Here is a 55255-nt window from a genome sequence, read left to right on the forward strand (position 1 = left end):
CGATCGTTGCGATCCTGGTCGACGTCACGGCATTCGGCCATCGCCTGCATCTCAGCCAGCTCGTCGGCGCCGCCGCCATCCTGATCGCGGCCGCCGGCATGAATCTCGGCTGGACATTGTGGAAGCCGAGGCCTGCCGCGGCAGGTCCGCAACCGATCGAGTAACGCCAATCGCCGGCGCTTCGGCGGTCAAAAATAGCGATCCCGCCTGCCCGCCTGTTCAAAGCGGGCACTTTGCTCTATGCCGCAATCCAACCATCTTCGCCCGGCATAGGCGAAATCCGGGATCGAAGACCATGAACGACGCAACGCCCCACAATCGCTGCCGCATCGTGCTGATCGCGCCATCTGGCGTGCCGGCCGCCCGTATCGTCTCGGCCTTCGAGGGCGGCGACGTCGCCTCGCTGATCCTGCCGCAGAACGACATGGACGAAGCCTCCTTCCAGGCCTTCGCCGCCGAAATCGTGCCGGCGGCACAGGCGGCCGGCATCGCGGTCGTCATTGCCGGCGATACGCGCATTGCCGGGCGTGTCCAGGCCGACGGCATTCATGTCGAGGTCTCCAAGGCCGAGCTCGCCGAGACGGTCGAGCATTTCCAGGCAAAAATGATGGTCGGCGCCGGCGGCGCCAAGACGCGTGATGACGCGCTCGAACTCGGCGAAGTCAGGCCCGACTATATTTTCTTCGGCCGCTTCGGCTACGACAACAAGCCCGATCCGCATCCGCGCAACCTGGCGCTGGGACAATGGTGGGCGCAGATGATTCAGATCCCCTGCATTGTCATGGCCGGATCGGAGCTCGCTTCGATCGAAACCGTCGCAGATACGGGCGCCGAGTTCGTCGCCTTGTCGAGTGCGGTGTTCGCCGACGGCGTCGATTCCAAGGCGGCGATCGCGCGGGCCAATGCGCTGCTCGACGAAACCGCACCGCGTTTCGAGGACTGACGTGTCTTCGGCAAGGCTTCCCCTTCAGGCCCTGCTTGCTGCGGTCATGATCCAGGCCGCTGCCGCCGAAACGATTCCTTCGCCGCACCCTAAGCCGGATGCCGGCGTGCATACCGACAAGCCGATCGAAAAGCAGTTGCCGCAGCCCGCCACCACCGCCGAGCCAGCGCCATTGCCTTCGGCCGACGCGATCAATCCCGACCGCTTCGGCGCCAAGCCGGCGGATGCGGCCTACGGGGCTTTCCAGCGCGGACTCTACAAGACCGCCTACAACCTCGCGCTGGTGCGGGCGCAAAACGGCGACCCGGCGGCGCAGACGCTGGTGGCCGAGATCCTGTCGCGCGGACTGGGCGTGCCCCTCAATGCGGCCGAAGCGGCGAAATGGTACGCAGCCGCCGCCGAGCAAGGGGTGCCGGAATCGCAGTTCCAATATGCGCTGATGCTGCTCGACGGCCGCTACGTCAAAAAGGACGAAAAGGAAGCCTATGCGCTGATGCAGGCCGCCGCCGAAGCGGGCAACCGGCTGGCACAATTCAATTTCGCGCAGATGCTGGTCCAGCAGGACCCCGGCGACGCCGGCATCGCCAAGGCCGTGACCTATTACGAGCGCGCCGCGGCGACCGGCCTCGCCGACGCCCAGTATGCGATGTCACAGATCTATGCCAACGGCGTCGGCGGCAAATCGCGCGACGACGCCCAGGCCCGGCGCCTGCTGGCTCAGGCCGCGCGGCAAAACTATGACACCGCGCAACTCGACCTCGCCACCTGGATGATCGAGGGCCGCGGCGGCGGGCGTGATTTGAAATCCGCCTTCGGCTGGATGAAGCAGGCCGCCGAAGGCGGCAATGTCGCCGCCCAGAACCGCCTGGCGAAACTCTATATGCAAGGCATCGGCACCGAGCCGGACCTCGTGCTTGCCGGCGCCTGGTACATCGTCGCCCGCCGCGCCGGCCTCATCGACCCCGAGATGGACGATTTCCTGCAAGGATTGAGCGACGACCAGACCAAGCAGGCACTGCAGAAGGCAAACCGCCTGCCCTGACGCGATCAGCGGAAATCCAGCGGAAGTCATCGCGCGATGCTCGTCGAGGCAAGTGACCTCGATCTTTCCATGCAGATGGCTATCATGCGGTCGTCGCAGATCCGTCGGCTGGCAAAAGTCTTCGATATCACTACCGAAGCGGTCGCCGCGGTTTCGATGAGAGCGGTTGAGGGTTTATATCGCGGCATCGCTTCTCCAAGGAGGCAATGAAATGGCTTCGCCCGACAAACGATGCACGCATGGCAGCTTCATCCTCGAGGTAACGCCAAGCGCCGAAGGTTGCGAGGAGTGCCTGAAGACGGGTTCCTGGTGGGTGCATCTGCGGCTGTGCCGCACCTGCGGCCATGTCGGCTGCTGCGACAGTTCTCCGAACCGTCACGCCACCGGCCACTACCGGGCGACCGGCCATCCGGTCATCGAGGCCTACGACCCGCCCGAGACGTGGGGCTGGTGCTATGTCGACGAGGTCATGCTCGATTTCTCGCAGGACAAGACGCCGCAACGCGGCACCATCGTGCGCTTCGATTGAGCCGCCGCCACGGGACACCCGATCAGCGCCAGCTTGCCTCTTCGGGCGATTTGTGGTCTTGGAGGCCCGAAATCGCTGTCTTGCGAACATCTCATTCCCGGATCACATCATCATGGCCAAGATCAACGGCAACGAAATCCGTCCCGGCTACGTCATCGAGCACGATGGCGGCCTGTGGGTGGCCGTCAAGACCAACACGGTCAAGCCGGGCAAGGGCGGCGCCTATAACCAGGTCGAACTGAAGAACCTCATCAACGGCACAAAGCTGAACGAGCGCTTCCGTTCGGCAGAGACGGTCGAGCAGATCCGGCTCGATCTCAAGGATTTTTCCTTCCTCTACGAGCAGGGCGACGCCCTGGTGTTCATGGACACCGAGAGCTACGAGCAGCTCGAGCTGGCGAAGGACTTCGTCGGAGACCGCGCCGCTTTCCTGCAGGACGGCATGATGGTGACGGTCCAGCTCTACGAGGAAAGGCCTATCGGCATTTCGCTCCCCGACCAGGTAACGCTGACCATCACCGAAGCGGACCCAGTGGTAAGGGGCCAGACGGCGGCCTCTTCCTACAAGCCGGCGGTGCTGGAAAACGGCATTCGCGTGCTGGTGCCGCCCTTCATCGGCGCGGGGGAACGCATCGTCGTCGACACCAATGAAATCACTTATATGCGCCGCGCCGACTGATGCATGTCGCCCAGAGGTGGCCCAGGTTTCGGGTCACCGACATGCATCAGGACAAAGGTTAAAGCGCGGGCAGCAGGAAGAGTTACGATGGCACGCTCAGCCCTTCTCAACGTCATGGTCCAGGCCGCAATGAAGGCCGGCCGCTCGCTGTCGCGCGATTTCGGCGAGGTCCAGAACCTGCAGGTCTCGATGAAGGGACCGGGCGACTATGTCAGCCAGGCCGACCGCAAGGCCGAGGATATTGTCTTTGCCGAACTGTCGAAGGCGCGGCCCGGTTACGGCTTCCTGATGGAAGAGCGCGGCACGATCGCCGGCGATGACAGCCAGCACCGCTGGATCGTCGATCCGCTCGACGGCACCACCAATTTCCTGCACGGCATTCCGCTTTTCGCTGTCTCGATCGCGCTCGAGCGCCAGGGCCAGATCGTGGCCGGCGTGATCTACAATCCGGCCATGGACGAGCTCTATACGACCGAGCGCGGCGGCGGCGCCTTCATGAACGACCGCCGCCTGCGTGTCGCCGGCCGCACCAAGCTCATCGACACCGTCATCGGCTGCGGGGTGCCGCATCTGGGGCGTGGCCAGCATGGCAATTTCCTGATCGAATTACGCAATGTCATGGCCGAGGTTTCCGGCGTCCGGCGCCTGGGTTCGGCCTCGCTCGATCTCGCTTACGTCGCCGCCGGCCGCATGGACGGATTCTGGGAAGTCGGCCTGTCGCCCTGGGACATCGCAGCCGGCCTGTTGCTGATCCGTGAAGCAGGAGGGTTCGCCTCCGACATGGACGGCGGCCAGGACATGCTCGACAACGGTTCGGTCGTCGCCGGCAACGAGATCATCCAGCGCGCCCTCCTGAAGGCCGTGAAAAAGCCGCTCGCTGCCCGCTGAAGCAGGAATAAGCGCGGAGTAATATCAAATCCCCGCCGCGCTGAAGCGCCGCAGTCGCAAAACGGCAAACAAAGCTTGAAATACTGTCCGGCGCTTGCCCAGATAGGGTTGACGCAGGACGATGATGATCAAGACGCCGCCGCAGATCGAGATCCCCTTTGTCGGACGATGGCACTATTCGCGTGCCGAGATGATCGCCGACGGCATCGTCCATGCCGTCGGCATCGTGCTGGCGATCGCGGCCGGTTCGGCGCTGCTGGCGCTGGCCGCCTTTCGGGTCGGACCGGGCGAATACATCGCCGCCGCCTTCTATGTCGTGTCGCTGCTCACCGTGCTCTCGGTGTCGCTGACCTACAATCTATGGCCGGTGACTTCGCCGGTGAAATGGATTTTGCGGCGTTTCGACCACGCTGCGATCTATCTGCTCATCGCCGCCACCTACACGCCCTTTCTCGCGCAGCTCGACGGCTCGGCGCTGGCCGGCTGGATGATCGTCCTGGTCTGGACCGCGGCCATTATCGGCATCGCCATAAAGGTGTTTTTCCCCGGCCGCTTCGACCGGCTGGCGATCGTCTTCTATCTCGCCATCGGCTGGAGCGGCATCGTCCTGGTCGAGCCGCTCGTCGCTACCTTGCCGACGACGGCGATCGTGCTCATCGTCGCCGGCGGCGTCGTCTATTCCTGCGGCGTGATCTTCTTCGCCTGGAAGGGGCTGCGCTTCCACAACGCGCTGTGGCATGGTTTCGTGGTCACCGGCGCAGGCCTGCATCTGGCGGCGATGGTCGATTGCCTGGTCATCAACCGTCTCTGAAACTGCTGGCGGCAATATTGCCAAGCACCATTCAATTTGGTCACAATTCCGTTTAGAGTCGCCGACGACGTGATCGGCGGCAGCGGCATCGGAAACGGGGCACGGATGGCTTTTCTCAGATCCTTCGGCATGGGCAGGCGCTCCGACGTGCTGATCTACGATCCACACAAATTGTCGAGCCCGCAGGTCTTTCTCCTGACCATGGTCATCTTCCTGGCCATCGTCGCCTTCATCGCAGCGATCCTGACACGGCAGATCTCGACCGCCTTCGTCACCAATCCCGGGCTCAACGGCCTGATCATCGGCGTGCTTGCCGTCGGCATCCTTTTGGCCTTCGTCCAGGTCGGGCGGCTGTTTCGCGAAGTGCGCTGGGTCAACTCCTTCCGCGCCGGTTCCGAGATCACCGAACCGGTGCTGCTGGCGCCGATGAAGGCGATGATCGGCCGCTCGTCGAGCATGGCGTTTTCGACCAGCTCGATGCGCACCATGCTCGACTCCATCGCCACGCGGCTCGATGAAAGCCGCGACACCTCGCGCTACCTCGTCGGCCTCCTGGTGTTCCTTGGCCTGCTCGGCACCTTCTGGGGCCTGCTGAACACGATCGGCTCCATCCGCGAGACCATCGAGTCGCTCGATCCCGGCACGGGCGATGCCGCCGCTGTGCTGGATTCGCTGAAGCAAGGGCTGTCGGCGCCGCTCGCCGGCATGGGCACGGCCTTCTCGTCCTCGCTGTTCGGCCTGTCCGGCTCGCTCGTTCTCGGTTTCCTCGACCTGCAGGCCGGCCGCGCGCAGACGCGCTTCTACACCGAACTGGAGAACTGGCTGTCCTCGGTCACCGACCTGTCGTCCGACATCGTCGTCTCCGACGCGGTCCGGACCGAGCCTTCCGATGAAATCCGCCTGCTGTCGGAGCGGCTGCGCAGCATGCAGGAGAATGGCGGCGGCTCCAATCCGCGCGTCGCCACCGCCATGGCCAATCTCGCCGACGGCATTTCCGGCCTGGTCAAGAACATGCGCTCCGAGCAGCAGATCATGCGCGACTGGGTCGAAGCACAGTCGGATGAACAAAAGGCGATGCGCAACACGCTGGAAAAGATCGCCGACGCCCTGAAGAAGACCGGGGTGCACTAGCATGGCGCTCGCCAGGAGCCGGCGCGCCGACCGCCGCATCGACTATTGGCCGGGCTTCGTCGACGCGTTGTCGACGCTGCTTCTGGCCATCATGTTCCTGCTCACCGTCTTCGTGCTGGCGCAGTTCCTGCTCGGCCGCGAAATCTCCGGCAAGGACGCCGTGCTGTCGCGTCTCAATTCGCAGATCAACGAACTGACGCAGCTTCTGGCGCTGGAGCGTTCCACGACACAGGACAAGGAGGATTCGCTCGCCAATCTGCAGGCATCGCTGTCGGCGGCCGAAGCGGAGAAGAGCCGGCTCCAGCAGCTGCTGGCGCAAGGTGCGGGCGCCGGTGATGCGGCCAACCAGCGCGCGGCGGCGCTGACGGGCGAGCTCGACAGCCAGCGCCAGATCAGCCAGCAGGCGCTGAGCCAGGTCGAGATCCTCAATCAGCAGATCGCGGCCTTGCGCAAGCAGATCGGCGCGCTCGAGGACGCGCTCAACGTCTCCGAGGCCCGCGACCGGGATTCCAACACCAAGATCGCCGACCTTGGCCGCCGCCTCAACGTGGCGCTGGCGCAGCGCGTGCAGGAACTCAACCGCTACCGCTCCGACTTCTTCGGCCGCCTGCGCGAAATCCTCGCCGACCGCGAGAACATCCGCATAGTCGGCGACCGCTTCGTCTTCCAGTCGGAAGTGTTGTTTCCGACCGGCTCGGAGGTGATCAACGATGCCGGCAAGGTCGAGATGAAGAAACTTGCCGACGCCATCATCGAGTTGCAGAAGGAGATTCCCCCGGAGATCAACTGGGTGCTGCGCGTCGACGGCCATACCGACAACAAGCCGCTGTCCGGCACCGGTCGGTATCGCGACAATTGGGAGCTGTCGACGGCGCGCTCCACTTCCGTGGTGAAGTTCCTGATCGAGAACGGCGTGCCGGCCAACCGACTGGTCGCCGCCGGCTTCGGCGAGTTCCAGCCGCTCGATCCCGCCGACACTGAAGAGGCGCGCAACAAGAACCGCCGGATCGAACTGAAGCTCACCGAACGGTGATCCATCATCACGCGATCTCACGCGAATTTGTTCGCCGGCTCAACTATAGGGCGCAGTTGTGCACCGGCAAGGCCTGAAAAGATTATCTTTTTTTAATTACACTTCGCCGCAAAGCGCTCCTAGCGTGCTGCGCAGGGCCGAGAACCGCCGGCGATGCCTCCCATCGCGACGCGACGGAACTGGACGGCCCGCATCGTCCGGAAGCGGAACGGCAGAGCCGTTCTTTTCCGCAGCAAAAGGAGGCGCCGTCATGCGCTCTTCAGCATCTCTCAAGACTGCAACCCTTGCCGCGATTCTTGTCGCCGCCCCGCTTGCCGGCGCCTACGCCGCGGGTCACCACAAGGGCGCGCTCGACGCGACCGACCCAACCGACATGACCGGCCCGCGTGTCGAGGCTCTCATTGAACAGGTTCAAGGCGTGCATCAGGGCATAATCACCGCCAGACAGGCCAACAACATCACCCCGGCCGCGGCGGAGCGCCTGGAGATGCGCACCGCTCGCATAGGTCAGGCGGCGGAGAAGATAGCCTCGTCGGATCACGGCAGGATACCGGCCGCACAATATCATGACCTGCTGCGCCGTCTCGACAATGTCGACCAGCGGCTGAGGGTCGACATCGGTAGCGGTTTCCTGATGGGCGACGGCGCCGACGGCGGGAACTATCCGAACGGCTGAGGCCATTCTGATCGCGGCCCAAAAGGAAGGGACCACCTGGCTTTACGGGACCCAATCCCGCAGGCGCCTCTTTTCCTCACCAGCCGAGCCAGACCGCTACCAAGGCAGCCGCTGCCGGCGCGGCCTGCACGAACAGGATCTTGCGACCGACCGTTGCCGCCCCGTAGAGCCCGGCAACGGCCACGCAGAGCAGGAAGAAAACCTTGACCTGGAAACCGGCCGTGCCGAGGTAGAGGGCCCAGATCAGGCCGGCGGCGAGAAAGCCGTTATAGAGACCCTGATTGGCGGCAAGCACCTTCGAGGCGCTGGCGAATTCCGGCGTCAGCCGGAATGCCTTGTGCCCGCGCGGCGTGTCCCAGAGCACCATCTCCAGATAGACGATATAGACATGGATCAAGGCCACCAGCCCGACCAGGATGTTGCCGATCATCGTATTCCCTCGTGATGTATCGTCGGGCAGCATTTCACGCGTCGGCTCGCCAGCGCAAGGTGCATCTGCCGGATGGCGCGTGAGGGTTGCAAACGCTCCGGCGTTGGTATCTTTTCGCCCCTTCCTCAATCACGGAAGCCGCCATGTCCTTTCAAAAACTCGATGACCTCGGCCACAAGCTCGAAGCCCTGGAGCACGCGCTGGCCATCCTCGGCGCCGATGAAGCGACCCACATGGCCGTCGGTGGCGGCGAGAAGCGCGCCGAGGCCATGGCGGCACTTGCCGGCATGTACCACACCAGGGCGACCGCGCCGGAAATAGCGGACTGGATCGCCGCCGCCGAAGGCGAGGCGCTTGACGATGAACAGCGGGCGGCGCTGGCCGAACTGGGGCGGCAATACACCAACCTGACCTGCCTGCCGGTCGAATTCGTCGAACGCCAGACGACCGCCCGCATGCGCTGCGAGCAGCTGTGGCGCGACCTGCGGGCCAAGAACGACTGGGCGGGCTTCCTGCCGGCGCTTGAAGGCGTGGTGGCGCTGGTGCGCGAAGAGGCGGCCCTGCGCGCCGACATCCTCGGCCTCGCCCCCTACGACGCGCTGATGGAGCAATACGACCCCGGCAACCGCGCCGCGGATATCACGCCTGTCTTCACCCAGCTGAAGACATTTCTCAGGGGTTTCGTGCCGGAAGCATTGGCGGTGCAGGAAGCGCGGCTGCGCAAGCGCCCTCTCAAGCCGCTTTCGGGAACCTATGCGGTCGACAGGCAGCGCGAACTCGGCCTCGCCATGATGGCGGCGGTCGGCTTCGACCTGACGCACGGCTCGCTGTCGGTGTCGCACCATCCGTTCTGTGGCGGTGTGCCGAGCGACGTGCGCATCACCACCCGCTACAAGACGTCCGATTTCCTGTCGGCGCTGATGGGCGTGCTGCACGAGACCGGTCATGCACTCTACGAGCAGAACCTGCCGAAGGCCTGGTCGCACTGGCCGCTCGGCAAGGCGCGCGGCATGGCCGTGCATGAAAGCCAGAGCCTGTTCGTTGAAAAGCAGATCGGGCGCAATCCTGCCTTCTGGCGTTGGGCATTGCCGGTCGTGGAAAAGCATCTCGGCGAAGCCTGGTCGCTTGATGATATCCTGCCGCATGTCCACCATGTCGAGCGCGGCCTGATCCGTGTCGATGCCGACGAGGTGACGTATCCGCTGCATGTCATCCTGCGCTATGAACTGGAGCAGGAGCTCGTCTCCGGCAGGCTCGAGGTGGCCGACCTGCTCGAGGCCTGGGACGCCAGGATGCGCGACTATCTCGGCCTCTCAACCATCGACAATCCCGCGGACGGGCCGATGCAGGACGTGCATTGGCCTGCTGCCGCCTTTGGCTACTTTCCCTCCTACACGCTGGGCGCGATGATGGCGGCGCAGCAATGGGCTGCGCTGACGCGGGAGCATCCGTCGGCCGATGACGATCTTGCCAAGGGGAATTTCGGTGCCATCAACGATTGGCGCCGCAAGAACATATGGTCGCACGGATCGCGCTGGTCGACGCCCGACCTGCTCGAACGCGCCACCGGTGAAAAGCTCAATGCCGTCTATTTCACCGACCACCTGCGCAAACGGTATGGAGCCGCGTGAGCACGCCAGCGTCGCCGCTACTCAGCCGCGCCCCTGAAGGCGCTGGCGCCGGTCTCGAACTGCAGCTTGGCGAGCCGGGCATAGATGCCGCCCTTGGTCACCAGGCTCTGATGCGTGCCTTCCTCGACGATACGGCCGCCATCCATGACCAGGATGCGGTCGGCCTTCAGCACCGTCGCCAGACGGTGCGCGATGACGATCGTGGTGCGGCCCCGCATCAGCCGCTCCAGCGCCATTTGCACCAGCGTCTCGCTTTCGGCGTCGAGTGCCGAGGTCGCCTCGTCGAGCAACAGGATCGGCGCGTCGCGCAGGATGGCGCGGGCGATCGCCACCCGCTGGCGTTGCCCGCCCGACAGCGTCACGCCGCGCTCGCCGACCTGGCTGTCATAGCCCTTCTCGAGCTTGAGGATGAATTCGTCGGCCAGCGCGTCCTTTGCCGCCGCTTCGATCTCTGACTCGCTGGCGCCCGGCCGGCCGAAGCCGATATTGTCGCGCGCGCTGGCCGCGAAGATGGTGACGTCCTGCGGCACGATGGCGATGCGCTGCCGTATCGAAAGGGGGTCGGCTTCGCGGATGTCGACGCCGTCGATCAGGATCCTGCCGGTCTCCGGATCGTAGAAGCGCAGGATCAGCGAGAACACCGTGCTCTTGCCCGCTCCCGAGGGACCGACGATCGCCACCGTCTCGCCAGGCTTGACCGAGAAGCTCAGGCCGTGGACGGCGGCGCGGTCGGGCCGGGCCGGGTAGGAAAAGGACACGGCCTCGAAGCTGATCGCTCCCTTGCTCGCCACCGGCAGCGGCCTGGGATTGGCAGGCGCCACGATCGCCGGCTCCTCGGCCAGGATTTCGGTCAGCCGTTCGGCGGCACCTGCTGCCTGGGCCAATTCGCCCCAGACCTCCGATAGCGCGCCGAGCGCACCGGCGGCGAATACCGAATAGAGCAGGAACTGGCCTAGCGTGCCCGGCGACAGATTGCCGTCGAGCACGTCGCGCGAGCCGAACCACAGCACCGCCACGACCGAGGAGAAAATCGTGAAGATGGCGAAGAAGGTGAGGAACGAGCGCGCGAAGATCGAGGCGCGCGCGGCCTCGAAGGCAGCCTCGACGGCACCCGAAAAACGCCCGGTGACCAGCGTCTCATTGGTGAAGGCCTGCAATGTGCGCACCGCGCCGATCTGCTCGCTGGCATAGGCGGTGGCATCGGCCAGCGTGTCCTGCGCCTGCCTTGACTTGCGCCGCACCGAGCGGCCGAAGGCGACCAGCGGCAGCACGATGATTGGAATGGCTGCGATGACCAGCCCGGACAGTTTCGGGCTGGTGAAAACCATCATCGCGACCGCGCCGAGGCCAAGGATGACATTGCGCAGCGCCACCGAAGCGGTCGCCCCGACCGCCGATTTGACCTGCGTGGTGTCGGCGGCGAGCCGCGACACGATCTCGCCCGACTGGGCAGTGTCGAAGAAGGCCGGCGACAGTTTCGTCACATGGGCAAAGACATCGCGCCTGATATCGGCGACGACGCGCTCGCCGAGCGTGATGACGAAATAGTAGCGGCCCGCCGATGCCGCCGCCAGCAGCGCGGCCATCGCCACCAGCGCGGCGAAATATTCGGCGATGAAGGAGGAACCGGACGGCGTGAACCCATGATCGATCATGCGCCGTACCGCCAGCGGCAGCGCCAGCGTCGTCACCGCCGCGACGATCAGCGAGATGACGGCGCCCGCCACCAATGTGCGGTAGCGGCCGATGTAGGGAAACAGGCGCCTGAGCGGCTTGAGCGAGCGCCGGCGCTCGTCTGCGCTGCTGGTTTGCGCCATCCTGGTCTTTCCTCTTGGCCGCCTTCAGCTATGCGCCTCAATATGCGCTTGCCGCGGCCTTGTGATTCAATTCCGGCTGATGTATAGGCTCGCCGACCGTTTTAGAAGCCGTGGCTCCTCAATAGCTGCGGCTTCGAGTTTTAAAAAGGGGCGCATCGACGCAGGCTTTCAGCCCGTCAGCCGCACCCGGCAAACCAGGAACCGAGCCATGAAGACCGATATCCATCCCGACTACCACACCATCAAGGTCGTCATGACCGACGGCACCGAGTACATGACCCGTTCGACCTGGGGCAAGGAAGGCGATACGATGAACCTCGACATCGACCCGACCACGCACCCGGCCTGGACCGGCGGCCAGCAGACCCTGCTCGACCGCGGCGGCCGCCTGTCGAAGTTCAAGAAGCGCTTCGAAGGTTTCGGCCTCTAGGCCTCATCAGCTTTTCGCAGACCAGAGAACCCGTCCTCGTGGCGGGTTTTTTGTTGGCCAATGCACGTCCCTTCACGCTGGCGCTTGCCTCCACCTCCCCCTTGTCGGTCCCGTGTGGGAGGTCGGACCGAAGGTCGGGTGGGTCGGCGCTGCCCCCACCCCGCTGCTTCGCAGCGACCCTCCCCACGAGGGGGCGGGTGAGAGCATCCTATTCCGCAAGCAATTCCCTGAGCGCCATGCGCTTGTAGGCGGCGACCAGCCTGTCGCCCTCCTTCCGCTCGACCGAGATCGCCAGCCGCATGGCGGCCTCGCCCATCTGCCAGACGAGAAACGCCGTCGTCTCCAGCGCGACGGCATCGGCATCGGGCCGCAGGCGTTTGAGCGTCGCAGTGAGAAATTCGGCGTTCGCACGGCTGTCGGCGAGCTCCAGTTCGCGCAGCGCTTTGTCGGCCTGCGTGCCCGACCAGATGTCGCGCATCACCGGCTCCGCCAGGAACAGGTGGTAATAAATGTCCACCAGCTCCGAGAACGCCCGCCGAAGGCCCTCGGCGTCGCCGACGTCCTTGAGCGCGGCTGAAATACAGGCCTGGCTTTCGTCGGTGTAGCGCTCGGCCAGCGCCCAGACGATCGCCCGCTTGTCGGGGAAGAACTGGTAGAGCGAGCCGATCGACACCCCAGCCCGCTCCGCCACCTCGCCCATGCGCATGGCATCGCTGCCTTGCTCCGCAATCAGCGCCGAGGCGGCGGCGAGCATGCGCTCGACCCGTTCACGGCTGCGCTGCTGGCTCGGCGCGCGGCGTGGCGTGGCGACCTGTTCCGGTGGGGACGTGGCGGTTTTTTCCATGGCTCTTCAACAGACGCCGGGCGGCAATGCCACCCAGAAATGACTTGACTCGCAAAATACGAGGGTTTATCACGTTTTGCAAATATGAGGATTTCTCATGTTTTGAAAGAAGCAGACGGGATAATTGATTTGAAGGCGTCGAACAGGTGCCCGGCCACCCCCCAAAACTTTTCTGCCCATTGCGGCTGAAACCGCCGCAACCGGCATCTGGAGCAACTGACATGATCGCGAAATTACTTCCCACCCTCATCTTCATCGCCGCTATCGGCTCGGGCGTTGTTGGCGGCGTGTTCTTCGCCTTTTCCAACTTCGTCATGCCGGCAATGGCTCGCCTGCCTGCCGCGGGCGGTATCGCCGCCATGAACTCGATCAACATCACCGTCATCACGCCGATGTTCATGACCGCCTTGTTCGGCACCGGCCTGATCTGCCTTGTCTTGATCGCCGGCGCCATCATCGGCTGGCAGCAGCCAGGCTCCTTCTGGCTGCTGGCCGGCGCAGTCATCTATCTCGTCGGCAACCCCATCGTGACGATGGTTTTCAACGTGCCGCTCAACGACGCGCTGGCCGCCGTCGATCCGGCGAGCAGCAACGGCGCTGCTGTATGGACCACCTATCTCAGGGACTGGGTGATGTGGAACCACGTGCGCGCCATCACCGCCATCGCCGCGCTGGCATCCTTCTGGTTCGCCGCGCGTTGACGTGTCTCGGTCCGCCGCGTTCGGCATCGCGGCGACCGAGGCGTGTTTATCGGGAGAAGCGCCGTGAACGACCCGTATTCCACCATGGCCTTGGGCATTGCCGCGGGGATCGGCCTCGGCGGTGTCTGTGGCGCAGCGATGGATGACCCTGCCGTCGGCATCGGCATGGGCATAGCAATCGGCGCGGGGATCGGCGCGATTTTCGGGCAGAGGCGAGGAAAATGACGTCCGGCTTCTGCGGAAGTCTCAGCTCTTCGCCTTGCGGTCGGCATGACCGAGATCGCGGTCCGGGTCGATGACGTCGCGCACCAGTTGCTTGAGTTTTGCCGCATCCGGAAAGCCGCCGTCGCGCTTGCGGTCCCAGACCAGCACCTCGTTGCACGATATGGTGAAGACGCCGCCGGTGCCGGGCACCAGCGTCACCTCGCCCAGATCGGTGCCGAATGTCGATAGCAGTTCCTGCGCCATCCAGCCGGCACGCAGCAACCACTGGCACTGCGTGCAATAGGTGATGCGGATGGTGGGCAGCGGGTTTTCGGTCATGTCAGGCTTTGCTCACGCAGCGCTGAGCTTGGCCATGGTCTCCTCGTCGACCTCGAAATTGGCGTAGACGCTTTGAACGTCGTCGTCGTCCTCGAGCGTGGCGACCAGCTTCATCAGCGACTGGGCGCGTTCCTCGTCGACCGGAACATTGTTCTGCGGCTTCCAGATCGGCTTGACCGATTCCGCCTCGCCGAGAGAAGCTTCCAGTGCCTTCGACACCTCGCCGAGGTTTTCGAAGGCGCAATAGATGGTGTGACCTTCCTCGTCCGACTCCACGTCATCGGCGCCGGCTTCGATCGCCGCGTCCATGACCTTGTCGGCGCTGCCGGCCGATGCTGGATAATAGATCTCGCCGACCCGATCCCACATGAAGGACACCGAGCCGGTTTCACCCATCGCCCCACCGGCTTTGGTGAAGGCGGCGCGCACATTCGAAGCCGAGCGGTTGCGATTGTCGGTCAGCGCCTCGACGATCACGGCGACGCCGCCGGGACCGTAGCCCTCGTAACGCACGGCTTCGTAATTTTCGGCGTCGCCCATCGACGCCTTGTTGATGGCGCGCTGGATATTGTCCTTCGGCATCGACACCGCCTTGGCGTTCTGCACGGCAAGGCGCAGGCGCGGATTCATCGACGGATCGGGGGTCCCGCTCTTGGCCGCGACGGTGATTTCGCGCGCCAGCTTGGAAAACATTTTCGACCGCACCGCGTCCTGACGGCCCTTGCGGTGCATGATGTTCTTGAACTGTGAATGGCCAGCCATGGCACCCCTGTCGTGTTCGGCTAGAGCATCGCGCGGCGAGATGCATGACCCGCCTTCCGCAATGCTCGAATTCAAAATGTCAGAACGTCCCTGCTGCGTCCGATGGACGTATGGCGCTCTTTGTCGGAATGGCCGGCTTATAGATAAATCGGCTCAATTCGTCCAGCCGCGCCGCGCTTTGCCACGCACGGCAAAAGCCGTGACGGCTGTTCACCCCTCCAGATCCGACTTCAGCCGGTCGATGATACTAAGCGCATGGCCTGCGTACTGGCTGATCCAGCGGTCGTGTATCTGCTTAATCGGCAGCGCATTGAGATGGTTCCAGCGCTCGCGCCCCTCGCGCCGCGCCACGATGAGATCGGCCTCTTCCAGCACTTTGAGATGCAGCATGACGGTGCAGCGGTCGATGTCGGAAAACGCCTCGCACAGCATGCCGGTCGTCTTTGGCGCGTCCTTCAGCAGATCCAGCATCTCGCGCCGACGCGGATGCGCCAGCGCCTTGAAAACATTGTCGTCTTGCGATCGGCTTGACATGTTATTTTTTTATAACATAAGCTCCTATCAATCAAGGAAGGAACTGTGGATATGTCTCTTGGTTTCAGGGTTTCAGGACGCATCGGCAAACCGGTCGCCGACGTCTTCGACGCGGTCGTCAATCCGAAGAAGCTCAGCTCCTATTTCACCACCATCGGCGGTGCCAGCGCGCCCTTGGTGCCGGGCGCCAATGTCGTGTGGTGGGGCAAGGTGCCGGTCGAAGTAGACGAAATCGTCAGGGACAGCCGCATCGTGCTGCGCTGGGATGCCACCGACGAAGAGGGAAAGCCGGCCTACAAGACCCGCATCGAGATGAATTTCGAGCCGCTCGACGACGGCGGCACTTTCGTCACCATCGCCGAGGCCGGCTGGCACGAGGACGCGGTCGGCCTGAAGAAGTCCTATCTCAATTGCGAGGGCTGGTCGCAGATGCTGGCCTGCATGAAGGCCTATGTCGAACACGGCATCAATTTGCGCGAAGGCTACTACCGCAGCGAGATGAAGGGCGAGCCTGCCAACGAGACCAACATTTGAGCGAAGGGAGGCCTGCCGTGAAAGTAACCCCGTTCCTGATGTTCGAAGGCAAGGCCGAGCAAGCCATGGCCTTCTATTGTGAGACCATTCCGGATAGCCGCGTCCTCGACCTCACGCGCTACGGTGAAGGCGAGGACGGACCCGAAGGGGCAGTCAAGCTGGCTCGCGCATCCATCGGCGGCACGGAGGTCATGATCTTCAACAGCCCGGTACAGCACGCCTTCACCTTCACGCCGTCGGTCTCGCTCTTCGTCGACTGTTCCACCGAAGAAGAGCTGGAGCGCATCGTCGAGACCTTGTCCAAAGACGGCACGTTTCTGATGCCGACCGGCAATTACGGTTTCAGCCGCCGTTTCGCCTGGCTGAACGACAGGTTCGGCGTTTCCTGGCAGATCAATCTGCCATAGCAGGACCGGGCCAAGCCGAGATCTGGCTGGGACTGTTCACCGGGGATTTCCCGGGCGCCGCCGATCATCTCGCCAAGGTCGGCGTCGAGCGATGCGACGCCATCGAGCCGCGGGGAGAAGGCTTCCGCGGTTTCTGGATCACCAGCCCCGCCAACATCGTTCACATGGTGCGGGAGCCCGACGCCTGGTGAAGGCGTATTCGGCAGAGGAGAACGCTATGGAAATCCGCGAGACACCGACGGCCGAAGCCGCCATGATGATCCGGCGGCCGGTCTCCGACGTTTTTGAGGCCATCGTCAACCCGGAGATCACCACGAAATTCTGGTTCACCCATTCCAGCGGCAGGTTGGACGGCCGCAAGCCGGTTCAATGGGAGTGGCGCATGTATGGCATCTCGACGACCGTGGTCGTCAGCGAGATCGTCGCCAACGAAAAGATCTCCATGCAATGGGGCAATCCGCCGACCACGGTGATCTGGACCTTCACCGAAATGCCAGGTGACGCGACCTTCCTGGAGGTCCGCAATTTCGGCTTTGCCGGCAACGGCGACGAACAGGCGAAACAGGCGGTCGATTCAACCGGCGGCTTCACGCTCGTTCTGGCCGGCGCCAAGGCCTGGCTCGAACAAGGCCTGACACTAGGCCTGATCGGCGACCGTCACCCGAAGGGCGCGCCGGGGAGTTGAACCGGCTCAGGTTCTACGCTTTTCCTGCTCGATCACGTGATGGCGGAGCACACGATTGATTTCGGTCTGGTAACCACCCCCGACGTGTTCCTTGAACCACGATAGCACGTCGGCATCGAGTCTGATTGTCACTGGCTGCTTGAGTGGTCTGTAAAGATGTCCACGACGAGCATGAATCCAATTCTCCGCCGGAACTTCTGGGATGTCGGAAGTATTAATTTCGCTGTCAGGCAAACCAGCCAGCTTGGCGAGCTGGTTGCGCTGATCCTGACTAAGGTCCTTCTTGCTCATAGCGCCTCCTTTCATGCGCTGTCGCTTCCGGGCACCAACAATCCTAACTCGTTCCTCATCTTCGCGATCAGGATATGTGTGTACAACCAGCATGACCACTACGGCATCGATCGTCCCGATAGCGTGCCAACGCTGCTCACCATCTTCAAACCGGTCGGGCACGATGAGATAAAGCGGATCATCGAACACCTTCTGCGCGAGATCGAATCCGATGTCGTGCTTGGCAAGGTTGCGCCTGGCTTTTTCAGCATCCCATTCGAATCGCAAAGCAGCACCGTCGATTACGACAATGTACGTACAATTTCGTAAGAGTCAGCCTGAACTCGGCATTGGCCATGTCGTCAGGCTCAATGCCCGCCGCCGGACTTCGCCTTCTTGCGGTTCCGCGCCAGCATGTTGAGGCCTTCGACGAGCGCCGAAAAACCCATCGCCGCGTAGATATAACCCTTGGGCACATGGTAGCCCATGCCGTCGGCGATCAGCGTCATGCCGATCATCAACAGGAAGCCCAGCGCCAGCATGACGATGCTCGGGTTCCTGGCTATGAAGTTCGCCAACGGCGTAGCCGCCAGCATCATCACCGTAACCGCCACGATGACGGCGATGTACATGATGGCGATCTCGTCGGTCATGCCGACGGCGGTAATGATGGAATCGATGGAGAAGACAAGGTCGAGAAGCAGTATCTGGAAGATGGCGCCGGCAAGGCTCATCCGCACGGTCTCGCCCAGCATCGTGTCCTGGTGGTCGTCGGGGTCGACCGTGTGATGGATCTCCTTGGTCGCCTTCCACACCAGGAACAGGCCACCGGCGATCAGGATCAGGTCGCGCCAGGAAAAGCCGTGGCCAAGGACGGTGAAGACCGGCGCCGTCAGTTGGACGATGATCGAGATGGTGGCGAGCAGCACCAGCCGCATGACGAGCGCCGCCGAGATGCCGAGCCGGCGGGCGCGGGCTCGCTGTGCTTCCGGCAGCTTGTTGGTCAGGATCGAGATAAAGATCAGGTTGTCGATGCCGAGCACGATCTCGAGCACCACCAGGGTCAACAGCGCGACCCAGGCGGTGGGATCGGACACGAAGGCGAAGTGCGGCGCCAGGAACTCGATAAGCTGCATGGAGGTCGTCCCCTCTACGATCTAGAGCAGTGTCGCCGGCAGTTAGGTATTGAGAGCCCCTATATCAATGTCACGTCCAGAAGGACGGCGCCGTTTCCTCGAGCCGCGGCCCGCGGCGAAACGGCGCGATCTTCTCGGTCAGCCCCGTGCGGTCGGAAATATCAACGCCGACGCCGCACAAGGTCGCGGGTCCGGTCGCCGCCTCGAAACGCCCCTTCGGCACTTTCGACAGGAACCGGTTGAGCGGCTCCTCCTTGTCCATGCCGAGCGACGAATCATAATCGCCGCACATGCCCGCGTCGGAAATGTAGCCGGTGCCGCCATTGAGGATATGGTGATCGGCGGTCGGCTGGTGGGTGTGAGTGCCGACCACGAGGCTGGCGCGACCGTCGACGAAATGCGCGAAGCACATTTTTTCGGAGGTCGCCTCGGCGTGGAAGTCGATGACCACGGCATCCGCCTGCTCGCCGAGCGGACAGGCGGCAAGCTCGCGCTCGCCAGCCTGGAAGGGATCGTCGAGCTCGGGATGCATGAACACCCGGCCCATGATGTTGGCGACCAGCACGCGCGCGCCGCTCCTGGCGATGTAGACGCCCGAGCCGCGCCCGGGCGTGCCCTTGGGAAAATTGGACGGGCGCAGGAAGCGCTCTTCGCGCGGCGCGAAGGCGAGCGCATCGCGCTGGTCCCAGACATGGTTGCCGGTGGTGACGACATCGGCGCCGGCCGCGATGGTCTCGCGAAAAATCTCCTCGGTGATGCCGAAGCCGCCGGCCGCGTTTTCGCCGTTGACGATGACGAAATCGAGCTTGAAATCCGAGATCAGGCCCGGCAATTGCTCCCACACCGCCGTGCGGCCTGTCTTGCCGACCATGTCGCCGAGGAAGAGAAGTCTCATCTACGCCTGATCCCGAAAAGTGGCATGACTTTCGGCAAAGATCATGCGTCCCAAAGAACTATCTACAATTCTGGCGCGAACCGGCGCAACCCGCTCTCGGTCAGTATTTCCGGGATGATGACGTCGTGGTCCTCATTGGGAACCATCGTCACTTCCTGGCAGTCGAAAGCAATGCCGATCAGCCGGGGCGCATGCCCCTTGTCGACAAGCTTGGCGATCGCACGGTCATAATAGCCCGCGCCGTAACCGATGCGGTGGCCGCGCGCGTCGAAACCGGCGAGCGGCACCAGCATGACGGAGGGGTCAAGAACTTCGGCTTCCTCATGCGGTCCGACGGTGCCAAATCCCATATCGACCATCGGCGCGCCGCGTACCAATTCGCGAAAGACGATGGTCGTCTTGTCGAGGATCGCCGGAAGGCAGAGCCGTGCGCCCTTTTCGCGCAAGGCGAACATCAGCGGCCGGACATCGACTTCCGAGCGCATTGGCCAGAAGCCGGACACGATTTGACCTGGCTCGATGGCAAGCTGGTCGCGCGCGGTTTCGGCCATATCGAGCGCGACTTCCACCCGCCAGAATTCATCGAGCGCGTCGCGGCGGCCAAGCGCTTCCTTGCGAAGCTGTTTTTTCAGGTCTTTTGAGGATGCCATGCGCAGACGCTAGAAAAAGCCAGACCTGAATGGACGTTTTGGGAGCGACGCTTTCCATCGCATGATCCACGAAATACGTGGATGTGGCTAATAAGTGACGATCCACACAACCGGTGGAGAAGTCGATCCCGGGTGCCTACAAAGTAGGTGGGCGCCGTGTGAGAAAACCCACGGGTCTTCCCAGGGACAGCTCCCTAAGGATCGTTAAGGCCCCGGGGAAAAGTGTCTCCTGCCGGGAAGCGCAGACCGTCCACCCCAATATAGGCCGATGCCCTTCCAAGCGCCAGAGACTTGGCGCCAGAGAGTTGGCGCTCTTGCCCTGCCGACTTCACACTTCGCCGCCGCCAACCCACCCTTGCATGGGCCAAGCCGTCTCCTTACGGTCGTCCGTACTGAACCAAGGAGCAAAAATGCGTTTCGAAGGCACGGCGGCCTACGTCGCCGACAAGGATCTGATGGTGGCGGTCAACGCGGCGATCGCGCTGGAACGGCCCTTGCTGGTCAAAGGTGAGCCCGGCACCGGCAAGACGGAGCTTGCCAGGCAAGTGGCGGCGGCACTCGGGCTGGAACTCATCGAATGGCACGTCAAATCGACGACCCGGGCGCAGCAAGGCCTCTACGAGTACGATGCCGTGTCGCGGCTGCGCGACAGCCAACTTGGCGATACCAGGTTCAACGATATCAAGAACTATATCAAGCGCGGCAAATTGTGGGAAGCCTTCGCCGCCGGCAAGAAGGTTGTGCTTCTGATCGACGAGATCGACAAGGCCGATATCGAATTTCCCAACGACCTCTTGCAGGAACTTGACCGGATGGAGTTCTTCGTCTACGAGACCGGCGAGACGATCCGCGCCGCGGTGAGGCCGATCGTCATCATCACCTCCAACAACGAGAAGGAACTGCCCGACGCCTTCCTGCGTCGCTGCTTTTTCCACTACATCCGCTTTCCCGACGTCGAGACGCTGCACAGGATCGTCGATGTGCATTATCCCGGCATCAAGCAGAATCTGGTGCGGGCGGCGCTCACTCAGTTCTACGAAATCCGCGACGTGCCGGGACTGAAGAAGAAGCCGTCGACTTCCGAGGCGCTCGACTGGATAAGGCTGCTGGTCGCCGACGACATCGCGCCCGAGGATCTGCGCGCCGACCCGAAGAACGCGCTGCCCAAGCTGCATGGCGCACTGCTGAAGAACGAGCAGGACGTGCATCTGTTCGAACGGCTGGCCTTCATGGCGAGACGGCAAGGGTGACGAGCGGCTCGGCGTCCTGAGGCCGAGCCGCAAGGCATTGCTAGGAACGCACCTTGCCAGCACCCTGCGCAGGACGCCCGCTTCGCTGCTGCGGCGCGACATGTTTTGGACCGAAGATAGCAAAGCTGATGACGGCAAGAGCCAGAACGCCGATCCCGCTATAGAGCATGACCCAGCCAAAACCGTTGACCAGGGAGGCATGAACGATGGCGCCCGTCGGGTCGAGGGTCGCAAGCTTGGGCGAGTATTGCGCCAGGCCGTCGAGATTGCCGGCTGCGATCTTCTCCGCCAGGGCGCGCAGTTCGTTCGGGTCGATAGCCGTGCCGAATGCGTTGCGCAGATAAGAAACGATCCCTTGCGTCAGCAGCAGTCCCAGCACCGCGATGTTGACGGCAAGCGTGATCAGCCGCGCACTGATATCGATGCCGGACGCCATGCCGGCACGATCGGGTGACACCGAGCCGGTCGTGGTGTTGGTGGTCGGCGAATTGGTCAGGCCGATGCCGATGCCGGCGATCAGCGTGCCGGGCAGCATGGTCAGCCAGCAGGCGCCCTCGAGCCCGGACCCTATCCACATGGCGATGAAACCGACCCCCAATGTCAACAAGCCGAGCGGGATCGCCACCCGCGCCTGATAGCGCGCGCGCAGGCGCTCGGCGATCGACGGCATCAGCATGAAAGGGAGCGTATAGACGAGCAGCAACAGGCCGGTCGTGGTGCTGTCGTAACCGAGAACCCCCGAAAAATAGATCGGCAGATAGATGATGAACGGCCAGTAGCTGAAATTCATGCCGATGCCGCCCATGATCGCTCCCGAGAATTGGCGGATGCGGAAAACCGAGAAATCGAACATCGGATAGGGATTGATCTTCTCGGCTACGAGGAACGCGACGAAGGCCAGCACGGCCGCGCTTGCCACGCCGGTGCGCGCGCCAGCGCCCAGATCGGCCCCTTGCGTGATCAGATAGGAGAAGCCGAACACCGCGAACGACAGTGTCAGTATGCCGGCCCGGTCAAGCTTCTGCGCGTTGCGATCGCGCGATTCGGTGACACCGGCGCCGATGAAGGCCAGGGCAAGAACGGCAAGCGGCACATGGATGAGGAACACCCATTGCCAACTCGACAGCGTCACAATCAATCCGCCAATGGCGGGGCCGAAGCCAAGCCCGATGCCCGAGACGACGCTCCAGGCGACGAAGGCTTTGCCGCGTTCACTGCCGTCTTGAAACTGGTGAGACAACACCGCCACGCTGCAGGTAAACATCGCTCCGCCCGCCAGGCCTTGCAGAAAACGCGCGATGATAAGGAGCGAAGCGCTCGTTGCGAGACCGCATAGCAGGGAGGCGAGGCCAAAGGCGACGGTGGTGCCCACCATCACGCGTTTGCGGCCGAGACGGTCGGCCAATGTCCCCGTCGCCATCAACACCGTGGTGCAGGCAATGGTGTAGGCATTCATGATCCATTGCAGATCCTTGAAATCAGCGCCAAGCACGGTTTCCAGTTTCGGCAGGATCACCGGGACGCTGGAGATTTCGAGGCCGAACAGCAGCGAGGCGAGGCAGACCCCCGCAAGAGCAACGGTGTTTCGGTCGATTGGAAACGTCATGTCGGTCACTTTCAGTCGGAGCATTCGGAAGTGGCTGCGAGCGTCGCTCTTCACACAGCGGTCGACATGACTTAAATGACCCCCCATCATGAAAAAAGACTATGCGTTTCTATTTCAGAAATGACAAAATGGAATGATTAGAGATGACCAGTCTTGACGTCGATGCCGTGCGGACCTTCGTCATGGTGGCCGACCTGCAGAGCTTCACGCGTGCGGCTGCCGCGCTGGGCAGCACCCAGGCGACGATCAGCGTTAAGCTGCGTCGGCTGGAAGAGAAGCTCGGCGCGCGTCTGATCGAACGAACGCCGCGCCGCGTGGCCCTCTCGGCAAGGGGAGCGGCTTTTCTCCCGGCGGCGCGTGAATTCCTTGCCGCCCACGAACGAGCCGTTACGGAATTTTCCGACGCGCCGTGTCGGCTTGCTCTCGGCTTTGTCGATCACGTCGCCGGGCCTGAGCTGTCCATATTGATAGCCCAGTTGCATGCCCATGATCCGTCGCTCGCGCTCAACATCAGGATCGATACGAGCTCCATGCTGGAGGAGGCTTTCGATCGCGGTGAGCTCGATGCGGTGATTGTCCATCAGGAAGACGACAGCCGCCGCGGCGAAGCCTTGTCGCGCACTCAATATGGCTGGTTCGCCGCCCCGGCCTTCGAATGGCGGCCGGGAACGCCATTGCGCCTGGCGCTGCTAAGCACCGTATGCAATTGCCCTGACCGCGTGAGAGCTGTCGAGACGCTGGATAAGGCAGGCATTGCCTGGAACGAGGCTTTCGTGGGCGGCGGCGGCGCAGCCGTCAATATCGCGGTGTCGGCCGGCTTCGCCGTCGCTGCGCTCGCCTACCGTGTCGCGCCGCCCGGCCTGGTCGAGGTGGGCCGCAAACTCGGCCTGCCGCCAATTCCCCCTTCCGAGATCGTTTTGCATTCGCACAGCTTGGCGCCAAGGGCACGAGAGGCGCTGCACATGCTCGCGACCGCTTTTCGCGAGTATAATTTGCCGGCGGGATAGGCAAGGGTGTTCCTGATCCCGATTCTGTTGGTATGGATTGAGTTCCAGACCTCAGAGGGAACGAAATGGCCGAGATCACTATCCGCCCGCTCGCAGAATCCGACCACGCCGACTGGCGCAGGCTTTGGACCGCTTACCTTGCTTTCTACGAGACGAAACTGCCGCAAGAGGTCTACGAGGTCACCTGGAAGCGCCTGTTCACGCAAGGCGAGTTCGAACCGAAGGGCTTCATCGCCCTCCTCGACGGCAAGGCTGTCGGCCTCACCCACTACCTGTACCATCGCTCTTGCTGGTCCGAGAAGAACAACTGCTACTTGCAGGATCTGTTCGCCGACCCCGAAGTGCGCGGCAAGGGGATTGGCGCTGCGCTGATCGAAGCCGTGAAGCAGGAAGCCGGCAAGATCGGCGTCAGGAATGTCTACTGGATGACGCACGAAACCAACGCCACGGCGCGCAAGCTCTATGACCATGTCGCGCGCCGCACCGGCTTCATCGAGTACGACCTCTTATAGACAGAAAATGTTCATCCCTTTCTTCCTCGAACTGAAGGCTGCACGCGTTCCCGTCTCTTTGCGGGAATACCTGTTGCTGCTGGAGGGGTTGGAAGCCGGGCTGGTCGACTATGACGTCGAAGGTTTTTACTACCTCGCTCGCGCAGCGCTGGTGAAGGACGAACGCCATATCGACCGCTTCGACCAGGTGTTCGCGCATATCTTCAAGGGTGTGGAGGCGCTCAGCGGTCCGAATGCCGTCAACGTCGCTGATATCCCCGAGGAATGGCTGCGCCGGCTGGCCGAAAAGCACCTGACCGAGGAGGAGAAAAAGCTGGTCGCGGCGCTCGGCGGTTTCGAGAAGCTGATGGAGACGCTGAAGCAGCGGCTCGAGGAACAGAAAGGCCGCCACCAAGGCGGCTCGAAATGGATCGGCACTGGCGGCACCTCGCCTTTCGGCGCTTATGGCTACAATCCCGAAGGCGTGCGCATCGGCCAGCATGAGAGCCGCAACCGCCGGGCCGTGAAGGTCTGGGACAGGCGCGAGTTCGGGAATTTCGACGACGCCGTCGAGCTCGGCACCCGCAACATCAAGATCGCGCTGAAGCGGCTGCGCCGCTGGGTGCGTGAAGGCGCCGAGGAGGAGTTCGACCTGCCCGGCACCATCCACGCCACCGCCGAGCACGGTTATCTCGACGTCAAGACGCGGCCAGAGCGGCGCAACGCGGTGAAGCTTTTGATGTTCTTCGATGTCGGCGGCTCGATGGACGACCACATCAGAAGCGTCGAGGAATTGTTCTCGGCCGCCCGCGCCGAATTCCGCCAGCTCGAATATTTTTATTTCCACAACTGCCTCTACGAGGGCGTGTGGAAGGACAATCGCCGCCGCCATGCCGAGACGATCCCGACCTTCGATCTCCTCCACAAATATGGGCCTGACTACAAGGTGATCGTGGTCGGCGATGCCTCGATGAGCCCTTACGAGATCGCGCATCCCGGTGGCTCGGTCGAGCACTGGAACCCGGAGGCGGGCGCCGTCTGGCTCGGCCGTCTGCTGCGGCAGTGGCCGAACGCGGTATGGCTGAACCCCGAGAGCCAGAAGAACTGGGGGTTCACCCATTCGATCGCTATGATCCGCGACATGTTCGGCGGCCGCATGTTTCCGCTGACGCTCGCCGGACTGGAAAGCGCCACCAAGCAATTGTCGCGCAAGCATTGAGCCGGGAAAAAGACGGGAGGTTCCATGACCTGTTTCCTCTGCCTGCAATGCGGTGTCCAGTTCGCGCAGAGCGAAGCGCCCCCACAGCACTGTCCGATCTGCGAGGACGAGCGGCAATATGTGCGCTGGGAAGGCCAGGCCTGGACCACACCGGAAGAGCTCGCGGCCGGGCATCGGCTTGTGATGAAGGGCGATGCCGGCGTTCTCGCCTTCGGCATCGAGCCGCGCTTCGCCATCGGTCAGCGGGCGCTGCTGACGCAGACGCCGCACGGCAACGTTCTGTGGGACTGCATCTCGATGGTGACCGACGAGGCGGTGGCCGAGATCAATCGCCGCGGCGGCCTTGCCGGGATCGCCATCTCGCACTGCCACTACTATTCGGTGATGGTCGAATGGAGCGAGGCGTTTGGCGGCGTGCCGATCTATCTCCATGACGACGACCGGCAGTGGATCATGCGGCCACACCCGTCGATCGTCAGCTGGCAAGGCGAGACACTGGACCTGAACCCGGCGTTGACGCTCATCCGCTGCGGCGGCCACTTTGCCGGCGGCCAGGTGCTGCACTGGAAGCGCGAAGGCGGCAATGCTCTCCTGGCCGGCGATATCTTGCAGGTGACGCCGACCCGCCGCCACGTCAGCTTCATGTACAGCTATCCCAACTACATCCCGCTCAATGCGGCCGCCGTGCGCCGCATCGCGGCCGCGCTGGAGCCTTTCACATTCGATGACATCTACGGCGCGTGGTGGAACCAGAACATTATCGGTGGCGCGAAACAGGCGCTGGCGGCCTCCGTTGCGCGCTATCTCACGGCGATCGCATGAGGATTGCAGAAGGCACGCTCGAAAATGCGGGCAAATCTCGTAACAAACGCCTATCTTGTTGCGAATAGACATTGCGATCAACAACGAGCCGTCAAGGCCGAGGAGTTTTCTGCATGGACACCCACGCCTATCCCGTCACCCGCACCGACGCCGAATGGCGCGCCCGGCTGACGCCTGAGCAATATGCCGTCATGCGCAACCATGGCACCGAACGCCCGGGCAGCTGTGCGCTGCTTCACGAAAAGCGCGCCGGCACCTTCTTTTGCGTCGGCTGCGACCAGCCGCTGTTCGAATCCAAGCTGAAGTTCGAGAGCGGCACCGGCTGGCCGAGCTTCAACGACCCCGTTCCCGGTTCCATCGAGACCACGACCGACCGCAGCTACGGCATGGTCCGCACGGAATGCCATTGCGCTCGCTGCGGCAGCCATCTCGGCCACGTCTTCGAGGACGGCCCGCCGCCGACCGGGCTGCGCTACTGCATCAACGGCGTGGCGCTGAGATTCGAGCCGGCGGCCTGAGCGCGGCCTCGCCAACGCTTCCTGCGAAGGGCGGCCTCGGCCGCCTTTTTCGTGCAGCATTGTCAGACGACGACTGTTACGATCAGCCAGAGCGCCGAACCCAGCATAGCAAGGGAGGCCTTGGCGCCCCCGGTTCGCTCCGCCGTCCGCCAGACGGCCGAGGTCAGGAAGATGTTGTAGGGCACCGGCGCGAAATGCACCGCCAGCACAAGACCGAGCGGCGTCTTCACCCCCAGCAGAATGAGCGCCGCCACGGACGATGCAATGTTGATCGCCGTGCCGACGAGCACCATATCGCGCCAGAACAGCCGGTCGAGCCGCACCTGGCCATCCCAACGCGAGCGGAAGAAATCCGCGAGCATCGGCGGCCTATCCCTGTCCCAGAACTTCGGTGACAGCGCACTCGAACCGCGAGCATTCGGTCACCAGCCAGTCCGTCATGGCCGGCCAATTGTCCTCGGCAAAGCAGTTGACCCGCCACTGTGAATTGATGCCGAGGTTTTGTGCGCTCTGCTCCGGCCTGAGCTTCAGCCGTTCCTCGATCGCCGGCTGAAACGGCTTGAGGCGCACCCAGACGTCGGTTGCGCCAAGCTTCTCGTTACGGCCGAAGAAGACGCCGACCACATTCTCGCTCGGCGCCACGTACATGGAGAGCACCAGCGCAAATTCCGGCAGCCCGCGCTGCCAGAACCAGGGCCCTCGCCTCGCCAGCCGGGTTCTTTCTTCCGGGTGACGCTCGGCAAACAGCGTCCAGAAGCCGCGTTGGCGGAACTCCGAGGCCCTTCGGCCGCCGAAGTCGAACTCACTCATCGCCGACCCCGGACGTCACGAGATGCCTCGCCTTACACCATGCCGAGGGCGGCCTTGTAGAGGTCCAGGATGGACTCCTCCTCCTGGCGCTCGGCCTGGTCCTTCTTGCGCAGCCGGATGATCGCGCGCATCGCCTTGGTGTCGAAGCCGGTGCCCTTGGCCTCGGCGAACACTTCCTTGATGTCGTCGGAAATGGTCTTCTTCTCCTCCTCGAGCCGCTCGATGCGCTCGATGAAGGCACGCAACTGGCCGGCGGCAACAGTCTGGCTGGTCTCTGTGATATCGTCGGCCATGTTTTTCTCCAAAAAAATCGATGCTTCGCCGCGACTCGGCAACCGTGCCGCCGCAAATTTCTGCGGTTCGATGCCCGACCGGGGACGGCGGGTCAAGCGGTTATCGAACAGGCTGGCAGGGCTGCCGACAGAAGCCGACAGTCTGTGGCTCTCTCTTGCGAGCTCTCAACTGAAGGCGATCAGCAGGTCCTTGGCATCGATCTGGTCGCCGGCCTTGACCAGCACCTCGGCGACCGTGCCGTCACGCTCGGCATGCAGCGCCGTTTCCATCTTCATTGCTTCGATGGAAAGCAGCACGTCGCCGGCCTTGACGGCCTGGCCGGCGGCCACAGCGAGCGCCGAGACGACGCCCGGCATCGGCGCTCCGACATGCGCCTCGTTGCCGGGTTCGGCCTTGCGCCTTGCCTTGGCGGCGGACGCGCCATGCGCCCGGTCGGGCACCTTGACGCGGCGCGGCTGGCCGTTGAGTTCGAAGAACACGGTGACCATGCCCTTGTCGTCCACGTCGCCGATCGCTTGGCAGCGCACGACCAGCGTCTTGCCCTTCTCGATGTCCACGAACACCTCGTCTTCGGGCTTCATGCCGTAGAAATAGGTCGGCGTCGGCAGCACGCTGACGGGACCGTAGGTTTCCTGCGCGGCCGCGAAGTCCGAGAAGACCTTCGGATACATCAGCCAGGAAGCGAACTCGTATTCGCTGAGCTTGCGCTCGAGCTTCCGTTCGATCTCCTTGCGGCTGGCCTTGAGGTCTGCCGGCTTGAGCAGCGAGCCCGGCCGCGCCGTGATCGGCCTGTCGCCCTTCAGCACTTTCTTCTGCAGCGCCTGCGGCCAGCCGCCAGGCGACTGGCCGAGATCGCCGCGCAGCATCGAGACGACCGAGTCCGGGAAGGCGATGTCCCTCGCCGGGTTCTCGACGTCGGCGACGGTGAGGTCCTGGCTGACCATCATAAGCGCCATGTCGCCGACCACCTTGGACGACGGGGTCACCTTGACGATGTCGCCGAACATCAGATTGACGTCATGATAGGTCTGCGCCACCTCGTGCCAGCGCGTCTCCAGCCCAAGCGAACGCGCCTGTTCCTTGAGGTTCGTGAACTGTCCGCCCGGCATCTCGTGCAGGTAGACTTCCGACGCCGGCCCCTTGAGGTCGCTTTCGAAGGCGGCATACTGGTTGCGCACCGCTTCCCAGTAGAAGGAGATCCTCCGGATCCATTGCGGGTCGAGCCCGGGATCGCGCTCGGTGCCCTTCAGCGCCTCGACGATAGAGCCGAGGCAGGGCTGCGAGGTATTGCCGGAGAACGCATCCATCGCCGCGTCGATGGCGTCGACGCCGCTCTCCACCGCCGCCAGAACCGTTGCCGCTGAGAGCCCCGATGTATCGTGCGTGTGGAAATGGATGGGCAGGTCTGTCGCTTCGCGCAGCGCCTTGAACAGCACGCGCGCGGCGCTCGGCTTCAACAGCCCGGCCATGTCCTTGACCGCTATGATATGGGCGCCGGCCGCCTCGAGCTCTTTCGCCAGCCCGACATAATATTTCAGGTCGTACTTCGCCCGCGCGGGATCGAGAATATCGCCGGTATAGCAGATCGCCGCCTCGATCAGCTTGCCCTCGGCGCCGACCGCGTCCATGGCAACGCGCATGTTCTCGACCCAGTTCAGGCAGTCGAACACCCGGAACAGGTCGATGCCGCCTGATGCCGCCTGTTTGACGAAATGCTGCACGACATTGTCGGGATAGTTGGTGTAGCCGACGCCGTTGGCGCCCCTCAGAAGCATCTGCAGCAGGAGATTGGGCGCCGCCTCGCGTACCAGCGAGAGCCGCTCCCAGGGATCCTCGGTGAGGAAGCGCATGGCGACGTCGAAGGTGGCGCCGCCCCAGCATTCAAGCGAAAGCAACTGCGGCAGGGCACGCGCATAGGTGCCCGCTATGCCGGCGATATCGTGCGTGCGCACACGCGTCGCCAACAGGGATTGATGGCCGTCGCGCATCGTCGTGTCGGTGACCAGCACCTCTTTTTGCGAGCGCATCCAGGCGGCGAATTTTTCCGGACCGAGCACGTCAAGCTTCTGCTTGCTGCCGCCGGGCACATTGCCGTTGAGGTAGGGCACCACGGGTGCGGCGGCATCGGCTTTCGGCTGCGGCCGGCCGCGCGTCTCGGGATGGCCGTTGACGCTGACGTCGGCAAGATAGTTGAGCAGCTTCGTGGCGCGGTCCTGGCGCTTGACCTGCTCGAACAGCTCCGGCGTCGTGTCGATGAACTTGGTCGTGTAGGAATTGTCGGCGAAGTTCGGGTGATTGATGATCGCTTCGAGGAAAGTCAGGTTTGTGGCCACGCCGCGGATGCGGAATTCGCGCAGCGCCCGGTTCATGCGTGCGATGGTCTCGGCCGGCGTCGGCGCCCATGCGGTCACCTTTTCCAGCAACGGGTCATAGAAGCGGGTAATGACCGCGCCCGAATAGGCGGTGCCGCCATCGAGGCGGATGCCGAAGCCGGTGGCGCCACGATAGGCGGTGATGCGGCCATAGTCCGGGATGAAATTGTGCTCGGGATCCTCGGTGGTGATGCGGCACTGCAGCGCGTGGCCGTTCAGCCTGATGTCCTTTTGTGCTGGAACGCCCGATTCCGGCGTGCCGATGGCGAAGCCGTCGAGAATGTGGATCTGCGCCTTGACGATGTCGATGCCCGTCACCTGTTCGGTGACGGTGTGCTCGACCTGGATGCGCGGATTGACCTCGATGAAATAGAACTTGCCGGTGTCGGCGTCCTGCAGGAACTCGACCGTGCCGGCGCCGATATAGCTGGTTTCGCGCGCGATCTTCAGCGCATGGCCGCACAGCTCCTGGCGCAGCTCCTCGCTGAGATAGGGCGCGGGCGCCCGCTCGACGACCTTCTGGTTGCGGCGCTGGATCGAGCAGTCGCGCTCGAACAGATGCACCGCATTGCCACTGGTATCGCCCAGGATCTGCACTTCGACATGGCGGGCGCGCTCGATCAGCTTTTCGAGATAGACCTCGTCCTTGCCGAAGGCGGCTTTCGCCTCGCGCTTGCCCTCGGTGACCTCGCGGGCGAGATCGGCCTCGGCACGGATGGCGCGCATGCCGCGGCCGCCGCCGCCCCACGAAGCCTTCAGCATCAGGGGATAGCCGATCTCCGTGGCAAGTTTCTTGACCGCCTCCATGTCGTCCGGCAACGGATCGGTGGCAGGAATGACAGGCACGCCGACCTCGATGGCCAGATTGCGCGCCGCGACCTTGTTGCCAAGCCGGCGCATCGTCTCCGGCTTGGGCCCGATGAAGGTGATCCCGGCTTCGGCACAGGCCTCGGCGAATTCGGGGCTTTCCGAAAGCAGTCCATAGCCGGGGTGGATCGCATCGGCGCCCGACAGCCTGGCGACGCGGATCACCTCCTCGATCGAGAGATAGCTTTCGATCGGCCCCATATCCTTGTTGAGGTGCGGCCCGCGCCCGACCTGGTAACTCTCGTCGGCCTTGAAGCGATGCAGCGAATATTTGTCCTCCTCGGCCCAGATCGCCACCGTTTTGAGGCCGAGTTCATTGGCCGCGCGAAACACGCGGATGGCGATTTCGGACCGGTTGGCGACGAGGATCTTCGTGATGGCCAAGGATTGGGCTCCAGCAGCGGAAGGGAAGAGCAAGCGGCGCCATGATTAGCGTGAAAATGCTGCAGTGCAAACAAAATTTGACGCGCGTTTAAACCGATTTAAACCCGAGTCTTCGCCTTGAGCGTGGCCCCAAACGGCTGAACATCAGTGGAAAGCCGCCGCTGTCCTCAAAACGAGGATCTTTGCCAGATAATAAACGCGCGATCGCTGCTTCCGTAAAAGAAAATGCCCGGCGCGAGGCGCCGGGCATTTCCGTGAAGTCAATGCGGACAGGCTTACATCTTCTGGACGTAGGTGTACTTGCCGTCGTCGCCCTTCTTCCACTCGTACATGACGTAGCCGGGCAGCGTCGGGTCACCCTTGGCGTCGTAGGAGAGGTCGCCGAGCACGGTCTTGAACGGACCCTTCTCGTGCAGCGCCTTGGCAACTTCCTGCGGGTCATTGGACTTGGCAGAGGTGGCTGCCTCGGCGATCGCCTGCATGGCCGCGTAGGCGTAGAGCGTGTAGGCCTCCGGCTCGAAGCCCTGCGCGCGGAACTTCTCGACCAGTTCCTTGTTGGCCGGAATCAGGCGAGGGTCCGGACCGAACGTGTTGAGCGTGCCCGCGACCGCGTCGCCAGCGATCGAGGCCAGTTCGTTCGACACGATGCCGTCGCCGGAAACCAGCGTCGCCTTGAGGCCCTGGTCGGCCGCCTGGCGGATGATCAGGCCGGCTTCAGTGTGCAGGCCGCCCCAGTAGATGATGGAGACGCCGGCTTCCTTCATCTTGGCGATCAGCGCCGAGAAGTCCTTGTCGCCGACATTGACGCCTTCATACATGACTTCCTTCACGCCCTTGGCGTTCATAGCCTTCTTGGTCTCGTCGGCAAGGCCCTGGCCGTAGGTGGTCTTGTCGTGCACGACGGCGATCTTGGCGTCCTTGAAATTGGCCGCCAGATAACCGCCGGCGATGCCGCCCTGCTGGTCATCGCGTCCGCAGGTGCGGAACACGTTCCACAGGCCGCGCTCGGTGAACTGGGGGTTGGTCGCGGCAGGCGTGATCTCGACGATGCCGTTTTCCGCGTAGACTTCCGACGCCGGAATGGAGACGCCCGAGTTGAAGTGGCCGACCACGAACTTGACTCCGTCGCCGACGAACTTGTTGGCGACCGAGATGCCTTGCTTCGGATCGGAGACGTCGTCGCCGACTTCGAGCTTGATCTGCTCGCCGTTGATGCCGCCCGCCGCATTGATGTCGGCGACCGCCTGCTCCGCGCCCTTCTGCAACTGTGCGCCGAAGGCGGCATTCGGACCCGTGATCGGGCCAGCAACGCCGACCATTAGATCAGCCCACGCATTGCCGCTGAACGCGATCAGCGCGGTCAGGGCGACGGCGGACAAAAGTGATTTTTTCATTTAAACGCTCCCATTAACGGAGTGGGCGTGGATGAAGCTTTCATGCGATGCCCACCCTTATCGCAGAAAGCATAGTTTGCCGATTTTCAGGCACTTGTCACGCCGATTCATCCCCGAAACGGCGTTAATGATGAACGTCAACCTTTCGGTTTCCAGCTCAAGATTGAAGCTCTTTCGTAGAGCCAATTATACTGTGTCACCATCTGGTTGGTTCGTGTGTATTGATAGCCGACGAAGCCGAGGATCATCAGTACGATGGTGTCGACGACATAGTAATGCAGCGAGAACATCGTGCCGTTGAACAGCGCGTGATGGATGAAGCGGATGCCGATGCCGAGACCCAGCAGATAGGCGAACAGCTGGACGAAGCTGCGCCAGGTCTGGGCACTGGCCTTGCCGGTCATCCATGCCGCCCAGCCGCCGAGCAGGCAGGTGACGAAGAAGAACTGCCAGATGGACGGTTCCTCGTAGAGAATGCCTTGCATGGTAAGGACTCCTGAACTCAGTGATGGCCGCCTTCGAGATAGGCGGCGCGCACTTCCGGATTGGCGAGCAGTTCCTTGCCGGTGCCGCTCATGGTCACATTGCCGTTGACCATGACATAGCCGCGCGTCGCCAGCTTCAGCGCGCCGAAGGCGTTCTGCTCGACCAGGAACACGGTCAGCCCCTGCGTGCGGTTCAGCTCGCGAATGGCATCGAAGATCTGTTTGACGATCAGCGGCGCAAGACCGAGCGACGGCTCGTCGAGCAGAAGCAGCTTCGGCCGCGCCATCAGCGCGCGCCCGATCGACAGCATCTGCTGCTCGCCGCCCGACAGCGTGCCGCCGCGCTGGGCGATGCGCTCCTTCAGGCGCGGGAACAGTGTGAACACCTTCTCGACGTCCTCGTCATAGTGCTTGAGGTTGTCGAGGCTGGCGCCCATCTGCAGATTTTCCATCACCGTCATGCGCGGGAAGATGCGCCGGCCTTCCGGCGACTGGGCAATGCGCAAGCGCGCGATCTCGTGCGTCGGCAATTGGGTGATGTCGGCGCCGGCGAAGGTGATGGTGCCCGCGCGGGCGCGCGGCGCTCCAAAAATGGTCATCATCAGCGTCGATTTGCCGGCGCCGTTGGCGCCGATCAGCGCCACGATCTCGCCCTCGTTGACGGTGACGTCGACGCCGTTCAGCGCACGGATGTTGCCGTAATAGGTCTGCACGCCCTTGATATCGAGCAGCGTCTTCCCGGCCATCACTTGCCCCCTCCGCGCTTGGCCCGAACGGGCTTGCCCGCTCCTGTCGCGGGCTTTGCTGCCTGCTTACCGGAAGCATGGCTCGTCGCCACCTTGCCGGCGTCGACGCGGCGCGAGAATTCCGTGTCCTTGCCCTGGCTAAGCAGCCTGGCCTGCTTGACCCATTCTTCGCGGGCGATGCGTCCGTCAAAGGCGAGATACGCTTCGACGGCCTCGACATCGGCCTTCTTCCAGGCGCCGATCTGGTCGAAGTGGAAGATGCCGTGTTCGTTGAGCTTCTTCTCGTTGACCGCGCCGATCCCCTTGATGCGGGTGAGATTGTCGGCTTTGCCGCCGCGGGGCGCCGTGAGGCGGTTCGAGATGCCCGCGGCCTTCGCGGCCGGCGTCTTGGCCCCTGTCTTGACACTCGCCTTGGTGGCCGGCTTCGCCGCCGGCTTGGTCCGCGAAGCAGGTGCTGGCGCGACAGCCTTGGCCGCAACGCTCGCCGCCCGCGCATCGACCTGCGCCGCCTTCGAGGCGCCCTTCGACACCGTGATGCGCTCGCCTTCGCTGTGGCCGACCGTGTCGCTCACCGGGCCGGCGAGATAGGACGACGATGTTCCCGGACCATGCGCGGCATCGGGACCGGTATCGAGTTGCTCGATGACGTCCTCGTCGCCGACTTCAGTCAGCACGGTCTCGACCTCCTCGTCGTCGACGCCGAGATAGGCGGCGATGACGCGCGGATCGGTGCGCACCGACTGCGGATTGCCGTCGGAGATCTTGCGGCCGTATTCCAGAACCACGACGTGATCGGAGATCTGCATGACCACCGACATGTCGTGCTCGATCAGCAGGATCGAGGTGCCGGTGTTGTTCTTGATGTCCATCAGCAGGTCGTTGAGCGCGGCCGATTCCTTTGGATTGAGACCGGCGGCGGGCTCGTCGAGGCACAGAAGCTCCGGGCCGGTGCACATGGCGCGCGCGATCTCGAGGCGCCGCTGCGCGCCATAGGGCAGGTCGCCGGCCGGATCGTCGGCGCGGTCGACCAGATCGGCTTTCTCAAGCCAGTGCTTGGCAAGTTCGACGGATTCGGCCGAGGCCTTGCGGTAACCGCTGAAGCCGAACAGGCCGAGCACCGTATAGCCCGAAGCCTTCATCAGCTTGTTGTGCTGGGCAACGAGCAGGTTCTCGAGCACCGTCATGCCCGAGAACAGGCGGATGTTCTGGAAGGTGCGCGCCACCTTGGCGCGCGCCGGGATCTCATGGTTGGGCAGCCGTTCGAGCAGGTAGATCGAGCCGTCCTGCCGGGTGAGAGTGATCATGCCTTCCGACGGCTTGTAGAAGCCGGTGATGCAGTTGAACACGGTGGTCTTGCCGGCGCCGTTGGGCCCGATCAGCGCGGTGATCTCGCCGCGCCTGGCGGTGAAGGACAGGTCGCCGATCGCGACCAGGCCGCCGAACTTCATCGACAGGTGTTCGACGTTCAGGATGGCGTCGTTCATGGAGGGGTTCGCGTTCATCAGCCGTGCCCCTCCTTGGTGAAGGAACTGGAGACAGCCCTTCGCACCTTGAGGAAGGCGGTCGGCTCACGGCTGCCGACGAAGCCGCGCGGCTTCCACAGCATGACGATCACCATGGCCATGCCGAACAGCAGCATACGGTAGAGTTCCGGCGTGAAGTCGGGTCCGAAGACCTGCTTGAGGAAGTCGAGTTCGCGCAGCACCTCGGTGCCGCCGATCATGACCAGAGCCGCGACGGCAATGCCGACCAGTGATCCCATGCCGCCAAGCACGACGATGGCCAGAATGATCGCCGATTCCAGGAAGACGAAGGATTCGGGGCTGACGAAGCCTTGCCGGGCGGCGAAGAACGAGCCGGCAAAACCGCCGAACATGGCACCGGTGGCAAAGGCGGTCAGCTTGGTGGTCGTGGTGTTGATGCCGAGCGAGCGGCAGGCGATCTCGTCCTCGCGTAAGGCTTCCCAGGCGCGGCCAACCGGCATGCGCCTCAGCCTGACCGTGACGAAGGCGGTGAGCAGCGCCAGCCCCAGGATGAGGTAATAGAGGAAGATCTTGTAATAGGCGCTTGATGTGGCGATGTTCAGCACCTTGCCGATATAGTTCGGATCCGAGACGTTGAAGCTCATCAGGCCGAAGAAGGTGACCTTCGGGATGCCGGAAATGCCGGCCGAGCCATTGGTCACCTCGCGCCAGTTGATGATCACCAGCCGGATGATCTCGCCGAAGGCAAGCGTCACGATGGCCAGGTAGTCGCCGCGCAGGCGCAGCACCGGAAAGCCGAGCAGCACGCCCCAGAAGGCGGCCATGGCGCCTGCGGCCGGCAGGAGGATCCAGAAGGAGAGGCCGTAATGCGTGCCGAGCAGCGCATAGGCATAGGCGCCGACGGCATAGAAGGCGACATAGCCGAGGTCGAGCAGGCCGGCCAGACCGACGACGATGTTCAGCCCCCAGGCCAGCATGACATAGATCAGGATCTGGATGCCGAAATTATCGACCCATTTCAGCGACCCTTGCAGCCCGCCGACGAGCGACCACGACATCAGCGACAGCATGCCCACGACAATGATCGGATAGAGCACCAGTGCGGCGATGCCGAGTTTTGTGAAGTTGGCATGGATGAAGCCGCGGAAATAGTAGATCACGCAGGCCAGCGCGTAGATGACCGCAAGGGCGCGCAGGAATTGCAGATAGCCGGCCGGCTCCGCCCCTACCCAGCCGGCGAGAGACCTGCTGAAGACGAACAGCAGCGCCGCGACGATGACGGCCACGATGAAGGCTGGAAAGAGGAAGAAGCGCGACGCCACGCTGGCCGGCAGCAAGCCGGTGGCGACGTCGGCGATCTTCTGGTTGGCCAAAAAGGGCTGGCCGTAGGCGACATAGAGGAAGCGTCCGACGGCCGTGGCGATGACCACTGCGGCGAGCAACCCCCAGCGCTGCACCAGGATCAGCTCGTTTGAGATGTTCTGGTCGGTCTTGAGCCCGATGAACAGCACGAACAGGCCGAGCGCGATGGCACCGGCATAGAAGGCCTCGCGCAAGGCGCGCTGCATGGGCGTGGCTGCGACGGTGTCGCGCTCGGGAGATACGGTGACGGCCATGATCTCAGACCTTTTCGACTTCTGGCCGGCCGAGAATGCCGGAAGGCAGGAAGATCAGCACGATAGCCAAGATCGAGAAGGCGGCGACATCCTTGTAGTCGATCGAGAAATAGGCCGACCACATGCTCTCGATGAAGCCGATCAAAAGGCCGCCCAGCACCGCGCCCGGCAACGAACCGATGCCGCCCAGCACCGCTGCGGTGAATGCCTTCACGCCGGGCACGAAGCCGTCCGAGAAGGCGATGACGCCGTAATACATCAGGAACAGCGTGCCGGCGACGGCGGCAAGTGCCGCGCCCATGATGAAGGTGATCGAGATGGTGCGGTCGACATCGATGCCGAGCAGCGCCGCCATCTTGCGGTCCTGCTCGCAGGCGCGCTGCGCCCGGCCAAGCGAGGTCTTGTTGACCAGGTACCAGAACAACACCAAGAGCAACGCGGTGACGACGACGATGATGATCTGCTTCAGCGACACGCTGATACCCTCGATGTTGTAGACCTTCGACACCATCGGCGGGATCGGCTTGTTGCGCGGGCCTTGCGTCACCTGCACGAAATTCGACAGCGCGATCGACATGCCGATGGCGGTGATCAGCGGCGCCAGCCGGAACGAGCCGCGCAGCGGCCGGTAGGCCACCTTCTCGATCGTCCAGTTGTAGAGGCTGGTCAGCAGCATCGCCACGATCATCATCACCAGCAGCGCGATGACCACGGGAACCGAATAGAACAGGGCGCCCAGGATGAGGAAAACGATCAGCGCCGTGAAAGCGCCCACCATGAAGATATCGCCATGAGCAAAGTTGATCATGCCGATGATGCCGTAGACCATCGTGTAGCCGATCGCGATCAGCCCATAGATCGATCCCAGCGTCAGCCCATTGATAAGCTGCTGGACAAAATACTGCATGTGTACATGGCTCCCCTGGAATGTCGCCCATGCAGACGCATTCCTTTTCGTATTTCCCCTAGTCGTAAGGTTTCGAGACGGGATTGCAACGTCATTTTTTGATCGTCATGCGTGTTTCCGACTGCACGCCGTTCGATTGCCCGTTTTTTCGCACCCGCCCCCTGGACTATCGCGGACCCTATCATTGGCATAACGCAATGTCTTTGACGATTAAGCGTCATCATGCGCTCCATTTCGAAGAAATCGCCGTCAAAATAAGTTGATGAGACGATTCGTTGCGCTCGTGACAGCAATCCTTTTTGTCCTTCCCGACCTTCCGCAGCGTGATGAATCGCCTATTTGACGACGAAGCCGTGCGCGAACGGATCGCGGTCATCGATGAAGATCGTGTTGAGCCCGGTCATGCGCGCCCAGCCGCCGATCGAGGGAATGATCGCCGGCTTGCCTGCGACCGTGACGTCTTTTTCAACCTTGCCCTTGAACAGCGAGCCGATGATCGATTCATGGACGAACGCATCGCCGGCCTTGAGCTTGCCCTTGGCATGGAGCTGCGCCATGCGTGCCGAGGTGCCCGTGCCGCACGGTGAGCGGTCGATCGCCTTGTCGCCGTAGAAGACCGCGTTGCGCGCGTCCGCACCCGACACCGTCGGCTCGCCGGTCCACAGCATGTGCGACAGCCGGTTGATGCGCGGATTCTCCGGATGCACGAAAGAGTATTTCTCGTTGAGCCGCTGCCGCACCACCGGGCTCCAGGCGATGAGGTCGCCCGCCGAATGGTCTGCCATGTCGCGATAGTTTTTCTGCGGCTCGACGATGGCGTAGAAATTGCCGCCATAGGCGACGTCGACGACGATCTCGCCGAGCCCGGGGCATTCGACCGTCAGGCCCTCGGCATGGAGGAAGGAGGGCACGTTGGTGATGCGCACCTCTTCGACATATTCGCCGACCTGTTTGTATTCGGCGATGACCAGGCCGGCCGGTGTGTCGAGCCTGAGCACGCCGGGCGTCGTCGGCTTGATCAGCCCGTGCTCGATGGCCATCGTCACCGTGCCGATGGTGCCGTGGCCGCACATTGGCAGGCAGCCCGAGGTCTCGATGAACAGGATGGCGATGTCGCAATCCTCACGCGTCGGCGGGTAGAGGATCGAGCCGGACATGACATCGTGGCCGCGCGGCTCGAACATCAGGCCGGTGCGGATCCAGTCATATTCGGCCAGGAAATGTGCGCGCCGCTCCATCATCGTCGAACCCTGGAGCAGCGGGCCGCCGCCGGCGACCAGCCGCACCGGGTTGCCGCAGGTGTGGCCGTCGATGCAGAAGAAGGATTTCCTGGCCATGACGCTCCTCGAAAAATCAAAACCGTTGTGGACTGAAGGGGGCCACGTCGATCGGCGGAGTCTGCCCCAGGACAAGCTCGCGGATCAACCGTCCCGTCGCAGCAGCCTGGGTCAGGCCAAGATGGCCGTGGCCGAAAGCGTAGACCACCGGCCGGCTTCCCGATGCGCGGCCGACGACAGGCAATGAATCCGGCAGCGAGGGACGAAACCCCATCCATTCGCGTCCGCCCGAAGGATCGAGGCCCGGCAGGAAGTCTTGCGCCTTGCGCAGCAGCGCCTTCGAGCGCGCGTAGTTGGGCGGCCGCTCGATGCCGCCGAGCTCGACCGCGCCGCCGATGCGCAGGCCCGTGTCGAGCGGCGTGATGACGAAGCCTTGGCCGGAGAAGATCAGCATCCGCTTCACCTCGAAGGCGGTCTTTGGCAACGTCGTGTTGTAGCCGCGCTCGGTTTCGAGCGGAATGCGGTCGCCGAGCTGCCGCGCCAGCAGATGCGACCAGGCGCCGGCGGTGACGACCAGTTGCCGGGCTTGCCGCGTCGTGCCGTCGGCCAGCGTCAACGTCGCGCCGTTCCCGTCCGCGGCGACGCCGGCGATGCGGGCCTTCTCGAACCGCGCGCCCTTGGATTGCGCATAGTCCCAGATCGCCTTGCCGAGCAGTTTTGGATCGGCGACCGTCTTCCAGCCCGGCACGAACGTGCCCTTGCCGAAACGCGGCGACAGGCCGGGCTGCAGCTCCGCCAGCTCCTCGCCGCCGACATGGCGGAAGCCGATGCCGAAGCGCTGGCGCGCCGCCCAGCCGGACAGCGAGGCCTGGAATTCGGCCCCGCTTTCGTAGAGTTCGAGCGAGCCATCCTCGCGCAGCATCCGCCTCGTGCCGGAGCGGTCGAGCAGGCCCATCCATTCGGCCTCGGCGAGCGCCATCATTGCGGCCTGCGCCGCCAGGCCAGCCTCGTAGTGCTTCGCCGAGCCGGCACGCCAGAAGCGGATCAGCCAGGGCAGCAGCTTCGGCAGGTAGGCGGGCGGGATGGCGAGCGGGCCGAGCGGATCGGCCAGCCATTTCGGCAATTGCCGGAGCATGCCCTTGTGCGCCAGTGGCAGCACGTCGGAAAAGGCGAAGGCGGCGGCATTGCCGGAGCTCGTCTCCTCGCAGATGCCGGTGCGGTCGTAGACCGTGACGTTTCGCCCCGCCTCGGCAAGAAACGCCGCCGCGCAGATGCCGATGATGCCGCCGCCGACGATGGCGATATCCATTGCTTCCCCCTGTTCACGGGGGGAAGGCGCCCGCAGGGCGGGGCGCCGCCGCGCTTCCATCGATTTGGAACTTCCTGTCACCTGGGCGCCGCCTCTCGGAAGAAAGCCTCAGAACGCCGGTAGTGTCGGCCGCACCGCCAGTGCGTTCTTGACGATCTTCTCGACCGCCTTGCGGCGCTCGCCCGACAGCGGCTGGCGCGGCATGCGGACGCGGTCGTTGGTTTGAATGGCGAACACCTCGGCAAGCTTGATGTTCTGCACCAGATAGGTCGAGACGTCGAGATCAAGCAGCGGCCGGAACCAGCGATAGATGGCGAGCGCCTCTTCGCGGCGGCCCCGCTGCATCAGCTGGTAGATCGCCACCGTCTCGCGCGGGAAGGCGGTGACGAGACCGGCCACCCAGCCGATGGCGCCCACCGACAGCGCCTCGAAAGCGAGATTGTCGACGCCGGTAAACAGGTCGTAGCGGCTGCCCAGGCGATTGATGATCTCGGTCGAGCGCCTGATGTCGTCGGAGGATTCCTTGATGGCGACGAAGCGCTCGTCCGACGCCAGCTCCTCCATCTGGTCGACGGTGACATCCACGCGGTAGGCGAGCCGGTTGGAATAGATCATGACCGGCAAGTCGCCGGCCTCCGCGACGGCGCGCAGCGCCGCCACCGTCTCTTCCGCATTGGTATGGTAGATCGGGCTGGGCACCACCATCAGGCCGTTGGCGCCTTCCTTGGCGCCGCGGCGGGCGATGCTGGCGGCCTCGCGTGTCCCGGCCTCGTTCACCGTCAGCAGCACCGGTTTCTTGCCAGCCACCTTCTGCGCGGTTTTCAGCACTTCAATCTTTTCGTCATGGGACAGCATCGGCCCTTCGCCGAGCGATCCGCAGACGATGATGCCGTCGCAGCCGGCCTCCATCTGCAAGCCGAAGCAGCGCTCCATCTCGGCATGGTCGAGGCGGTCGTCCGTGGTGAATTTAGTCGTGACGGCTGGGAAAACTCCGGTCCACATGGTCATCGCTCCTCTGATATATCAGCCGTATATCTATTAAGAAAGCCGCTGTCAACACGGATTCTCCTATGATATATGCAAAATATATCAGGAGACCGCCTTTGATATCCATGCAGAGGAGCGCTGCGTTCGAGCCAGCTGCGACCAAGGCCTACCGCATGCTCGAGCATATGATTGTCACGCTCGAACTGGCGCCGGCGAGTTTCGTCACTGAAGGCGGCCTGATCGAGAAGCTGGCGCTCGGCCGTACGCCGGTGCGCGAGGCGATCCAGAGGCTGGCCTGGGAAGGACTGCTCGACGTGCGGCCGCGCGCAGGCATCGCCATCGCGCCGCTGCACCCCGGCGACTGGCTGCGCGTCCTCGACGCGCGCCGCGGCGTCGAGGTGGTGCTGGCCCGCTCCGCGGCGCGCTTCGTCACCCGCGACGCAGCCGACCTCTTCCACGATGCCGCGCTTGCCATGCAGAAGGCTGTCATCTCCGGCAACGTGCTTGCCTTCATCCAGGCCGACAAGACGCTGGACGAGGCGCTGGCGCGGGCTGCCGACAACCCGTTCGCGGCCAGGCTGGCTGCCCCGCTGCAGACCCACAGCCGCCGCTTCTGGTTCCGCTACAAGGCCGATACCGGCCTGGCGGAATCGGCCGAGCATCACGTCGCGCTGATCCGCTCGATTGTCCACGGTGACGAGGAAGCCGCCGCGAAGGATGCCAAGCGGCTGATGGCATTGCTGCGCGCCCATGCCGAGGCGGCCGCCACACGTTGAAGCATACCGCCAGACACCGACCCCGGTTCAGGACAGTGCATGCCCAAGCCTACGCGTCGCCTGAACCGCTTAGACGCGATGCGCCTCAGGCTCCTGGCAAGGCCGCCTTGATCGTCGGGCTGTCCCAGCCCTCGCCCACGGACAGGATGCAACTCTGGCCCTTGGTGTCGGAGGCGAGGACGGTCCAACTGCCCTGTTCGGAAACGAATACCTCAAGCACCACGTTGGGATTGATCAGGCCACGCCCGGCCTCGCTTTCGTGGAAATTCTCGCCGAGCGCCTTGACGATGTCGGCGCGTGCCGCACATTGCCCGGCTGCATTCGCCGGCCCTATCGATAGCGCCGCCGCGGCGCATAGCAGCATGGACATAAGACGTTGTGCCATCGGACACCTCCTTGCGCCCGACGATGCGATGCTAACGGTCAGCCGTCGGCGCTCTGGTTGCCTGCCATGCCTCCTCCAGGGCAGGATCGTAGCTCTAAGTCCTGGCGCCCTCGCCGGTTCCATCACATTAGCGTTTGCAAAATAAACGGCCCGAGCCAGGGGACTCGGGCCGTAGATTTTTGGGTGGTCCTGCCGGCCCGCGCGGCCGCAGCCGAAGGACGCGCAAGCGGACAAGCGTCCGGCTAGTTCATCGTCGGGATGACGAACTCGGCCCCGTCCTTGATGCCGGCCCGCGCGCCCGCAGCCAAAGGCGAGGACGCGCTATCGGACAAGCGTCCGGCTAGTTCATCGTCGGGATGACGAAATCGGCCCCGTCCTTGATGCCGGCCCGCGCGCCCCGCAGCCGAAGGCGAGGACGCGCAAGCAGACAAGCGTCCGGCTAGTTCATCGTCGGGATGACGAAATCGGCTCCGTCCTTGATGCCGGACGGCCAGCGCGAGGTGACCGTCTTGGTCTTGGTGTAGAAGCGGAACGCGTCCGGACCGTGCTGGTTGAGGTCGCCGAAGGACGACGCCTTCCAGCCACCGAACGTGTAGTAGGCGATCGGCACCGGGATCGGCACGTTGACGCCGACCATGCCGACCTGCACCCTGGAAGCAAAGTCTCGCGCGGCGTCGCCGTCGCGCGTGTAGATGGCGACGCCATTGCCCATCTCGTGGTCATTGGCGAGCTTGATGGCGTTCTCGTAGGTCGGCGCGCGCACCACCGACAGCACCGGCCCGAAGATCTCTTCCTTGTAGATGCGCATGTCCGACGTGACGTTGTCGAACAGGCAGCCGCCCATATAGTAGCCGTTCTCGTAGCCCTGCATCTTGAAGCCGCGACCGTCGACGACCAGCTTGGCGCCTTCCTTGACGCCGATATCGACATAGCCCTTCACCCGCTCCAGCGCCTGAGCGGTGACCAGCGGGCCAAAATCGGCGGCGGAATCCGTCGAGGGGCCGACCTTCAGGCTTTCGACGCGCGGCACCAGTTTTTCCATCAGCCGGTTGGCGGTGTCGTTGCCGACAGGGACCGCCACCGAGATCGCCATGCAGCGCTCGCCGGCCGAGCCGTAGCCGGCGCCGATCAGTGCATCGACGGTCTGGTCCATGTCGGCGTCGGGCATGATGATCATGTGGTTCTTGGCGCCGCCGAAGCACTGCACGCGCTTGCCTGACGCAGTGCCGCGCGAATAGATGTAATGAGCGATCGGCGTCGAGCCGACGAAGCCGATAGCCTTGATATCGGGGTCGTCAAGGATGGCGTCGACGACTTCCTTGTCGCCGTTGACGACGTTGAGGATACCGGCAGGCAGGCCCGCCTCGATGAACAGCTCGGCGATGCGGATCGGCACGCCCGGGTCGCGCTCGGAAGGCTTCAGGATGAAGGCGTTGCCGCAGGCGATCGCCGGCGCGATCTTCCACAGCGGGATCATCGCCGGAAAGTTAAACGGCGTGATGCCGGCGACGACGCCGAGCGGCTGGCGCATCGAATAGACGTCGATGCCGGGGCCGGCACCGTCGGTGAATTCACCCTTCATCATGTGCGGCGCGCCGATGCAGACCTCGACCACTTCGAGGCCGCGCTGGATGTCGCCCCTGGCATCGGCGATCGTCTTGCCGTGCTCGCGCGCCAGGATGTCGGCCAGTTCGTCATAGTCGCGGGCGACCAGTTCAAGGAACTTCATAAGGACGCGCACGCGGCGCTGCGGGTTGGTCGCGGCCCATTTCGGCTGCGCCGCCTTGGCGTTCTCGACCGCCGCGCGCAGTTCCGCCTGCGAGGCCAGCGCCACTGTGCCGCGCACAGAGCCGTCCATCGGCTGCATCACGTCCTGCTTGCGACCGCTGGTGCCGGCGACACGCTTGCCGCCGATGAAATGACCGTATTCGATCATGATGTCTCTCCCTGGGTTTGTGATGGTGCATTGTCCGCCTTTGGCACGCCGATGGCAACGCGAGGGAGAACGCAACCGTTGTGCGGAAAATAGACAACGGTTGACGGGAGAGCATCAATTCTCGCAAATGGGAAGGATCACGAAGACGACGCCCAAGGATTGGCAGGTTGAGTTCCTTCACCACAGAACGCGACATTGAAAATTGTCATCCGGACCATCCCCATGAACTGGGATGACGTCCGCATCTTTCTCGCCGTGGCGCGCGCCGGGCAAATCCTTGGCGCGGCGAGGCGCCTGGAACTCAATCACGCCACCGTCTCGCGCCGCATCGCCGCACTTGAAGACGCGCTGCGCACGAAACTCTTTCGCCGGCTGACCACCGGCAGCGAGCTGACGCCCGCCGGCGAGCGCTTCCTCGACATTGCCGAGCGCATGGAGGGCGACATGATCGCCGCCCGCTCGACAATATCAGGCGAAGGCGACGACGTTTCGGGCACGGTGCGGATCGGCGCGCCGGACGGGTTTGGCGTCGCGTTCCTCGCCCGGCGCCTCGGCGCACTGACCGCGCTGCACCGTGAATTGACGATTCAGCTCGTACCAGTGCCGCGCTCCTTCTCCCTGTCTCGCCGCGAGGCCGACATTGCCATCACCGTCGAGCGCCCGACCGAGGGCCGGCTGGTAGCGGGCAAGCTGGTCGACTACTCGCTCGGCCTGTTTGCCTCACGTGCCTATGCTGAAGCCCACGGCCTGCCCCAGACCGCTGCCGAGCTGGGACGGCACACATTGATCGGCTATGTGCCGGACCTCATCGTCAGCCCATCGCTCGACTACGCCGCCGAATTCAGCGCGGACTGGCGCACCAGCTTCGCCATTTCCTCCGCGCTCGGGCAGGCCGAAGCGGTTCGGTCGGGCGCCGGCATCGGCATCCTGCACACTTTCGTCGCCCGCTCGATGCCGGAACTGGTGGCCGTCGACGTGGTGGCGCCCATCCGCCGTGCCTACTGGCTGGTCTATCACGAATCGGTCAGGCCGCTGCGCCGCGTCCAGATCGTTGCCTCCTTCATCACAAAGGCGGTGGAGCGGGAGAGAAATCTTTTCGTCTGACGCATGTCGGCCATCGCAGCTTCTTCCACGACACGGAGAACGGCATGATGGTGCTCGACCCCGCCTTCTTCGCCAGATGACGAGTATCTCGCCCATTCCAATCGGTCGCCACCGAAGTGACCATCCCGTGGGCTTACCGGCTGCTGTTCGACGAGGGCTGGGTGAAACAGGCGTTCTGGCGCGATATCCCCCGGCCGCGCCCGCCGATGGCGAGCGGGCGGCGTCTATTTCAGATAGCGCTCCTGCGCCAGCGCGCGGGCGTCGATATCGGGCACTTTGTTCGAGATGATGTCGGCCAGCACCTTGGCCGAGCCGCAGGCCATGGTCCAGCCGAGCGTTCCATGGCCGGTGTTGAGGTAGAGATTGGAAAGCTCCGTGCGCCCGATCAGCGGCGGCCCGTCCGGCGTCATCGGCCGCAGGCCGCACCAGAACGTCGCCTCCCGCATGGCGCCGGCTCCCGGGAACAGGTCGCCGACCGAGTGTTCGAGCGTGCGCCGTCGCGATTCGTGCAGCCGGAGGTCGAACCCGGAAATCTCGGCCGTGCCGCCGACGCGGATGCGGTCGCCGAGCCTCGTGATCGCGACCTTGTAGGTTTCGTCCATCACCGTCGACACCGGTGCGGCGGCGGCATCCTTGATCGGCACCGTGATCGAATAGCCCTTGACCGGATAGACCGGGATCGGCCGCTTCATCCGGCGCATGAAGTCCGCCGAATAGCTGCCCAGCGCCATCACATAGGCATCGGCGGACAGCCAGCCCTTGCTGGTGCTCATATTGTTGACGCGGTTGCGGCTGCGGATGACGCGCCATATCGTCGTGTCGTATTCGAACTTGACCCCGCGTGCCACGCAAAGCTCGGCCAGCCTGTCGGTGAACATCTTGCAGTCACCGGTCTCGTCGCCCGGCAGCCTCAGGCCGCCGACGAATTTTTCGCGCACCGCGGCCAGAGCCGGTTCCGCCGCGATGCAGCCGTCTTGGTCGAGGATTTCGTAGGGCACGCCATATCTCTTCAGCACCTCGACATCGCCTGATGTGCCGTCGAGCTGCTTTTGCGTGCGAAACAGCTGCAGCGTGCCCTGCGTCCGCTCGTCATAGGCTATGCCGGTCGCCTCGCGCAGCGCCTTCAGCGTGTCGCGGCTGTATTCGGCCAGCGGCACCATGCGCGACTTGTTGACCGCGTAGCGTTCGGCGGTGCAGTTGCGCAGCATCTTGACCAGCCACGTCCACATATGCGGATCGAAGGCCGGCCGCACCACCAGCGGACCATGCTTCATCAGCAGCCATTTGATTGCCTTGAGGGGGATACCGGGCCCGGCCCAAGGCGAGGCATAGCCGGGCGAAATCTCGCCGGCATTGGCGAAGCTGGTTTCCAGTCCCGGCCCTTTCTGGCGGTCGATCACGGTCACCTCGTGGCCAGCCTCGGCGAGATAATAGGCCGTGGTCACCCCGATCACGCCACTGCCCAGCACCATGATTTTCATTCATTCACTCCTTGCCGCGCCGAGCGTCCTCAGGACGCCCGTGGACGCGGCCGTATTTTCGATTTGCGCATGATCCCGAGCGAAAATCGATGTCGATCTTCGAGACCACGCGCCGTTGCCCATTCACGCCGCCGAGGGACCGGGGTCGTCTTCTTCTGTCTGCCGCATTCCGGCCGTCTCGCCAAGAGGCCGCCAATCGGCTGCGGCACTGTAGACGAGCCTGAGCCCGTGCGGTCGGCGCGCGTCAGCCTGGTCTTTCTGCCTGATCGTGCGCCGGGCAGCTTCCGGCTGGTAAAGCACGGCCTTGATCAGGATCGACTCCCGCCTGCCGTCGACGTGTTCGACCGTTGCCGTCTGGCCTTGCGCCATGCCAAGCATGCAGAGCCCGCGCCTCGTTGCGACCGAAAGGCTGGAGCCGACCGGCCCGCGCACCTCGTGTTGCACCAGGGTTCGCGTTTCGGCGGGACCGGCATCGACGCCGAACACCACCCTGCTGTTCAGCGTAACGATGTCGGGGCCGACCGAATCGATCGGCACGACATCGGCGCGTGAAAGCTTGTGTTCGAGCATGCGCACGATCGGATCCGCGAACGCCCGCCGGCGCTCCAGCATGACTTCGAGGACGGCGAAGTCCTTCGTCGTCAGGCAGCAATTCGTGCTCGTCATCACCGCCTCCGCCATCAAGCTCGTTGCAGGCCGGAAGCCGGCGCATCGACGGCTTCGACGGTCACTGACAGTTCCCGACCGCCACGACCGTTCCAGCAAACCGCCTGCCCAACACTCGCGCCAATGAGCGCGGTTCCCATCGGCGTCAGCACCGAGATGCGGTTCTCGGCTATGTCGGCCTCACCCGGGTAGACCAGCATGATGCGCTGGGCGTCGCCGCTTTCGCCGCGCACGATCACCGTCGAACCCATTCGCACCACACCGGCCGGCATCGCCGCCGCGTTCGTGACGACGGCCCTGTCCATTTCCGAAAGCAGCTCCTCGGCCGTCTCGGGCGCGCGATCGAGCAAAGCCCTGGCCAGGCCCGTCAGCCTGTCATGGTCGGCGTCGCTGATCAGAAGATGGCTGTTTGGACGCAGTTCTTTCGCGTGTTGCATGGCAAACCTCATGGACCGGCGCATCGAGCGGATGCGCGCCTGCCGGCGCGCTGGCGGCGGCGTGATGAAAGGCCGGCAGCCGCGAAGGGCTGTTCGGCTTGATGGCGATTGTGGATGGATGGATGCCCCGGTACGGACGGACGCCGGAAGGCGGCCGCGCCGGGGCTACGATCCCGCGATCGGGCAGACCCTGAAGAAGGTTTTGATATAAGCGAGCTTGCTCATGTGCCAAAGCTTGCCGAATGGCGCCCGCTTGTCAAGCGCGGCCAAACCGCTCAACCGCCCAGATAGCGCCGGTGAAAACGCGTTCCGAGGCTGGCCAGGATTTCATACCCGATGGTGCCGGCATGGTCGGCAGCATCGTCGACGCTCTGTGAGGGCCCTAGCAACTCCACCAGGTCGCCCTCTCCGAGCCGGCCGGGCGGCAAGGCGGAAATGTCGAGAATGATCGAATCCATCGACACGCGCCCGAGGAAAGGCAGGCGCACCGCCTCGAACCATGCGGCCGAAGCGGAGCGGCGCAGCCAGCCGTCCGCATAGCCGAATGAAATCGTCGCCAGGCTGAGCGGGCCCTGCGCATGGTAACTGTGGCCATAGCCGACGCCAGTGCCCTTTTGGACACTGCGCGTCTGCGCCACCTTGGCCTGCAGCCCGACCACGGGCAGCATCGGGTTGGCTTGGCCAGGCGTCGGGTTGATGCCGTAGAGGGCGGCACCGGGCCGGGCGAGATCGCAATGATAAAGCGGGCCTAGAAAGATGCCGGAGGAGTTGGCAAGCGAGGCCGGCGCCACGGGTAGCATGGCACGCAACCGCGCGAATGCCAGCCTCTGCTGTTCATTGGCCGGGTGGCGCGGTTCATCGGCGCAGGCCAGGTGGCTCATCACATATCTGACGTCAATGCCATCGAAAGCGCCGACATCCCCGGCCACCGCCTCGACCTCGGCTGGGGCCATTCCAAGCCGCGACATGCCGCTGTCGACCTGGACGGCAGCCGGGAGCCGGCGCCCGGCGCGGTGTGTCGCTGCGCGCCAAGCTTGCAACTGTGCGCCACTGTTGATGACAGCGCACAAGCCAGCCGCCACCGCTTCCGGCTCGGAACCCGGCGGCAGCCCGTTCAGCACGTAGATGTCCGGTCCGGCCCCCACCGCCTTGCGCAGCGCGATGCCTTCGGACAGCAGCGCGACGAAGAAGATGTCGCAGCCTTCCTTCATCAGCGCCGATGCCACTTGCGCGGCGCCGAGACCGTAGCCGTCGGCCTTGACCACGCCCGCGCAGCGCACGCCGCCCAGCCGCGCCTTCAGCCGCCGGTAATTTTCGCGGATCGCGCCAAGGTCGATGGTGAGGATGGCCCCGGCAGCAGCCTCGCTTGTGGCGTCGGCTTCCTCGGGCAGCGATCTTTTGGGGGCGTCGTGCATGGCGGCCCTTCTTGTGGCGGATGGACATCAATAAGACGGTCGAACCGGCGCGGCAACCGCTGGCGTTTGAACCGCGGCCGCGGCCCGTCCGGCTATGGCACAAGGTGACGGAACGCCGTCACCACGTCTTCATAGACCTTGCGCTTGAACGGCACGATCAGGTCAGGCAGCTCCTGCATCGGCCGCCACGACCATTTGTCGAATTCGGCGGTGTGGCCGCCGGGCGGCGGATTGATCTGGATCTCGCTGGTATCGCCATGGAAGCGGAAAGCGAACCATCGCTGCGTCTGACCCCGATAGCGCCCCTTGAAGGCGACGCCGACCAGGTTGTCCGGCAGATCATAGTTGATCCAGTCCGGCGCCTCGGCGAGCACCGAGACGCTGCGCATGCCGGTCTCCTCATAGAGCTCCCGCTCCGCCGCCTGCAGGGGCTCCTCGCCCTTGTCGATGCCGCCTTGCGGCATCTGCCAGAGCTGCGTGGTGCCGGCGAATTCGCTGTCCGGCTCGGCGATGCGATGGCCGACCCAGACCAGGCCCTCGGCGTTGAGGATCATCAGCCCGACACAGGGACGGTAGGGCAGCGTCTCGCGGTCGACCTTCTTCGTCTTCGGCATCATTCAGTCTTTCAAGCTGTTTCCCGGTGGCTAATCCTTTTGCGGATCGATCGCCACCGCTGAAATCGGCACGATCTCGATGCCGCGTTTCTTGGCCTCGGCCACCCATGACGACACCGTGTCGACCGTCAGGTCGAAAGCGGAGCCGATGCCGACCGCGGTGCCCTTGGCACGGGCGGTCGCCTCCAGGCTGTCCAGTTTCTTCAGGATGGCGCCGCGATCCTGCACGGCGTCGATCGCCGTGTCGCCGGCGACGAAGGGCACGCCGTCCTTCAGCGCCAGATCCGGCGCTAGGCTACGCGCCGACGAGCCGTCGTCGATATAGGCGAGCCCGCGTTTGCCGAGCTCGGCCATGAAGGGTTCCATTGCCGCCGGGTCGGCGGAAAACCGCGCGCCCATATAGTTCATGACACCGGTATAGTTCGTCGTCCGCGACAGTGCCCAGCGCAGGTTCTTCAGGTTCTCTTCCGCGCTCGCCGCCACCGTCAGCGTGTTGCGCCCGGGGTTGACATTGGGATAGTCGAACGGTTCGAGCGGCACCTGCATGACGATCTCGTGGCCGCTCTGCCGGGCGGCCTGCATCCAGCGGCCGATGCTGTTGCCTTGCGGCGCGAACGCCAGCGTCACTTCCGCCGGCAGCTTGGCGATGGCCGCCTGGGTGCCGGTCTGTGAAACCGCGAGCCCGCCGATGACGATCGCCACGCGGGCGCCGCGCGCGCCTGACCACGGCCGCGCGTAGACATCGAAGGGCCGCCGGCCGTCTGCGGCGCGCACCGGCAAGGGGCCGGCATCGCCGGCCTCGATCAGCGCCCTGTCGGGAATATGCGCGATCTTCAGGTTTTGGCCGATGGTCGACGGATCGCGGATGACGATTGCCGCCTTGGGCGGACCATCGCCTTCCTCTGTCTGCACATGGATGATCTGCGGGCCCCCAGCCTTGGCCGGCATTTCCGCCTTTGGCGTCGTGACCGGCGCCAAAGCGGACGGCGCAGCGGTCGGCTCCGGCACCACTTTCGGCGTCGAAACCGCGACTTCCTGCGGCTTGCGAAACGGCTTGTCCCTGAGCGCGATCGCGCCGGAGACGCCGACAACGGCCAGCACGACGAACGCAGCCACGAGCGCACCCACGCTGACCTTGCCGGCGGCGCGCGGCGGACGGACAGTCAGTCCGAGCGGTCGTTCGATGTCCTTGCCGATATCAGCCAAGCCCTGTCCCCGTCCGCATGGCTTCGAACATGGAACCTTTCGAAGAGACATGCGCGAATTCTTCAACCCCGGCGCACCCCTGGCGCCCTGTATCGAGGGATTCGCGTTACCCCCGAATCAAACTGCCGGAACCTTTCGGTCCCGGCAGCATCGCATTGCTTCCATCGGGCGGCCAGACCCGTTGTTGGCCGCCACCTGTTACTGGTTGAGGACAGCCTTCTGCGGATTGGGCGGGAAGGACGGATCGGTCTTCTGGCCGCGCAGAAGCTGCTCGGCATAGATGAGCTGGAGGTCGTTCTTCGGATCCGGCGGCACATAGGCTGCCGAGCCCGAACCGGTCGAGCTCTCGTCGGCACCCTTGATGTGGCCCTTGAGGTCGGATTCGCCGCGCGTCAGGTCCCTGCCCTGCAGTTCCGGCGGCAGCGGCTGGTCGACCTTGATGTCGGGCGTGATGCCCTTGCCCTGGATCGACTTGCCGGACGGCGTGTAATAGAGCGCCGTCGTCAGCCTGAGCGCGCCGTTCTCGCCAAGCGGGATGATGGTCTGCACCGAACCCTTGCCGAAGGACTGCGTTCCGACCACCGTGGCGCGGCGTAGGTCCTGCAGCGCGCCAGCGACGATTTCGGACGCGCTCGCCGATCCGCCATTGACCAGCACGATCAGCGGCTTGCCGCCGATATCGTCGACCTGCTTGGACTTGGCGTCGAAGCGGGTAACGTCCTTGGGATCGCGGCCGCGCGTCGAAACGATCTCGCCACGGTTGAGGAAGGCATCCGATACGCTCACCGCCTGATCGAGCAGACCGCCGGGATTGAGGCGCAGATCGAGCACATAGCCCTTGAGCTTGTCGTTCGGCACCTGCTTCTTGATGGTGTCGATGGCATTCTCGAGGTCGTCATAGGTCTTTTCGGTGAAGGAGGTGATCTTCATGTAGCCGATGTCGTTCTCGACCCGGAACTTGACCGCCTTGACCTTGATGATGTCGCGCACGACCGTCAGCTCGATCGGCTTGTCGGCGCCCTGGCGCAGGATGGTGAGCTTGATCGGCGTGTTGACCAGGCCGCGCATCTTGTCGACCGCGTCGTTCAGGGTCAGGCCGCGAACCTCCTCGCCATCGATCTTGGCAATGTAATCGCCTGCCAGCACGCCCGCCTTGGCGGCCGGCGTATCGTCGATCGGCGTGATCACCTTGACCAGGTCGTTCTCCATGGTGACCTCGATGCCGAGGCCGCCGAATTCACCCTTGGTCTGCACGCGCATGTCCTGCGCCTGCTCGGCGTTCATGTACGAGGAGTGCGGGTCGAGCGAGGCAAGCATGCCGTTGATGGCGTTCTCGACCAGCGATTTGTCGTCGGGCGGTGTCACATACTGCGCCCGCACCCGCTCGAAGATATCGCCGAAGATCGCCAGTTGCTTGTAGGTCTCCGACCCCGCAGCGTTCGCTGCCGAGCCGGGCGCGCCATAGACCAGGCTCATGGCGGACGCGCCCATCAGCGCACCGGCAAACAGAAGCGACAGTTTCCGCATCATTTCACGTCCTTCCAGAAAAACGGTCCGCCCACCATGGGGTCGGATCGACGGGTTTTCCATCCTTGCGGAACTCGACATAGAGCTCCGGCGTGGCATTTCCATTCTTCGAAGCCGAGGTGCTTGCCACCCGGGCCTCTCCCATCGCACCGACCGGCTCTCCTGCGAGCACTGATTGGCCGGTTGCGACGCTGATTCTGCTCATCCCCGCCAGGACGACATGATAACCGTCGCCGGCATTCAGGATCAAGAGTTGACCGTAGGAGCGAAACGGCCCCGCATAAAGCACATTCCCATCCGCCGGTGCGGTGACGATGGCGCCCGATTGTGTCGCAACCATGTCCCCAAGCATCACCGCGCCGTTACCGTCTTCGGCGCCGAACCGGCGTTTGATGCGGCCGATGACCGGCAGCGCGATCTGTCCTTGCAGCGCCGAGAAGGGTGCCGCAGCGGCAAGCCGGTTGGCCTCGGGAACCGGCAGCGACGCCGTCATATCGCCGCCCGCCTTATCCCTGCCCGCCTTGTCGCCGCCCGCCTTGTCGCCGCCGGCTTGGCCGGCCTCCGCGGCCTTTGCGGCATCCGCGGCCTTGCGGTTGCGTTCGGCCTGGGCTTCGAGCGAGGCGATCAATTCCTTCAGGCTGCTGGCCTTGGCCGCGAGCTCCTCGGAATGCTGTCGCTCGGCCGACAACTGCGCCTGCGTGTCGGCTTCGAGCTTCTGCTTGGCTTCCAGCAGCATGCCGAGCCGCTTCTTTTCCGCAGTCTGCTCGCCGACTGCCGCCGTCAGCCGTGCCCGCTCGGCCTCGATCGAGGCCGTCACTCTTGTCTGCTCCTTGAGGTCGGCCAGGAGCCTGTCGGTCTGCTGGCGCAATTCAGGCACCACGGCGCCAAGCAAGATGGCGCTGCGCACCGACGACAGCGCGTCCTCCGGCTTGACCAGGATCGCCGGCGGCGGGTTCAGCCCCATGCGCTGCAATGCGCCCAGCACCTCCGCCAGCACGTCGCGCCGCGCCATCAGCGAGGCGCGGATCTTCTGCTGCTGGGTCTTCAGCCCCTCCAGCTTGGCGCCGATGTCCTCGATATCCTGCCCAAGCTTTTGCTCGGTCATTGCCGACTGGATCAGCGCGGCGGTGATCGAGGCGTGGTCCTTCTTGACTGCGGCGATGTCGGCGGCCAGCTTGGCCAGCCGCTCGGACGACAGGCTTATCTCCTTGGAGATCTGTTCGTATTCGGCGCGGCTCTGGTCCGGATCGGGGGCCGTGTCGAGCGTGTTCTCGGCCCAAGCGGTATTGAGCGACAGGATGACCACCGCCGCCGCGATGCCGCAGCGCGCGCGCCAGGAGCCCGCTGTCGATGAGCCCGTCGTCGATTTCCAGCCTTCAGCCATGCGGGATGGACTCTATCTGCGGCTTCGTTAACGAACCATCAACCATATTAATGCGCATCGCCCAAGACTGTGCAGCGGTTTCGCACACCGGTGAGCAAAATAGGGAAAGCCGGCCCGAAGCCGTGATCTTGCGCGGCATTGGGGCGGAATTCGGTGCGATGCGACCTTCAGGTTCTGTGATAGGGGTGGCCGGACAGGATTGTCGAGACCCTGTAGAGCTGCTCTGCCAGCATCACCCGCACCAATTGGTGCGGCCATGTCAGCGCACCGAAAGACATCACCAGCTCGGCCTGGGCGCGCAACGACGGATCGTGGCCGTCGGCGCCGCCTATGGCCAGCGCCAGCGCCTTGCGGCCGGCGTCGCGCAACTGGCCGATGCGGCCGGCGAAATCTTCCGAGGACAGGTTCTTGCCGCGCTCGTCGAGCAGGATCAGCGCCGAGCCGGGCTGCAACTGCGCCTGCAGCCTCGCGCCTTCAT

Annotated in this window: 61 protein-coding genes, 1 other RNA gene and 1 pseudogene (2 of these 63 running past the window's edge); 27 read left to right on the forward strand and 36 right to left on the reverse strand. The window is 63.8% G+C overall.

The genetic code is table 11. The features are described 5' to 3' along the window. The 11 genes from FJ959_RS01150 to FJ959_RS01195 form a co-directional block, all read left to right on the forward strand. Nucleotides 1–164, forward strand: the final stretch of a protein-coding gene (locus FJ959_RS01150; RefSeq protein WP_140628028.1) for a DMT family transporter. It extends 742 nt beyond the left edge of the window; the window shows 164 of its 906 coding nt (coding positions 743–906); its start codon lies off the left edge, out of view; the stop codon is at nt 162–164. A 131-nt stretch (nt 165–295) separates the two neighbouring features. After that, complete coding sequence (locus FJ959_RS01155; RefSeq protein ID WP_140628031.1) at nt 296–943, forward strand: thiamine phosphate synthase; 648 nt, start codon at nt 296–298, stop codon at nt 941–943. 1 nt (nt 944) lies between these two features. Beyond that, a complete protein-coding gene (locus tag FJ959_RS01160) occupies nt 945–1985 on the forward strand; it encodes a tetratricopeptide repeat protein (RefSeq protein WP_140517548.1) in 1041 nt (346 codons plus the stop codon). A gap of 36 nt (nt 1986–2021) precedes the next feature. After that, entirely contained in the window at nt 2022–2195 is a 174-nt protein-coding gene (locus tag FJ959_RS31510; RefSeq protein WP_181171627.1) for a hypothetical protein, read from the forward strand. A gap of 1 nt (nt 2196) precedes the next feature. Next, nucleotides 2197–2514: a UBP-type zinc finger domain-containing protein gene (locus FJ959_RS01165; RefSeq protein ID WP_140525042.1), complete on the forward strand. Its 318-nt coding sequence runs from the start codon at nt 2197–2199 to the stop codon at nt 2512–2514. A gap of 112 nt (nt 2515–2626) precedes the next feature. Next, the gene (gene efp / locus FJ959_RS01170) at nt 2627–3193 is read left to right on the forward strand and encodes an elongation factor P (protein WP_140493174.1); all 567 of its coding nucleotides are present in this window, start codon (nt 2627–2629) and stop codon (nt 3191–3193) included. An 87-nt stretch (nt 3194–3280) separates the two neighbouring features. Beyond that, complete coding sequence (locus FJ959_RS01175; protein ID WP_140493170.1) at nt 3281–4081, forward strand: inositol monophosphatase family protein; 801 nt, start codon at nt 3281–3283, stop codon at nt 4079–4081. Between the two features lie 124 nt (nt 4082–4205). After that, complete coding sequence (locus FJ959_RS01180; protein ID WP_140493526.1) at nt 4206–4892, forward strand: hemolysin III family protein; 687 nt, start codon at nt 4206–4208, stop codon at nt 4890–4892. Between the two features lie 105 nt (nt 4893–4997). Beyond that, the gene (locus FJ959_RS01185) at nt 4998–6023 is read left to right on the forward strand and encodes a MotA/TolQ/ExbB proton channel family protein (RefSeq protein WP_140493167.1); all 1026 of its coding nucleotides are present in this window, start codon (nt 4998–5000) and stop codon (nt 6021–6023) included. Nucleotide 6024: 1 nt separating this feature from the next. Further along, on the forward strand, nt 6025–7056 hold the full coding sequence (locus tag FJ959_RS01190; protein ID WP_140493164.1) for a peptidoglycan -binding protein: 1032 nt from the start codon (nt 6025–6027) through the stop codon (nt 7054–7056). A 250-nt stretch (nt 7057–7306) separates the two neighbouring features. Beyond that, nucleotides 7307–7732, forward strand: coding sequence for a hypothetical protein (locus tag FJ959_RS01195; protein ID WP_140493161.1), 426 nt, complete (start codon nt 7307–7309; stop codon nt 7730–7732). Between the two features lie 76 nt (nt 7733–7808). Here FJ959_RS01195 and FJ959_RS01200 read toward each other — a convergent pair whose 3' ends face one another. Next, nucleotides 7809–8162 (reverse strand): DUF1304 domain-containing protein, encoded by a 354-nt coding sequence (locus tag FJ959_RS01200; RefSeq protein ID WP_140493158.1) that lies wholly within the window; start codon nt 8160–8162, stop codon nt 7809–7811. A gap of 143 nt (nt 8163–8305) precedes the next feature. On the opposite strand from FJ959_RS01200, the gene FJ959_RS01205 reads away from it, so the two are divergent. After that, nucleotides 8306–9793: a carboxypeptidase M32 gene (locus FJ959_RS01205; protein ID WP_140566825.1), complete on the forward strand. Its 1488-nt coding sequence runs from the start codon at nt 8306–8308 to the stop codon at nt 9791–9793. 17 nt (nt 9794–9810) lie between these two features. On the opposite strand, the gene FJ959_RS01210 is transcribed toward FJ959_RS01205, so the two are convergent. Next, nucleotides 9811–11610: an ABC transporter transmembrane domain-containing protein gene (locus FJ959_RS01210; protein WP_140493152.1), complete on the reverse strand. Its 1800-nt coding sequence runs from the start codon at nt 11608–11610 to the stop codon at nt 9811–9813. Nucleotides 11611–11818: 208 nt separating this feature from the next. Here FJ959_RS01210 and rpmE point away from each other — a divergent pair, with 208 nt between their 5' ends. Next, nucleotides 11819–12040, forward strand: a complete 222-nt coding sequence (gene rpmE / locus FJ959_RS01215) for a 50S ribosomal protein L31 (RefSeq protein ID WP_006327661.1) — start codon at nt 11819–11821, stop codon at nt 12038–12040. A 208-nt stretch (nt 12041–12248) separates the two neighbouring features. On the opposite strand, the gene FJ959_RS01220 is transcribed toward rpmE, so the two are convergent. After that, nucleotides 12249–12884 carry a TetR/AcrR family transcriptional regulator gene (locus FJ959_RS01220; RefSeq protein WP_140628033.1) on the reverse strand — a complete coding sequence of 212 codons (636 nt, stop codon included), beginning with the start codon at nt 12882–12884 and terminating at the stop codon, nt 12249–12251. Between the two features lie 221 nt (nt 12885–13105). Between FJ959_RS01220 and FJ959_RS01225 the strand changes: the two genes are divergently transcribed. Then, nucleotides 13106–13585 carry a DUF1772 domain-containing protein gene (locus FJ959_RS01225; protein ID WP_140628036.1) on the forward strand — a complete coding sequence of 160 codons (480 nt, stop codon included), beginning with the start codon at nt 13106–13108 and terminating at the stop codon, nt 13583–13585. Nucleotides 13586–13648: 63 nt separating this feature from the next. Then, nucleotides 13649–13810: a hypothetical protein gene (locus FJ959_RS31515; RefSeq protein ID WP_181171957.1), complete on the forward strand. Its 162-nt coding sequence runs from the start codon at nt 13649–13651 to the stop codon at nt 13808–13810. A gap of 21 nt (nt 13811–13831) precedes the next feature. On the opposite strand, the gene FJ959_RS01230 is transcribed toward FJ959_RS31515, so the two are convergent. From FJ959_RS01230 to FJ959_RS01240, 3 genes are all read right to left on the reverse strand, one after another. Then, nucleotides 13832–14128 carry a SelT/SelW/SelH family protein gene (locus tag FJ959_RS01230; protein ID WP_140628039.1) on the reverse strand — a complete coding sequence of 99 codons (297 nt, stop codon included), beginning with the start codon at nt 14126–14128 and terminating at the stop codon, nt 13832–13834. A gap of 12 nt (nt 14129–14140) precedes the next feature. Next, nucleotides 14141–14890, reverse strand: coding sequence for a YebC/PmpR family DNA-binding transcriptional regulator (locus FJ959_RS01235; RefSeq protein WP_140493143.1), 750 nt, complete (start codon nt 14888–14890; stop codon nt 14141–14143). 210 nt (nt 14891–15100) lie between these two features. After that, entirely contained in the window at nt 15101–15424 is a 324-nt protein-coding gene (locus FJ959_RS01240; RefSeq protein WP_140566820.1) for a helix-turn-helix domain-containing protein, read from the reverse strand. A 51-nt stretch (nt 15425–15475) separates the two neighbouring features. Here FJ959_RS01240 and FJ959_RS01245 point away from each other — a divergent pair, with 51 nt between their 5' ends. The 4 genes and pseudogenes from FJ959_RS01245 to FJ959_RS01260 all read left to right on the forward strand — a co-directional run bounded on the left by FJ959_RS01245 (nt 15476) and on the right by FJ959_RS01260 (nt 17050). Continuing rightward, nucleotides 15476–15958 (forward strand): SRPBCC domain-containing protein, encoded by a 483-nt coding sequence (locus FJ959_RS01245; RefSeq protein WP_140493137.1) that lies wholly within the window; start codon nt 15476–15478, stop codon nt 15956–15958. Nucleotides 15959–15975: 17 nt separating this feature from the next. Then, nucleotides 15976–16365, forward strand: a complete 390-nt coding sequence (locus FJ959_RS01250; RefSeq protein WP_281405971.1) for a VOC family protein — start codon at nt 15976–15978, stop codon at nt 16363–16365. A gap of 11 nt (nt 16366–16376) precedes the next feature. Continuing rightward, nucleotides 16377–16556, forward strand: a pseudogene (locus FJ959_RS32030) (hypothetical protein); the annotation flags it as partial. A 26-nt stretch (nt 16557–16582) separates the two neighbouring features. After that, the gene (locus FJ959_RS01260) at nt 16583–17050 is read left to right on the forward strand and encodes an SRPBCC family protein (protein ID WP_140628042.1); all 468 of its coding nucleotides are present in this window, start codon (nt 16583–16585) and stop codon (nt 17048–17050) included. Between the two features lie 6 nt (nt 17051–17056). Here FJ959_RS01260 and FJ959_RS01265 read toward each other — a convergent pair whose 3' ends face one another. The 5 genes from FJ959_RS01265 to ssrS form a co-directional block, all read right to left on the reverse strand. Further along, the gene (locus FJ959_RS01265) at nt 17057–17608 is read right to left on the reverse strand and encodes a BrnT family toxin (protein WP_140628045.1); all 552 of its coding nucleotides are present in this window, start codon (nt 17606–17608) and stop codon (nt 17057–17059) included. Nucleotides 17609–17688: 80 nt separating this feature from the next. Beyond that, entirely contained in the window at nt 17689–18456 is a 768-nt protein-coding gene (locus tag FJ959_RS01270) for a TerC family protein (protein ID WP_140628048.1), read from the reverse strand. Nucleotides 18457–18526: 70 nt separating this feature from the next. Continuing rightward, a complete protein-coding gene (locus FJ959_RS01275) occupies nt 18527–19351 on the reverse strand; it encodes a YmdB family metallophosphoesterase (RefSeq protein WP_140493122.1) in 825 nt (274 codons plus the stop codon). 62 nt (nt 19352–19413) lie between these two features. Beyond that, on the reverse strand, nt 19414–20001 hold the full coding sequence (locus FJ959_RS01280) for a 5-formyltetrahydrofolate cyclo-ligase (RefSeq protein ID WP_140628051.1): 588 nt from the start codon (nt 19999–20001) through the stop codon (nt 19414–19416). A 95-nt stretch (nt 20002–20096) separates the two neighbouring features. Then, nucleotides 20097–20252: non-coding RNA, 6S RNA (gene ssrS / locus FJ959_RS01285), on the reverse strand. A 159-nt stretch (nt 20253–20411) separates the two neighbouring features. Between ssrS and FJ959_RS01290 the strand changes: the two genes are divergently transcribed. After that, complete coding sequence (locus tag FJ959_RS01290; RefSeq protein ID WP_140493116.1) at nt 20412–21251, forward strand: MoxR family ATPase; 840 nt, start codon at nt 20412–20414, stop codon at nt 21249–21251. A gap of 40 nt (nt 21252–21291) precedes the next feature. Here FJ959_RS01290 and FJ959_RS01295 read toward each other — a convergent pair whose 3' ends face one another. Continuing rightward, complete coding sequence (locus tag FJ959_RS01295) at nt 21292–22857, reverse strand: MFS transporter (protein ID WP_246678985.1); 1566 nt, start codon at nt 22855–22857, stop codon at nt 21292–21294. Between the two features lie 143 nt (nt 22858–23000). Between FJ959_RS01295 and FJ959_RS01300 the strand changes: the two genes are divergently transcribed. From FJ959_RS01300 to msrB, 5 genes are all read left to right on the forward strand, one after another. Then, nucleotides 23001–23864 (forward strand): LysR family transcriptional regulator, encoded by an 864-nt coding sequence (locus FJ959_RS01300; protein ID WP_140566807.1) that lies wholly within the window; start codon nt 23001–23003, stop codon nt 23862–23864. A gap of 65 nt (nt 23865–23929) precedes the next feature. Further along, nucleotides 23930–24376, forward strand: a complete 447-nt coding sequence (locus tag FJ959_RS01305; protein WP_140628055.1) for a GNAT family N-acetyltransferase — start codon at nt 23930–23932, stop codon at nt 24374–24376. 7 nt (nt 24377–24383) lie between these two features. Then, a complete protein-coding gene (locus FJ959_RS01310; RefSeq protein WP_140493104.1) occupies nt 24384–25574 on the forward strand; it encodes a VWA domain-containing protein in 1191 nt (396 codons plus the stop codon). Between the two features lie 24 nt (nt 25575–25598). Further along, nucleotides 25599–26396, forward strand: coding sequence for an MBL fold metallo-hydrolase (locus FJ959_RS01315; RefSeq protein WP_140493101.1), 798 nt, complete (start codon nt 25599–25601; stop codon nt 26394–26396). Nucleotides 26397–26509: 113 nt separating this feature from the next. Continuing rightward, complete coding sequence (gene msrB, locus FJ959_RS01320; RefSeq protein WP_140493098.1) at nt 26510–26914, forward strand: peptide-methionine (R)-S-oxide reductase MsrB; 405 nt, start codon at nt 26510–26512, stop codon at nt 26912–26914. A 62-nt stretch (nt 26915–26976) separates the two neighbouring features. On the opposite strand, the gene FJ959_RS01325 is transcribed toward msrB, so the two are convergent. The 13 genes from FJ959_RS01325 to FJ959_RS01385 all read right to left on the reverse strand — a co-directional run bounded on the left by FJ959_RS01325 (nt 26977) and on the right by FJ959_RS01385 (nt 41861). Beyond that, a complete protein-coding gene (locus tag FJ959_RS01325) occupies nt 26977–27276 on the reverse strand; it encodes a hypothetical protein (protein ID WP_140628057.1) in 300 nt (99 codons plus the stop codon). A gap of 7 nt (nt 27277–27283) precedes the next feature. Continuing rightward, nucleotides 27284–27724: a hypothetical protein gene (locus tag FJ959_RS01330; protein WP_140517533.1), complete on the reverse strand. Its 441-nt coding sequence runs from the start codon at nt 27722–27724 to the stop codon at nt 27284–27286. Between the two features lie 32 nt (nt 27725–27756). After that, the gene (locus FJ959_RS01335) at nt 27757–28017 is read right to left on the reverse strand and encodes a DUF2312 domain-containing protein (protein WP_140493089.1); all 261 of its coding nucleotides are present in this window, start codon (nt 28015–28017) and stop codon (nt 27757–27759) included. 165 nt (nt 28018–28182) lie between these two features. Then, nucleotides 28183–31641, reverse strand: a complete 3459-nt coding sequence (pyc, locus tag FJ959_RS01340; RefSeq protein WP_140554901.1) for a pyruvate carboxylase — start codon at nt 31639–31641, stop codon at nt 28183–28185. A gap of 275 nt (nt 31642–31916) precedes the next feature. Beyond that, a complete protein-coding gene (locus tag FJ959_RS01345) occupies nt 31917–33035 on the reverse strand; it encodes a branched-chain amino acid ABC transporter substrate-binding protein (RefSeq protein ID WP_140493083.1) in 1119 nt (372 codons plus the stop codon). A gap of 137 nt (nt 33036–33172) precedes the next feature. Further along, nucleotides 33173–33520, reverse strand: a complete 348-nt coding sequence (locus FJ959_RS01350) for a DUF6867 family protein (protein WP_140493080.1) — start codon at nt 33518–33520, stop codon at nt 33173–33175. Between the two features lie 17 nt (nt 33521–33537). Continuing rightward, entirely contained in the window at nt 33538–34266 is a 729-nt protein-coding gene (locus tag FJ959_RS01355; protein ID WP_140628060.1) for an ABC transporter ATP-binding protein, read from the reverse strand. Then, complete coding sequence (locus FJ959_RS01360) at nt 34266–35768, reverse strand: ATP-binding cassette domain-containing protein (RefSeq protein WP_140493073.1); 1503 nt, start codon at nt 35766–35768, stop codon at nt 34266–34268. The genes FJ959_RS01355 and FJ959_RS01360 overlap by 1 nt, the downstream gene beginning before the upstream one ends. Continuing rightward, the gene (gene livM / locus FJ959_RS01365) at nt 35768–37366 is read right to left on the reverse strand and encodes a high-affinity branched-chain amino acid ABC transporter permease LivM (RefSeq protein WP_140493070.1); all 1599 of its coding nucleotides are present in this window, start codon (nt 37364–37366) and stop codon (nt 35768–35770) included. Before livM ends, FJ959_RS01360 begins: the two co-directional genes overlap by 1 nt. Before the next feature lie 4 nt (nt 37367–37370). Further along, a complete protein-coding gene (locus FJ959_RS01370; protein WP_140493067.1) occupies nt 37371–38273 on the reverse strand; it encodes a branched-chain amino acid ABC transporter permease LivH in 903 nt (300 codons plus the stop codon). 335 nt (nt 38274–38608) lie between these two features. Further along, nucleotides 38609–39610 (reverse strand): 4-hydroxyproline epimerase, encoded by a 1002-nt coding sequence (locus FJ959_RS01375; RefSeq protein WP_140628063.1) that lies wholly within the window; start codon nt 39608–39610, stop codon nt 38609–38611. Between the two features lie 16 nt (nt 39611–39626). After that, nucleotides 39627–40919, reverse strand: coding sequence for an FAD-binding oxidoreductase (locus FJ959_RS01380; RefSeq protein WP_181171956.1), 1293 nt, complete (start codon nt 40917–40919; stop codon nt 39627–39629). 48 nt (nt 40920–40967) lie between these two features. Next, the gene (locus FJ959_RS01385; RefSeq protein WP_140628069.1) at nt 40968–41861 is read right to left on the reverse strand and encodes a dihydrodipicolinate synthase family protein; all 894 of its coding nucleotides are present in this window, start codon (nt 41859–41861) and stop codon (nt 40968–40970) included. A 110-nt stretch (nt 41862–41971) separates the two neighbouring features. Between FJ959_RS01385 and FJ959_RS01390 the strand changes: the two genes are divergently transcribed. After that, nucleotides 41972–42622, forward strand: a complete 651-nt coding sequence (locus tag FJ959_RS01390) for a GntR family transcriptional regulator (RefSeq protein ID WP_224655912.1) — start codon at nt 41972–41974, stop codon at nt 42620–42622. Nucleotides 42623–42707: 85 nt separating this feature from the next. Here FJ959_RS01390 and FJ959_RS01395 read toward each other — a convergent pair whose 3' ends face one another. Together FJ959_RS01395 and FJ959_RS01400 are read right to left on the reverse strand one after the other, a co-directional pair. Then, the gene (locus FJ959_RS01395; protein WP_140517526.1) at nt 42708–43007 is read right to left on the reverse strand and encodes a hypothetical protein; all 300 of its coding nucleotides are present in this window, start codon (nt 43005–43007) and stop codon (nt 42708–42710) included. Nucleotides 43008–43446: 439 nt separating this feature from the next. Further along, a complete protein-coding gene (locus FJ959_RS01400; RefSeq protein ID WP_140493051.1) occupies nt 43447–44943 on the reverse strand; it encodes a CoA-acylating methylmalonate-semialdehyde dehydrogenase in 1497 nt (498 codons plus the stop codon). 222 nt (nt 44944–45165) lie between these two features. Here FJ959_RS01400 and FJ959_RS01405 point away from each other — a divergent pair, with 222 nt between their 5' ends. Further along, a complete protein-coding gene (locus FJ959_RS01405) occupies nt 45166–46047 on the forward strand; it encodes a LysR family transcriptional regulator (protein WP_140517524.1) in 882 nt (293 codons plus the stop codon). Nucleotides 46048–46271: 224 nt separating this feature from the next. Here the strand turns inward: FJ959_RS01405 and FJ959_RS01410 are convergent, their stop codons facing one another. From FJ959_RS01410 to rlmH, 9 genes are all read right to left on the reverse strand, one after another. Then, nucleotides 46272–47528 carry a D-amino acid dehydrogenase gene (locus FJ959_RS01410; RefSeq protein ID WP_140525021.1) on the reverse strand — a complete coding sequence of 419 codons (1257 nt, stop codon included), beginning with the start codon at nt 47526–47528 and terminating at the stop codon, nt 46272–46274. Between the two features lie 123 nt (nt 47529–47651). Next, the gene (locus tag FJ959_RS01415; RefSeq protein WP_140628075.1) at nt 47652–48194 is read right to left on the reverse strand and encodes a nucleoside-diphosphate kinase; all 543 of its coding nucleotides are present in this window, start codon (nt 48192–48194) and stop codon (nt 47652–47654) included. A 14-nt stretch (nt 48195–48208) separates the two neighbouring features. Continuing rightward, entirely contained in the window at nt 48209–48631 is a 423-nt protein-coding gene (gene rnk, locus FJ959_RS01420; RefSeq protein ID WP_140580115.1) for a nucleoside diphosphate kinase regulator, read from the reverse strand. Between the two features lie 275 nt (nt 48632–48906). Next, a complete protein-coding gene (alr, locus tag FJ959_RS01425; RefSeq protein WP_140628077.1) occupies nt 48907–50046 on the reverse strand; it encodes an alanine racemase in 1140 nt (379 codons plus the stop codon). 92 nt (nt 50047–50138) lie between these two features. After that, entirely contained in the window at nt 50139–50660 is a 522-nt protein-coding gene (locus FJ959_RS01430; protein WP_140628803.1) for an RNA pyrophosphohydrolase, read from the reverse strand. Between the two features lie 30 nt (nt 50661–50690). Further along, nucleotides 50691–51866 carry a divergent polysaccharide deacetylase family protein gene (locus FJ959_RS01435; RefSeq protein ID WP_140628080.1) on the reverse strand — a complete coding sequence of 392 codons (1176 nt, stop codon included), beginning with the start codon at nt 51864–51866 and terminating at the stop codon, nt 50691–50693. A 198-nt stretch (nt 51867–52064) separates the two neighbouring features. Then, nucleotides 52065–53396, reverse strand: coding sequence for a S41 family peptidase (locus FJ959_RS01440; protein ID WP_181165202.1), 1332 nt, complete (start codon nt 53394–53396; stop codon nt 52065–52067). Between the two features lies 1 nt (nt 53397). Further along, entirely contained in the window at nt 53398–54777 is a 1380-nt protein-coding gene (locus FJ959_RS01445; protein ID WP_140628083.1) for a murein hydrolase activator EnvC, read from the reverse strand. Between the two features lie 167 nt (nt 54778–54944). Further along, nucleotides 54945–55255, reverse strand: partial view of a 23S rRNA (pseudouridine(1915)-N(3))-methyltransferase RlmH gene (gene rlmH, locus FJ959_RS01450; protein ID WP_140517517.1) — the 3' portion only. 172 nt of this gene lie beyond the right edge of the window; 311 of the gene's 483 nt are visible here — the last part of the coding sequence; its start codon lies beyond the right edge, outside the window; its stop codon occupies nt 54945–54947.

Source organism: Mesorhizobium sp. B2-2-4, assembly GCF_006442375.1.
Classification (GTDB): domain Bacteria; phylum Pseudomonadota; class Alphaproteobacteria; order Rhizobiales; family Rhizobiaceae; genus Mesorhizobium.

Coding starts and splice junctions, on each gene's coding strand:
- FJ959_RS01305 (WP_140628055.1), top strand. CDS start 23,930: ATGGCCGAGATCACTATCCGCCCGCTCGCAGAATCCGACCACGCCGAC.
- FJ959_RS01175 (WP_140493170.1), top strand. CDS start 3,281: ATGGCACGCTCAGCCCTTCTCAACGTCATGGTCCAGGCCGCAATGAAG.
- FJ959_RS01235 (WP_140493143.1), bottom strand. CDS start 14,890: ATGGCTGGCCATTCACAGTTCAAGAACATCATGCACCGCAAGGGCCGT.
- livM (WP_140493070.1), bottom strand. CDS start 37,366: ATGGCCGTCACCGTATCTCCCGAGCGCGACACCGTCGCAGCCACGCCC.
- FJ959_RS01400 (WP_140493051.1), bottom strand. CDS start 44,943: ATGATCGAATACGGTCATTTCATCGGCGGCAAGCGTGTCGCCGGCACC.
- FJ959_RS01300 (WP_140566807.1), top strand. CDS start 23,001: ATGACCAGTCTTGACGTCGATGCCGTGCGGACCTTCGTCATGGTGGCC.
- FJ959_RS01440 (WP_181165202.1), bottom strand. CDS start 53,396: ATGATGCGGAAACTGTCGCTTCTGTTTGCCGGTGCGCTGATGGGCGCG.
- FJ959_RS01275 (WP_140493122.1), bottom strand. CDS start 19,351: ATGAGACTTCTCTTCCTCGGCGACATGGTCGGCAAGACAGGCCGCACG.
- FJ959_RS01310 (WP_140493104.1), top strand. CDS start 24,384: ATGTTCATCCCTTTCTTCCTCGAACTGAAGGCTGCACGCGTTCCCGTC.
- FJ959_RS01355 (WP_140628060.1), bottom strand. CDS start 34,266: ATGGCCGGGAAGACGCTGCTCGATATCAAGGGCGTGCAGACCTATTAC.
- rpmE (WP_006327661.1), top strand. CDS start 11,819: ATGAAGACCGATATCCATCCCGACTACCACACCATCAAGGTCGTCATG.
- FJ959_RS01205 (WP_140566825.1), top strand. CDS start 8,306: ATGTCCTTTCAAAAACTCGATGACCTCGGCCACAAGCTCGAAGCCCTG.
- FJ959_RS01370 (WP_140493067.1), bottom strand. CDS start 38,273: ATGCAGTATTTTGTCCAGCAGCTTATCAATGGGCTGACGCTGGGATCG.
- FJ959_RS01200 (WP_140493158.1), bottom strand. CDS start 8,162: ATGATCGGCAACATCCTGGTCGGGCTGGTGGCCTTGATCCATGTCTAT.
- FJ959_RS01380 (WP_181171956.1), bottom strand. CDS start 40,919: ATGGAAGCGCGGCGGCGCCCCGCCCTGCGGGCGCCTTCCCCCCGTGAA.
- FJ959_RS01430 (WP_140628803.1), bottom strand. CDS start 50,660: ATGCCGAAGACGAAGAAGGTCGACCGCGAGACGCTGCCCTACCGTCCC.
- FJ959_RS01270 (WP_140628048.1), bottom strand. CDS start 18,456: ATGCAGCTTATCGAGTTCCTGGCGCCGCACTTCGCCTTCGTGTCCGAT.
- msrB (WP_140493098.1), top strand. CDS start 26,510: ATGGACACCCACGCCTATCCCGTCACCCGCACCGACGCCGAATGGCGC.
- FJ959_RS01290 (WP_140493116.1), top strand. CDS start 20,412: ATGCGTTTCGAAGGCACGGCGGCCTACGTCGCCGACAAGGATCTGATG.
- FJ959_RS01445 (WP_140628083.1), bottom strand. CDS start 54,777: ATGGCTGAAGGCTGGAAATCGACGACGGGCTCATCGACAGCGGGCTCC.
- FJ959_RS31510 (WP_181171627.1), top strand. CDS start 2,022: ATGCTCGTCGAGGCAAGTGACCTCGATCTTTCCATGCAGATGGCTATC.
- FJ959_RS01260 (WP_140628042.1), top strand. CDS start 16,583: ATGGAAATCCGCGAGACACCGACGGCCGAAGCCGCCATGATGATCCGG.
- FJ959_RS01350 (WP_140493080.1), bottom strand. CDS start 33,520: ATGCAAGGCATTCTCTACGAGGAACCGTCCATCTGGCAGTTCTTCTTC.
- FJ959_RS01220 (WP_140628033.1), bottom strand. CDS start 12,884: ATGGAAAAAACCGCCACGTCCCCACCGGAACAGGTCGCCACGCCACGC.
- FJ959_RS01190 (WP_140493164.1), top strand. CDS start 6,025: ATGGCGCTCGCCAGGAGCCGGCGCGCCGACCGCCGCATCGACTATTGG.
- FJ959_RS01385 (WP_140628069.1), bottom strand. CDS start 41,861: ATGTGGACCGGAGTTTTCCCAGCCGTCACGACTAAATTCACCACGGAC.
- FJ959_RS01315 (WP_140493101.1), top strand. CDS start 25,599: ATGACCTGTTTCCTCTGCCTGCAATGCGGTGTCCAGTTCGCGCAGAGC.
- FJ959_RS01335 (WP_140493089.1), bottom strand. CDS start 28,017: ATGGCCGACGATATCACAGAGACCAGCCAGACTGTTGCCGCCGGCCAG.
- FJ959_RS01195 (WP_140493161.1), top strand. CDS start 7,307: ATGCGCTCTTCAGCATCTCTCAAGACTGCAACCCTTGCCGCGATTCTT.
- FJ959_RS01180 (WP_140493526.1), top strand. CDS start 4,206: ATGATCAAGACGCCGCCGCAGATCGAGATCCCCTTTGTCGGACGATGG.
- FJ959_RS01395 (WP_140517526.1), bottom strand. CDS start 43,007: ATGGCACAACGTCTTATGTCCATGCTGCTATGCGCCGCGGCGGCGCTA.
- FJ959_RS01295 (WP_246678985.1), bottom strand. CDS start 22,857: ATGACGTTTCCAATCGACCGAAACACCGTTGCTCTTGCGGGGGTCTGC.
- FJ959_RS01230 (WP_140628039.1), bottom strand. CDS start 14,128: ATGACCGAAAACCCGCTGCCCACCATCCGCATCACCTATTGCACGCAG.
- FJ959_RS01330 (WP_140517533.1), bottom strand. CDS start 27,724: ATGAGTGAGTTCGACTTCGGCGGCCGAAGGGCCTCGGAGTTCCGCCAA.
- efp (WP_140493174.1), top strand. CDS start 2,627: ATGGCCAAGATCAACGGCAACGAAATCCGTCCCGGCTACGTCATCGAG.
- FJ959_RS01225 (WP_140628036.1), top strand. CDS start 13,106: ATGATCGCGAAATTACTTCCCACCCTCATCTTCATCGCCGCTATCGGC.
- rnk (WP_140580115.1), bottom strand. CDS start 48,631: ATGCAACACGCGAAAGAACTGCGTCCAAACAGCCATCTTCTGATCAGC.
- FJ959_RS01280 (WP_140628051.1), bottom strand. CDS start 20,001: ATGGCATCCTCAAAAGACCTGAAAAAACAGCTTCGCAAGGAAGCGCTT.
- FJ959_RS01375 (WP_140628063.1), bottom strand. CDS start 39,610: ATGGCCAGGAAATCCTTCTTCTGCATCGACGGCCACACCTGCGGCAAC.
- FJ959_RS01415 (WP_140628075.1), bottom strand. CDS start 48,194: ATGACGAGCACGAATTGCTGCCTGACGACGAAGGACTTCGCCGTCCTC.
- FJ959_RS01155 (WP_140628031.1), top strand. CDS start 296: ATGAACGACGCAACGCCCCACAATCGCTGCCGCATCGTGCTGATCGCG.
- FJ959_RS01325 (WP_140628057.1), bottom strand. CDS start 27,276: ATGCTCGCGGATTTCTTCCGCTCGCGTTGGGATGGCCAGGTGCGGCTC.
- FJ959_RS01390 (WP_224655912.1), top strand. CDS start 41,972: ATGCAGAGGAGCGCTGCGTTCGAGCCAGCTGCGACCAAGGCCTACCGC.
- FJ959_RS01210 (WP_140493152.1), bottom strand. CDS start 11,610: ATGGCGCAAACCAGCAGCGCAGACGAGCGCCGGCGCTCGCTCAAGCCG.
- FJ959_RS01360 (WP_140493073.1), bottom strand. CDS start 35,768: ATGAACGCGAACCCCTCCATGAACGACGCCATCCTGAACGTCGAACAC.
- FJ959_RS01240 (WP_140566820.1), bottom strand. CDS start 15,424: ATGTCAAGCCGATCGCAAGACGACAATGTTTTCAAGGCGCTGGCGCAT.
- FJ959_RS01410 (WP_140525021.1), bottom strand. CDS start 47,528: ATGAAAATCATGGTGCTGGGCAGTGGCGTGATCGGGGTGACCACGGCC.
- alr (WP_140628077.1), bottom strand. CDS start 50,046: ATGCACGACGCCCCCAAAAGATCGCTGCCCGAGGAAGCCGACGCCACA.
- FJ959_RS01165 (WP_140525042.1), top strand. CDS start 2,197: ATGGCTTCGCCCGACAAACGATGCACGCATGGCAGCTTCATCCTCGAG.
- FJ959_RS01185 (WP_140493167.1), top strand. CDS start 4,998: ATGGCTTTTCTCAGATCCTTCGGCATGGGCAGGCGCTCCGACGTGCTG.
- FJ959_RS01245 (WP_140493137.1), top strand. CDS start 15,476: ATGTCTCTTGGTTTCAGGGTTTCAGGACGCATCGGCAAACCGGTCGCC.
- FJ959_RS01345 (WP_140493083.1), bottom strand. CDS start 33,035: ATGAAAAAATCACTTTTGTCCGCCGTCGCCCTGACCGCGCTGATCGCG.
- FJ959_RS01405 (WP_140517524.1), top strand. CDS start 45,166: ATGAACTGGGATGACGTCCGCATCTTTCTCGCCGTGGCGCGCGCCGGG.